General features: G+C 66.6%; 42 protein-coding genes and 3 tRNA genes (1 of these 45 running past the window's edge). 23 read left to right on the top strand and 22 right to left on the bottom strand.

Annotated elements, in window-relative coordinates; translation table 11 throughout:
* Together BMZ48_RS03600 and BMZ48_RS03595 are read right to left on the bottom strand one after the other, a co-directional pair.
* On the bottom strand, positions 1-753 hold the beginning of the coding sequence (locus BMZ48_RS03600) for an alpha/beta fold hydrolase (protein ID WP_091532019.1). The gene continues 4923 nt to the left of window position 1, outside the view; 753 of the gene's 5676 nt are visible here — the first part of the coding sequence; it begins with the start codon at positions 751-753; its stop codon lies off the left edge, out of view.
* Between the two features lie 15 nt (positions 754-768).
* Positions 769-2550: a hybrid sensor histidine kinase/response regulator gene (locus BMZ48_RS03595; RefSeq protein ID WP_091532017.1), complete on the bottom strand. Its 1782-nt coding sequence runs from the start codon at positions 2548-2550 to the stop codon at positions 769-771.
* Positions 2551-2755: 205 nt separating this feature from the next.
* Between BMZ48_RS03595 and BMZ48_RS03590 the strand changes: the two genes are divergently transcribed.
* The 7 genes from BMZ48_RS03590 (at position 2756) to BMZ48_RS03560 (ending at position 9147) form a co-directional block, all read left to right on the top strand.
* Positions 2756-3172: a hypothetical protein gene (locus tag BMZ48_RS03590; RefSeq protein WP_091532015.1), complete on the top strand. Its 417-nt coding sequence runs from the start codon at positions 2756-2758 to the stop codon at positions 3170-3172.
* Between the two features lie 83 nt (positions 3173-3255).
* Positions 3256-3873 (top strand): class I SAM-dependent methyltransferase, encoded by a 618-nt coding sequence (locus BMZ48_RS03585; protein WP_091532013.1) that lies wholly within the window; start codon positions 3256-3258, stop codon positions 3871-3873.
* A gap of 134 nt (positions 3874-4007) precedes the next feature.
* On the top strand, positions 4008-5456 hold the full coding sequence (locus tag BMZ48_RS03580; RefSeq protein WP_091532444.1) for an efflux transporter outer membrane subunit: 1449 nt from the start codon (positions 4008-4010) through the stop codon (positions 5454-5456).
* Positions 5453-6748, top strand: a complete 1296-nt coding sequence (locus BMZ48_RS03575; RefSeq protein ID WP_091532011.1) for an efflux RND transporter periplasmic adaptor subunit — start codon at positions 5453-5455, stop codon at positions 6746-6748. Before BMZ48_RS03580 ends, BMZ48_RS03575 begins: the two co-directional genes overlap by 4 nt.
* On the top strand, positions 6745-7452 hold the full coding sequence (locus BMZ48_RS03570) for an ABC transporter ATP-binding protein (protein WP_091532009.1): 708 nt from the start codon (positions 6745-6747) through the stop codon (positions 7450-7452). Before BMZ48_RS03575 ends, BMZ48_RS03570 begins: the two co-directional genes overlap by 4 nt.
* Positions 7449-8651 (top strand): ABC transporter permease, encoded by a 1203-nt coding sequence (locus BMZ48_RS03565; RefSeq protein WP_091532007.1) that lies wholly within the window; start codon positions 7449-7451, stop codon positions 8649-8651. The genes BMZ48_RS03570 and BMZ48_RS03565 overlap by 4 nt, the downstream gene beginning before the upstream one ends.
* A gap of 94 nt (positions 8652-8745) precedes the next feature.
* The gene (locus tag BMZ48_RS03560; RefSeq protein WP_091532004.1) at positions 8746-9147 is read left to right on the top strand and encodes an NINE protein; all 402 of its coding nucleotides are present in this window, start codon (positions 8746-8748) and stop codon (positions 9145-9147) included.
* Here the strand turns inward: BMZ48_RS03560 and dinB are convergent.
* Positions 9128-10219: a DNA polymerase IV gene (gene dinB / locus BMZ48_RS03555; protein WP_091532442.1), complete on the bottom strand. Its 1092-nt coding sequence runs from the start codon at positions 10217-10219 to the stop codon at positions 9128-9130. The two genes, BMZ48_RS03560 and dinB, sit on opposite strands and share 20 nt — an antisense overlap.
* Before the next feature lie 60 nt (positions 10220-10279).
* On the opposite strand from dinB, the gene BMZ48_RS03550 reads away from it, so the two are divergent.
* A complete protein-coding gene (locus BMZ48_RS03550; protein ID WP_091532002.1) occupies positions 10280-11218 on the top strand; it encodes an oxidoreductase in 939 nt (312 codons plus the stop codon).
* A gap of 4 nt (positions 11219-11222) precedes the next feature.
* A complete protein-coding gene (locus tag BMZ48_RS03545) occupies positions 11223-11474 on the top strand; it encodes a hypothetical protein (protein WP_091531999.1) in 252 nt (83 codons plus the stop codon).
* Positions 11475-11503: 29 nt separating this feature from the next.
* On the opposite strand, the gene BMZ48_RS03540 is transcribed toward BMZ48_RS03545, so the two are convergent.
* Positions 11504-12775 (bottom strand): C69 family dipeptidase, encoded by a 1272-nt coding sequence (locus tag BMZ48_RS03540; RefSeq protein WP_159431063.1) that lies wholly within the window; start codon positions 12773-12775, stop codon positions 11504-11506.
* A gap of 4 nt (positions 12776-12779) precedes the next feature.
* On the opposite strand from BMZ48_RS03540, the gene BMZ48_RS03535 reads away from it, so the two are divergent.
* Positions 12780-14291 (top strand): protein adenylyltransferase SelO, encoded by a 1512-nt coding sequence (locus BMZ48_RS03535; protein ID WP_091531995.1) that lies wholly within the window; start codon positions 12780-12782, stop codon positions 14289-14291.
* Positions 14292-14685: 394 nt separating this feature from the next.
* Here BMZ48_RS03535 and BMZ48_RS03525 read toward each other — a convergent pair whose 3' ends face one another.
* Complete coding sequence (locus BMZ48_RS03525; RefSeq protein WP_159431062.1) at positions 14686-15999, bottom strand: multiheme c-type cytochrome; 1314 nt, start codon at positions 15997-15999, stop codon at positions 14686-14688.
* Between the two features lie 100 nt (positions 16000-16099).
* Between BMZ48_RS03525 and BMZ48_RS03520 the strand changes: the two genes are divergently transcribed.
* The 6 genes from BMZ48_RS03520 (at position 16100) to BMZ48_RS03495 (ending at position 28975) form a co-directional block, all read left to right on the top strand.
* Entirely contained in the window at positions 16100-18499 is a 2400-nt protein-coding gene (locus BMZ48_RS03520) for a cyclic nucleotide-binding domain-containing protein (protein WP_091531990.1), read from the top strand.
* 12 nt (positions 18500-18511) lie between these two features.
* A complete protein-coding gene (locus BMZ48_RS03515; RefSeq protein WP_091531988.1) occupies positions 18512-19483 on the top strand; it encodes a hypothetical protein in 972 nt (323 codons plus the stop codon).
* 7 nt (positions 19484-19490) lie between these two features.
* Complete coding sequence (locus BMZ48_RS03510; RefSeq protein WP_091531986.1) at positions 19491-21221, top strand: cytochrome c3 family protein; 1731 nt, start codon at positions 19491-19493, stop codon at positions 21219-21221.
* The gene (locus tag BMZ48_RS03505; RefSeq protein ID WP_091531984.1) at positions 21218-23251 is read left to right on the top strand and encodes a heme-binding protein; all 2034 of its coding nucleotides are present in this window, start codon (positions 21218-21220) and stop codon (positions 23249-23251) included. Before BMZ48_RS03510 ends, BMZ48_RS03505 begins: the two co-directional genes overlap by 4 nt.
* Entirely contained in the window at positions 23248-25086 is a 1839-nt protein-coding gene (locus tag BMZ48_RS03500) for a hypothetical protein (protein WP_143383615.1), read from the top strand. Before BMZ48_RS03505 ends, BMZ48_RS03500 begins: the two co-directional genes overlap by 4 nt.
* 79 nt (positions 25087-25165) lie before the next feature.
* Entirely contained in the window at positions 25166-28975 is a 3810-nt protein-coding gene (locus BMZ48_RS03495; RefSeq protein WP_436198140.1) for an LVIVD repeat-containing protein, read from the top strand.
* A gap of 25 nt (positions 28976-29000) precedes the next feature.
* On the opposite strand, the gene BMZ48_RS12845 is transcribed toward BMZ48_RS03495, so the two are convergent.
* The 4 genes from BMZ48_RS12845 to BMZ48_RS03480 all read right to left on the bottom strand — a co-directional run bounded on the left by BMZ48_RS12845 (position 29001) and on the right by BMZ48_RS03480 (position 32989).
* A complete protein-coding gene (locus BMZ48_RS12845) occupies positions 29001-29147 on the bottom strand; it encodes a DUF2474 family protein (RefSeq protein WP_200769503.1) in 147 nt (48 codons plus the stop codon).
* Positions 29110-30135: a cytochrome d ubiquinol oxidase subunit II gene (gene cydB / locus BMZ48_RS03490; protein ID WP_091531980.1), complete on the bottom strand. Its 1026-nt coding sequence runs from the start codon at positions 30133-30135 to the stop codon at positions 29110-29112. The genes BMZ48_RS12845 and cydB overlap by 38 nt, the downstream gene beginning before the upstream one ends.
* Positions 30126-31520, bottom strand: coding sequence for a cytochrome ubiquinol oxidase subunit I (locus BMZ48_RS03485; RefSeq protein ID WP_091531978.1), 1395 nt, complete (start codon positions 31518-31520; stop codon positions 30126-30128). The genes cydB and BMZ48_RS03485 overlap by 10 nt, the downstream gene beginning before the upstream one ends.
* Before the next feature lie 131 nt (positions 31521-31651).
* Complete coding sequence (locus tag BMZ48_RS03480; RefSeq protein WP_159431061.1) at positions 31652-32989, bottom strand: DUF5131 family protein; 1338 nt, start codon at positions 32987-32989, stop codon at positions 31652-31654.
* Between the two features lie 145 nt (positions 32990-33134).
* On the opposite strand from BMZ48_RS03480, the gene BMZ48_RS03475 reads away from it, so the two are divergent.
* Entirely contained in the window at positions 33135-33938 is an 804-nt protein-coding gene (locus tag BMZ48_RS03475) for an ion transporter (RefSeq protein ID WP_143383613.1), read from the top strand.
* Positions 33939-33955: 17 nt separating this feature from the next.
* Here BMZ48_RS03475 and BMZ48_RS03470 read toward each other — a convergent pair whose 3' ends face one another.
* The gene (locus BMZ48_RS03470; RefSeq protein ID WP_159431060.1) at positions 33956-35260 is read right to left on the bottom strand and encodes an adenylate/guanylate cyclase domain-containing protein; all 1305 of its coding nucleotides are present in this window, start codon (positions 35258-35260) and stop codon (positions 33956-33958) included.
* A 76-nt stretch (positions 35261-35336) separates the two neighbouring features.
* Here BMZ48_RS03470 and BMZ48_RS03465 point away from each other — a divergent pair, with 76 nt between their 5' ends.
* On the top strand, positions 35337-36593 hold the full coding sequence (locus BMZ48_RS03465; RefSeq protein ID WP_091531973.1) for a D-amino acid dehydrogenase: 1257 nt from the start codon (positions 35337-35339) through the stop codon (positions 36591-36593).
* A 48-nt stretch (positions 36594-36641) separates the two neighbouring features.
* Here BMZ48_RS03465 and BMZ48_RS03460 read toward each other — a convergent pair whose 3' ends face one another.
* From BMZ48_RS03460 to BMZ48_RS03435, 5 genes are all read right to left on the bottom strand, one after another.
* Positions 36642-39830 carry a parallel beta-helix domain-containing protein gene (locus BMZ48_RS03460; RefSeq protein ID WP_234981521.1) on the bottom strand — a complete coding sequence of 1063 codons (3189 nt, stop codon included), beginning with the start codon at positions 39828-39830 and terminating at the stop codon, positions 36642-36644.
* A gap of 115 nt (positions 39831-39945) precedes the next feature.
* A tRNA-Arg gene (locus tag BMZ48_RS03450) sits at positions 39946-40022 on the bottom strand.
* Between the two features lie 79 nt (positions 40023-40101).
* Positions 40102-40178 (bottom strand) — tRNA-Arg (locus tag BMZ48_RS03445).
* A gap of 102 nt (positions 40179-40280) precedes the next feature.
* Positions 40281-43583 carry a M36 family metallopeptidase gene (locus BMZ48_RS03440; RefSeq protein WP_091531969.1) on the bottom strand — a complete coding sequence of 1101 codons (3303 nt, stop codon included), beginning with the start codon at positions 43581-43583 and terminating at the stop codon, positions 40281-40283.
* A 232-nt stretch (positions 43584-43815) separates the two neighbouring features.
* Positions 43816-44844: a helix-turn-helix domain-containing protein gene (locus BMZ48_RS03435; protein ID WP_091531967.1), complete on the bottom strand. Its 1029-nt coding sequence runs from the start codon at positions 44842-44844 to the stop codon at positions 43816-43818.
* Positions 44845-44954: 110 nt separating this feature from the next.
* Here BMZ48_RS03435 and BMZ48_RS03430 point away from each other — a divergent pair, with 110 nt between their 5' ends.
* The 3 genes from BMZ48_RS03430 to BMZ48_RS03420 all read left to right on the top strand — a co-directional run bounded on the left by BMZ48_RS03430 (position 44955) and on the right by BMZ48_RS03420 (position 49586).
* Positions 44955-46361 (top strand): fatty acid desaturase, encoded by a 1407-nt coding sequence (locus tag BMZ48_RS03430; RefSeq protein ID WP_091532438.1) that lies wholly within the window; start codon positions 44955-44957, stop codon positions 46359-46361.
* Between the two features lie 210 nt (positions 46362-46571).
* Positions 46572-48650, top strand: coding sequence for a PQQ-dependent dehydrogenase, methanol/ethanol family (locus BMZ48_RS03425; RefSeq protein WP_234981510.1), 2079 nt, complete (start codon positions 46572-46574; stop codon positions 48648-48650).
* A 174-nt stretch (positions 48651-48824) separates the two neighbouring features.
* Positions 48825-49586 carry an SDR family NAD(P)-dependent oxidoreductase gene (locus BMZ48_RS03420; protein WP_091531965.1) on the top strand — a complete coding sequence of 254 codons (762 nt, stop codon included), beginning with the start codon at positions 48825-48827 and terminating at the stop codon, positions 49584-49586.
* Positions 49587-49729: 143 nt separating this feature from the next.
* Here the strand turns inward: BMZ48_RS03420 and BMZ48_RS03415 are convergent.
* Positions 49730-49819, bottom strand: a tRNA-Ser gene (locus tag BMZ48_RS03415).
* A gap of 166 nt (positions 49820-49985) precedes the next feature.
* Between BMZ48_RS03415 and mltF the strand changes: the two genes are divergently transcribed.
* Positions 49986-51446 (top strand): membrane-bound lytic murein transglycosylase MltF, encoded by a 1461-nt coding sequence (gene mltF, locus BMZ48_RS03410; RefSeq protein WP_234981509.1) that lies wholly within the window; start codon positions 49986-49988, stop codon positions 51444-51446.
* Between the two features lie 24 nt (positions 51447-51470).
* On the opposite strand, the gene BMZ48_RS03405 is transcribed toward mltF, so the two are convergent.
* The 3 genes from BMZ48_RS03405 to BMZ48_RS12960 are packed head-to-tail and all read right to left on the bottom strand — an operon-like array spanning position 51471 to position 52437.
* Positions 51471-51785, bottom strand: coding sequence for a (2Fe-2S) ferredoxin domain-containing protein (locus BMZ48_RS03405; RefSeq protein WP_091531961.1), 315 nt, complete (start codon positions 51783-51785; stop codon positions 51471-51473).
* Entirely contained in the window at positions 51782-52195 is a 414-nt protein-coding gene (locus BMZ48_RS03400; protein WP_143383611.1) for a DUF481 domain-containing protein, read from the bottom strand. The genes BMZ48_RS03405 and BMZ48_RS03400 overlap by 4 nt, the downstream gene beginning before the upstream one ends.
* A 56-nt stretch (positions 52196-52251) precedes the next feature.
* Complete coding sequence (locus BMZ48_RS12960; protein ID WP_159431058.1) at positions 52252-52437, bottom strand: DUF481 domain-containing protein; 186 nt, start codon at positions 52435-52437, stop codon at positions 52252-52254.
* Positions 52438-52578: 141 nt separating this feature from the next.
* Between BMZ48_RS12960 and BMZ48_RS03390 the strand changes: the two genes are divergently transcribed.
* Positions 52579-53823 (top strand): (Fe-S)-binding protein, encoded by a 1245-nt coding sequence (locus BMZ48_RS03390; protein ID WP_091531955.1) that lies wholly within the window; start codon positions 52579-52581, stop codon positions 53821-53823.
* 23 nt (positions 53824-53846) lie between these two features.
* On the opposite strand, the gene BMZ48_RS03385 is transcribed toward BMZ48_RS03390, so the two are convergent.
* From BMZ48_RS03385 to BMZ48_RS03375, 3 genes are all read right to left on the bottom strand, one after another.
* Positions 53847-54359 (bottom strand): LPS-assembly lipoprotein LptE, encoded by a 513-nt coding sequence (locus BMZ48_RS03385; RefSeq protein ID WP_091531953.1) that lies wholly within the window; start codon positions 54357-54359, stop codon positions 53847-53849.
* A gap of 64 nt (positions 54360-54423) precedes the next feature.
* Complete coding sequence (leuS, locus tag BMZ48_RS03380; protein ID WP_091531951.1) at positions 54424-57024, bottom strand: leucine--tRNA ligase; 2601 nt, start codon at positions 57022-57024, stop codon at positions 54424-54426.
* Positions 57025-57262: 238 nt separating this feature from the next.
* On the bottom strand, positions 57263-57671 hold a 409-nt coding region (locus BMZ48_RS03375; RefSeq protein WP_143383610.1), incomplete at its 5' end, for an integrase core domain-containing protein.

Below are 57671 nucleotides of genomic sequence, written 5' to 3'. Positions count from 1 at the left end.
CAAGGTGCAGGGAGCCAGACGTACCCCGGCCGACGTGGTATGTCCTTCGCGCAATGCGATCGTCAACGCCGCCGGGCGGAACGCCCGGTCCGGAGCCAGCCGCCGCAGCACCTCGAACTTGTCAAGACGGCGCGCCCGATGTCCGGCATGGTCGAGGATGGTGTTGTCGCGATCGCGCGAGGGATCGTCCGGATCCGGACGGCTCGCGCCGAGCCGCCGTCGCGCCTCGCGGAAATAGTGCGCGCGCGGTGGCAAACCCGGTGTCTGCGCCGGCCAGAAACGGTCGAGCACGGCGTCATCCGGTGTCTCCATGACACCGGCATTGATCAGCGAGCCACCGCCCAGGCCGTTGGCGACGACGACGCTCACGTCCGGACCGATGCGCACATCGAACAGACCCTCGCCATCAACACGCCGCCCGAAGAACTGGCCGCGCAGATGGCGCGGCAGCTCAGACATGCGGGATGGGAATGCACCGGGCAAGTACTCGCGCCCGCGCTCCAGGACGCAGACACGGATGGGCCGCGGCGCGCCCTGCGCAGAGGTTTCGAGACAACCGGCGAATCCGGCTGCGGCAATGGCGCCGCCATATCCGCTGCCGACGATGATCACATCAAAGGCCGGCTGCACCGCATCCGGACGCTCCTGCCATTTCGAGCCATCGGCAAACAGCTCGACGACATCGGCCGACAGATGGCGCTCGCAACGTCCGCCGCCGGCCTCGTCGGCTACGGTGCGGCCGTCCGCGGTCATTGCCGCATGCACTTTTTAAGCCTGCACCGCTTCGATGATCGCGTCGCGCAGCGCGCTCGCCGCCACCGGCTTGTGCAACAGCTTGACGCCGGCATCGTGCGCCTCGCGCAGGCGGTCGGGCGCGGTATCCCCGCTGATCAGCAAGGCCGGCAGGTCGGGCCAGACCGCGCGCAGTGCCTGGATCGTGCGAATGCCGCTGTCGCTGCCGCGCAGCCGGAAATCGGCCAGCACCACCGACGGGCAGAAGCGGCGGGAGCACTCGATCGCCGCCTCGGTGGACGATACGGCCTCGACGCCAAAGCCCATCTCCTCGAGCAAGGTCTTCATGCCCAGCCGGATCGTCTCCTCATCATCGACGACCAGCACCTGGATGCGGGAAGCCTCCGCCGTCACCTGAGCCGCTTGTGTGTCCAGCATCGAAGTCTCCCGTTGGGCTGCGGCCGGGACATCGACCGAAAAACAACTGCCCTGCCCGACCGCCGATTCGAGCCTGAGCTCCAGATCCAGAAGCGCGGTGAGCCTGCGCACGATCGCAAGACCCAGGCCCAGGCCCTTGCTGCGATCCCGCTCCGGATTGTTGAGCTGGTAGAACTCTTCGAAAACGCGCTCCTGTTCCTCCGCCGGGATGCCGGGACCGGTGTCGGCGACGCTGACCCGCACCTTGTCGCCGAGTGCTTGCGCGCGCAGTTCGACATGACCGTGCTCGGTGTATTTGATGGCGTTGGAGAGCAGGTTGCGCAGGATGCGCTGGAACAGCAGCGGATCGGTGCTGACCAGCACGCTCTGCGGACAATGCACGTGTAGGCGCAGGCCTTTTTTCTGCGCCTGCGGCGCGAATTCCTCGCCAAGCTGCGTCAACAGGACTTTGAGATCGACCGTCTCGATCGCACGGTCGATGACCCCGGCATCCAGGCGCGACACGTCGAGCAGCGCATCGAGCTGGGATGCCAGCGTCTTGACCGATTTGTCGATCTGCTCGGCGATCGCGCTCGTGCGCGGATCGAGCGGACGCATTAACAACGATCCGGTGAACAGCGACAGCGCATGGATCGGCTGGCGCAGATCATGGCTCGCCGAGGCCAGAAAACGCGTCTTGGCGCGGCTCGCCGATTGCGCCTGCTCGAGCGCCCTGCGCAGCTGCCGGTTCAGATCGAGCCGCTGCTGGCGGATCGCATAAGACTCGGTGAACACCCGATAGGCCCCCTTGGCGTGGCCGAGCATGGCGGCGAAATAAACGGCGGTCATGACCACGAACACCAGGCGGTCGAAGCCGCTCGCGGCGATGCCCGGCGTCAGCGCCCACAGCGGTGCGATCGGACCGAGCGTCACCACGGCGTACGGCAGAAAAATCGGTCGGTATCCCGCCGTGGCCGGCAAGGTTGCCGCACACAGTGCGACGCTGTAGATCGTGATCACCGCCCCCGTGGTCACCGGAACGAAAGGGAAAAACGCGAACACCGCCGCCAGCACCATGGCATGACCAGTAAAACTCAAGGCGGCAAGGCGCAGCCGTGCGGCCTCGCTGCGCGCGCCGTCGGACGGCAAACCGCCGACGATCCGCGAATGCACCCAGGTGGCGAGCGCCGTCAGCACCCACCATGCCGCCGGATACATCGGCGGCACATGCGCAGCGACGAGCAGAGCGACCAGGCCTGCCGAAAACACGACCAGGAACGGCACCCGCCGCGCCTGATCGGCGATCAGCAGAATCAGCTCGCCCTGCAGCGAGCGCAGCCCGTCCTCCGGTGCATCCGGCGGCTCTTTTTCCGGTCGATCGAAGCTCTGTGCCTGCGGCATCTAAACCGCCACCTCTCGGTCGTGTCTTGTAATCCGTGTGCGCCACACGATAACGCCCTGCACCTGCCGCCGAGTATTAGCCAAATGGCTAGTTCTGAGACCTTGCTCGCGTAAAACCCCAGCAAGGCGAGGGGGGAACACGGCGCCCGGCGACCGGAGTATGCTCGGAAGACCGCATCGTGGACCGGACAAAGGGAGCGAGACGATGGCCAAGGGCATCCGCAAGGTGAACAACTACGTGCTGCACGCCAACGATCTGCCCGGTGAGGGCGCGCATCTGCTCAAGACCCTGAAGAAACATGGAGTGAACCTGCTCGCGCTGACCGCATTTCCGGCGGCCTCCGGCACCTCGCAGGTCGAACTCATCCCCGAGGACTCGCAGCATCTCGAGGAGATCGCGCGCAAATACGGCTGGAAGCTGTCCAAGAAAAAAACCGGCTTTCTCGCCCAGGGCAAGGACCGCGCCGGTGCGCTGGTGAAACTCGCCGAGAAACTCGGCCGCGCCGGCATCAATATCACCGCGATCGACGCCATCGCCGCCGGAGCGGAACGCTATGGCGCGGTGTTCTGGGTACGCCCCAAGGACGTCGATCGGGCCGCGGCTGTGATCGGCGCACGGTAAAGACGCCACCTGTCCTGTCCCCGGACCTCACCGCCAGGTGCCAGACAGGCTTGCGGACGTTCCCCGTTCCAGGACGACGTGCGATGGGCTTTTACGACCGATACGTGCTCCCGCATCTGATCGATTGCGCCTGCGGCATGGCCGAGGTGATGCAGGCGCGCGCCGGCATCGTGCCGCAGGCGCGCAGGCGCGTGCTCGAGATCGGCATCGGCTCCGGGCTCAACCTGCAGTTCTACGATCCTGCCCGCGTTCAGTGTATCGTCGGCGTCGATCCGTCGGCCGCAATGCAGGCAAAGGCACGCCGCCGCGCATCCCGGATTGCGATTCCGGTCGAGATGGTGCCGCTGGTCGTCGAGCACATCGGTGCCGACGACGCGAGCTTCGATACCGTGGTCGTCACCTTCACGCTGTGCACGATTGCGCAACCCATCCCTGCGCTACGCGAGATGCGCCGCGTGCTCAAAGTCGGCGGACAACTGCTTTTTTGCGAACACGGCATCGCCCCCGATAGCGACGTACGGCGCTGGCAGGACCGGCTCACCCCGATCTGGAAACCGCTGGCCGGTGGCTGCCACCTCAATCGCGACATTCCGGCCCTGATCGAGGCCGGCGGCTTTTGCATCGAGGCGCTGACCGCGCGCTATCTGCGTGGTCCCCGACCGATGACCTATGTGTATTCCGGGCACGCCATACCAGGCTGATGTCCGGCACACAGACCGGTTTCTCCAAACCCACAAAATCCCCACATTCCCACCACGCCGGCGACACCTTCGCGTGGCAGGATCGCAGACCGCGTGGCTTGCATGGCGAGCCCGCCATCGACGATTCCGGAAAAATGCCAGCGCACACCCTTTTGATCTCACTGCTCGTCTCGGCGTGGCTGCTGGCCGGCTGCGCGCTCACCGGAGAGGGCGATCGCACGCTCCAGCCCACGCTGCCGGCACAATGGTCGGTCGAGGGTTCAGCCGATGGTTTGGTCGATCTTCATCCGACGCAGGCCGCGATCCTGTCCCGATGGTGGCAGCAATTCGCGGACCCTGTGCTCTCGGCGCTGATCGCCGACGCACTCGATGAGAATCTCGATCTGGCCGCCGCACGGGCCCAGCTGCGGGCCGCGCGCGCCCAACGCCGCCTGTCCGGTGCGGCCCTCGGCCCCACGGTGGACGTTTCCGCATCGGCGTCGCACGCATCGACCAGCGGAGAGACCGGCAGTGCCCAACGCAGCCGCACGCTCTACAGCACCGGCTTCGACGCGAGCTGGGAAATCGACCTCTTCGGCGGTCTGCGTCAAGGCGTCGAGGCCGCACAAGCCGAGGCCGAGGCCAGCCTCGAGGATTTGCGCACAGTACAGGTCTCGCTCACGGCCGAGGTCGCCCTCGCATACGTCGAGCTACGCACGGCCGAGCAGCGCCTCGCGCTCGCCGAGGACAGCCTGCGGGTGCTGCGCGACGGCTACGACCTCGCACGCTGGCGGCGTGAGGCCGGCCTGGTCTCGGAGCTCGACGCCGCCCAGGCGCGGACCCAGCTCGAAGCCGCCTCGGCCGCGCTGCCATCGCTGCGCAACACCATCGCGCAGGCGCAGAACCGCCTGGCCGTCCTGCTCGGGCGCGCGCCTGGCGAGCTCGGCACGCGCCTGGCGGCGACGGCGCAGATTCCGCTGGCCACAGTCGCGATCGCCACCGGCATCCCGGCCGATACGCTGCGGCAGCGGCCGGACGTGCGCGCAGCCGAGCGCCGGGTCGTCGCGCAGGTGGCACGTCTGGGTCAAGCCCAGGCAGCCCGCTATCCGAGCCTGAGACTGTCCGGCAGCATCGGCCTGGAAGCCCTGGCGATCGGCGGGCTCGGCAGTGCGCCGGCCAGCCGTTCACTGCTGGCTGCGGTCACCGCGCCGATCTTCGATGCAGGCCGCATCCGCGCCACCATCGCCGTCGAAGACGCGCGCCTTGAACAGGCGCGTCTGGCCTACCAGGCCGCCGTGCTGACGGCGCTACGAGAGGTGGAGGATGCCCTGGTGTCGCTCGCAAGCCGTGCCGAACGGCGTGAGCGCCTGGAACAGGCCGTGGCCACAGCCCGCGAAACCCGGCAGCTCACCGAGCAGCGTTATGCCAGCGGCCTGGTCGATTTTCTGACCGTACTCGACAGTCAGCGCACCTTCCTCGATCTGCAGGATCAGCTCGCCGTCACCACTGGAGAACTGGCCAGCGCACAAATCCAGCTCTACAAGGCATTGGGCGGCGGCTGGACGATGACCGATCCCACCGACACTGCAAAACCTGCTTCATGACCCCTGTCCCTCCATCCGACGGTTCCACCACGGTTTCCATCGACCGGATCGCCGTGCGCGGCCACGGACGCCGGCGCTGGCGCACCGCCGTTCTGGTCGTCATCGCGCTGGCTGCCGCTGCGGCGATCGCCATGCTGCTGGCGCGCGACGGTGCATCCAATGCGCCGCAGTGGATCACGCACCCCGTCGAACGCGGCACCCTGGTCGTCAAGGTCTCGGCCACCGGTCGGCTACAGCCGACCCACCAGGTCGCGGTCGGCAGCGAGCTGTCGGGGACGGTCGCCGCGGTCTTCGTCGATGACGACGATCACGTGACCAAGGGCCAGATCCTCGCGCAGCTCGACCTCTCCAAGTTCGAGGATGCCGTCACCCAGGCACGCGCTGCGCTCGCTGCGGCGCAGGCCGGACTCGAGCAGGCACGGGCCACGCTTGCCGAGACCGAGACCAGGCTGAACCGTTACCGCGAGGTCGCCCGGCTGTCTGGTGGCAAGGTCCCGGCGAAGGCCGAACTCGACACGGCCGAAGCCGAACATGCCCGTGCGCGTGCCAATGTGGCCAGCGCCAGGGCAGCCGTCGCCCAGGCACAAGCCACGCTGCGCACGAGCCAGACCAATCTGGCCAAGGCCCGCATCCGCTCGCCGATCGACGGTGTCGTGCTGCAACGCGCCGTGGACCCCGGCCAGGCCGTCGCCGCCTCGTTGCAGGCCGTCACGCTGTTCACGATCGCCGAGGATTTGTCGAAGATGGAACTCAAGGTGGACATCGACGAAGCCGACGTCGGCCAGGTCAAGGCCGGCATGGAGGCATCCTTCACCGTGGATGCCTGGCCGGGCCGGCGCTTTCACGCCCGCATCCTGCGCGTCGGATTCAACGCCACCGACAACGGCGGCGTGATTTCCTACCCGGCGGTCCTGCAAGTCGCCAACGACGATCTCAGCCTGCGCCCCGGCATGACCGGCACCGCCGACATCATCACGCTGACGCGGGACAACGTCCTGCTCGTCCCCAACGCCGCATTGCGCTTCAACCCACCGGCGGCGGACTCGCAGCCACAGCGCCGGCAAAATCTGCTCTCGGTGCTGATGCCACGCCCGCCCCGCCAACCGCGCGCGGTCAAGACGACCGCCAGCACCGACGATGGGGCCCCCAAACAGGTCTGGGTGCTGCGTGAAGGCCGGCCGGTGGCGCTGTCCGTGCAAACCGGTGCGACCAACGGACGCGTCACCGAAATCACCGGCGGCGAGCTCGAGGCCGGCATGCAGGTCATCACCGAAGTTTCCGTCAACCGATGAACGAAAGCACGCCGCTGATCCGCCTCATCGGGCTGCACAAGATCTACGGGCGCGGAGGAGCCTCGTACCATGCACTCAAGGGCATCGATCTCAGCATCCACGAGGGTGAATTCGTCGCCGTGATGGGACCGAGCGGTTCGGGAAAATCGACGGTGATGAACATCATCGGCTGCCTGGATACCCCCAGCGATGGGCAATACCTGTTCCGGGGCATGCCGGTGGAGACGATGTCGCGGGATCAGCGCGCGCTGCTGCGCCGGCACTTCATCGGCTTCGTCTTCCAGGGTTTCAATCTGCTGCCGCGCACGACGGCACTGGAGAACGTCGAGCTGCCGCTGATTTATCGCGGCCACCCCGCCGCCGAGCGCCGCGCCGCTGCGCGCGCCGCCCTGCGCCGGGTCGGTCTGGACAACTGGGAACACCACACCCCGGCCGAGCTCTCCGGCGGCCAGCAACAGCGCGTCGCCATCGCGCGTGCGATCGTCACCGGCCCCAAGGTTTTGCTCGCTGATGAACCCACCGGCAACCTCGACACCCGCACCAGCGCCGAAATCATGGACCTGATCACCGCGCTCAACCGCGAGCACGGCATCACCGTGCTGATGGTCACCCATGAACCGGAGATGGCGCGGTATGCCCGGCGCATCGTCCGTTTCGTCGATGGCCGCGTCGAGAGTGACCGCTACGCCGAGCCCGCATCATGATCGGCAATGCGCTGCTGCTGTCGATGCGCGCGATCCGCCGCAATCTGCTGCGCTCGATGTTGACCGTATTGGGCGTGGTCATCGGGGTCGCCGCCGTCATCACGATGGTGACCCTGGGCAATGGCGCGACGCGTTCGGTCTCCGATCAGATCGCGAGCATGGGCAGCAACCTGCTGATGGTGCGCCCCGGGCAGCGTATGGGTCCCGGTGCGGCCGATGCACCCAAATTCAGGATCGCGGACGTAGAAGCCATACGCACGCAGATCGCATCCATTGCTGCCGTTGCACCGGTCGTCAACACCGCGGTCACCGCCGTCCATCAGGCCCGCAACTGGGCCACGACGGTCACCGGCACGAGCAATGACTACTTCGCCGCGGGGAACTGGACGCTGGCCTCGGGCCGTGAGTTCACCGACGCCGAACAGCGCGCCGGCAAGGCTGTCTGCATACTCGGCAGCACCGTCCGCGAAAAGCTGTTCGAGGCAGAAAATCCGCTCGGTTCCGAGATCCGCGTCAAGCAGTTCGCCTGCGAAGTGATTGGTCTGCTCCGCACCAAGGGGCAGTCGGCGATGGGCTCGGACCAGGACGATGTGATCGTGATGCCGCTGCGCACCGTGCAGCGCCGTTTGAGCGGCAGCCTGGACGTCAACCTGATCATGGTGTCGGTGACCACGCCCGAATCGATCGACGCAGTCAAGGCCCAGATCGAGTCGCTGCTACGCGAGCGGCGCCGGATCGGCGATAGCGAGGACGACAATTTCCGGGTGATGGACACACGGCAGATCGCCGAGACGCTCACCGGAACCACCCGCGTGCTGACCATGCTGCTCGGCGCCGTGGCCGCGGTGAGTCTGCTGGTCGGCGGGATCGGCATCATGAACATCATGCTGGTCTCGGTCACCGAGCGCACGCGTGAAATCGGCATCCGGCTTGCGATCGGTGCGCTCGAACGCGAGGTGATGCTGCAATTTCTGGTCGAAGCGGTCGTACTCTCGTGTCTGGGCGGACTGATCGGCATCGTGTTGGCGGCCGTGGCTTCGGTGACGCTGGCTGGCGCAATGCAGGTGCCATTCCTGTTCAGCCCGTCGATCAACCTGATCGCGTTTCTGTTCTCTGGCGCGATTGGCGTGATCTTCGGTTATTTCCCGGCGCTGCGTGCGGCGCGGCTCGATCCGATCGAGGCACTGCGCCACGAGTAACGCACCGAGGCAGCAGGCTTTTGCGTGCCCATCCCGTCGAACCCGCGTGCGGCGTGCGGTTAGCATAGGCACGGACACTGTACGAGGCTTGGCCATGACCCGCACCGGCAACTCACATCATCTCCTTGTTGGCTACGCGCTGTGGATTTTCGGATTCATGGGCGCGCACCGCTTTTACTACGGCCGCCAGATCACGGGCACGATCTGGTTCTTCACGCTGGGGCTGTTGTTCATCGGCTGGATCATCGACCTGTTCCTGATCCCGTCGATGGACCGCGCCGCCGATATCAAGTACCGCGCCGGTCCCGTCAATTACTCGGTGGCCTGGGTGCTGCTGACGTTTCTCGGCATCTTCGGCATCCACCGCTTCTACATGGGCAAGTGGATCACCGGACTGATCTACCTGTTCAGCGGTGGGCTGTTCCTGCTCGGCGTGCTCTACGACTACTGGACGCTCAACGGCCAGATCGACGAGCTCAACGCGGCGCGTGGCTGACCGCCACCGGCGCGGCGAACAGATCCGGCTGCAGGCGCGGATCATCGGGCGCCTGGAAATTGCCCAGGCCCACGCCGACGAGCCGGTAGCGCACATGCCCATCGTCGCCGACGCGCGCGAGCAAACCCAGCGCCAGTTCCGCGAGTTCGTTTTCCGACGCTGGGGGCACGCCGGGCGTCACGCTGCGCGTGAGGATGCGAAAGTCCGCGGTCTTGAGCTTGAGCACGACGGTGCGGGCGATGCGCGCGGTCTTGCGTGACGCCTGCCAGGCCTTGTGCGCCATGCGCCGCACGTGAGGCGCCAGCTCGGCGAGCGGCAGATCGCAGGCGAGCGTGTCCTCCGCCGAGACTGACTGTACCGGCCGATCCGGAACAACCGGCTGCGGATCGATGCCCTGCGCAAGCTCATGGAGGCGCCGCCCATAACGACCCAGGCATCGCTCCAGCGCGAGCGGGTCGTACAGGCGTAGCTGCGCGATGGTGCGGATGCCCAGGCGCTGGAGTTTTGCGTCCATGACTTTGCCGACGCCGGGGATACGCGTCACCGGCAGCGGATCGAGAAACGCCTGCACCTCGCGTGGCCGGATGACGAACAGGCCGTCGGGCTTGCGCCAGTCCGAGGCGATCTTGGCCAGAAACTTGTTCGGCGCAACGCCAGCGGATGCGGTGAGGCGCAGCTCGTCGCGGATCGATGCGCGGATCGACTCGGCGATGGCAGTGGCGCTGGGCAGCGCACTCTTGGGTGTGGTCACGTCGAGATAGGCTTCGTCCAGCGACAGCGGCTCGACCAGGTCGGTATGCCGCATCAGGATCTCGCGCACCTGGCGCGACACTGCACGGTAACGCGCAAAATCGGGGGCCACGAAGACCGCATCCGGGCACAGCCGCTCGGCACGCAGGGCCGGCATCGCCGAGCGCACACCGTAGCGACGCGCTTCGTAAGACGCGGCGCAAACCACGGATCGCGGGCCACGCCAGGCCACGATCACCGGCCGGCCGCGCAGCGCCGGATCATCGCGCTGCTCCACCGACGCATAAAACGCGTCCATGTCGACGTGGATGATTTTGCGCATCGCCCACAGATTGTAGGATGTCGCCGGCCCGGGATTGCCGGGCGTCACCGGGAACACTCCATGGCCGAACGCTGGACTGCGGCGGCGATCACGCCGCAACACGGCAAACGCTACATCGTCACCGGCGCCAACAGCGGGCTGGGGCTGGAGACGACCATCGCCCTGGCCGCATCCGGCGCGCAGGTGATCATGGCCTGCCGCACGCCATCGCGCGCCGAACCGGCGCTCGCCGAAGTGCGTCGCCGGGTACCGCAGGCGCAGGTGGCGTTCATGCCGCTGGATCTGGCCGACCTCGCTTCAGTACGCGCCTTTGCCGAGGCATACCTGCGCGAGCACAACCGGCTCGACGGCTTGATCAACAACGCCGGGGTGATGGCACTGCCGTTCCAGAAAACCCGCGACGGCTTCGAGATGCAGATCGGTACCAACCATTTCGGACATTTCGCGCTGACCGGGCTGTTGTTCGAATGCCTGCGGGCGACGCCGCAGTCGCGCATCGTCACCGTCGCCAGCCTTGCGCACCGCTGGACACGGGGGCTCGATCTCGACGATCCGCATTTCACCCGCCGCCCCTATAACAAGTGGGATGCCTATAGCAAGAGCAAGCTCGCCAACCTGGTGTTCACCTTCGAACTGGACCGGCGGCTGCGCGCCGCCGGCATCGACATCGTCGCGGTCGCCGCACATCCGGGCTATTCGGCGACCAATCTGATGTTCGTCGGGCCGGCGCAGGAACGCTCCGCGCTGGGGCGCCTGGTCATGCGGATCGGCAATGCGCTGTTCAGCCAGAGCGCAGCGATGGGCGCACTGCCGATTCTCTATGCGGCCACCGCCGCCGATGTGCGCAGCGGCGACTACATCGGACCGGATGGCTGGCGCGAGCTGCGCGGCTATCCGCGCAAAGTCGGATGCCGTCGCAGCGCCCGCGACCCCAAACTCGGCGCGCGGCTGTGGGCGCTGTCCGAGCAGGCGACCGGCGTGCGCTATCTGTCGGCATGACCCGATGAGCAGACGACTCGCTGGTATCTGCGCTGCGCTGTGGCTCAGCGCCTGCGCCACCGACCCCGACGCGATCACCTCGCTCCCGCCGTGCCGTGGGCACTGCAGCACCCACACCGATGGGTATGAGTGGGCCCAGCGCGGCCGCCTCAGCGATCCGCGCGCCTGCGCGGGCTACACCGAGGATTTCGAGCGCGGATGCCGCGACGGCATCGAAGATCTGCAGCAATTGCAGCCGGCATCGCGCGGCATCTGACCGGCGCAGCCGATCCGTGCCGCCAGCGGTCAACGCCGCTGCGCACGGCGCGCGGGATCGATCCCGTCGCGCGCGGCGATGCGCCGCCAGTGCCGCGGCAGGCGCGGTGGCGCCAGCGTTGCGAGCGATTCCCACATCACCTTGTGCCAGGCCGCGGCCAGACGGTCGGCGCGGCGCAGTGCATCGTCGCCGCCGTCATCGACCAGCGTGAAAATCTGCCGCTCGACTACCTCCCGCGTCGCGCGCAGACGCTCGCGCAACCCGGCATCGGCCAGCGCCCAGCGGTGCAGCCACTCGTGCCGCCGCCACAAGGGCGCCTCGATCCGCAGCGTCTGCGGCGTGAGCACACTCCACTCTCCCTCGAAAGCCGCAGGCCGGAAAATCGACAGACAGGGCGCCGAGGTTCCGGTGAACAACGCATCGATGCGATCCGGTTTCAGCCGCACGAGCATCGAACCGGTGGTCTGGTGCCGGCGGATGAAACCCGCGGCGTGCATGCAGACATCCCCGTTGCTGCCGGCAGATGGGTCGGAATCGGTGTGGCGATGCGCACGCAACTGCGCGGCCATCGCCATCCAACTGGGGGTGCGGATGCGCGACAAGCCTTGCAGCGCCAGCTGCCGGCGCGCGTGTGCGCGCGCGAAAAACGGCATCAGACGGGTGTCGAACCGGCTCCGGAAGTGGGGCTTCGTCGTATCCAGATCGGACGATACCGCGTCGGCTTCATCATCCAGGGTCAAGGCATTGGAGATCGCATAGCAATCTCCCACCCGGCGCGCCGCCCAGCTGCGCCCGGCGGTTTCCAGCACCCAGGCCTCGCGCCCGTCGGCGATCAGAAAGCTGTTGTCATAGCAAAACCGGCGGTCCTGATAACCGGCCGGGCCACCTTGACCGTAGCACTCGAGCAGCGCAGTCATCACCTCGACGGCGCGCCGGGCGCTGTCGGCCCGCTCCAGACCCAGCCGCACCAGATCCATGCCCAGCAAGCCGGGGGCGAGCGTCGCCCGCCGCGAGAAAATCGCCTCGTTGCCGATGGCAACGCCAGCGTCGTTGACGCCCATTTCCGCGCCCCAGCACCAGGCCGGCTGCGAAAGAATCGTCGCATGCCGGTCCGGCACCTGGCCGATCTCAATATGCGAGACGCGCACGCGCGCCGTACCATCGCCGCGCACCGCCGGATAGCGCACGACCGGCTGTGGCTCCGAAGGCTCGCGGTCCGAATTCTTGGCGAACCAGACCGCGTCAGCGGCGATCAACACCTGGGTATCACACATTTGCGCAGTGTAATCGGTCACACTCACGGCCATGGCCAATGCCAGCCTCCCCACCCCAAGACAGCGTCTTGATACGCTGCCGTTCGACAACCGCTTCGCACGGTTGGGAGAGGATTACTTCACCCGCGTTTTGCCGACACCGCTGACCAACCCGCGCCTGTTGCATGCCAATACCCGGGTCGCCGATCTGCTCGATCTCGACCATGAGGTGCTGCACACGCCGGAATTCGTGCAGATCTTCTCCGGCAACCGCGTGCCGCCGGGCGCCGATCCGATCGCGACGGTCTACGCCGGGCATCAGTTCGGCGTCTGGGTTCCGCAGCTCGGCGACGGCCGCGCGATCCTGCTCGGGCAATTGCGCAACGCACGCGGCGAGAGCTGGGACCTGCAACTCAAGGGCGCAGGCCGGACACCGTATTCGCGCTTTGGCGACGGTCGCGCCGTCGTACGCTCATCGGTGCGGGAATATCTCTGCGGCGAAGCCCTGCATCACCTCGGCATCCCGACCACGCGCGCCTTGAGTCTCGTCGTCGCCGACGATCCCGTGCAGCGCGAGACGGTCGAACGCGCCGCCGTGATCTGTCGCGTCGCGCCCAGCCATGTGCGCTTCGGGCATTTCGAGCTGTTCTATGCGCGCGGTCAGTGCGCACGGCTCGCAGCGCTGGCCGACCACGTCATCGACGAGCATTTCCCTGAACTGTCCGGCCAGCCGGACCGCTACATCCGCTGGCTGGAATGCGTCGTCGAACGCACTGCGCGTCTGATCGCGCAATGGCAGTCGGTGGGTTTCTGCCACGGCGTCATGAACACCGACAACATGTCGGTGCTGGGCCTGACCCTGGATTACGGGCCGTACGGCTTTCTCGACGGCTTTGACGCCCATCACGTCTGCAACCATTCCGACGAGGGCGGCCGCTATGCCTACGACCGCCAGCCGGCGATCGGTCACTGGAACTGCGTGCGGCTGGTCCAGGCCTGTCTGCCGCTGCTTGCGGCGGATGTCCAGCAGGCCGCCGAGATCGGGCAAGCCATCGTCGATCGCTATCCGGCTGTCTATGCGAAAGCAATGACCGATCTGTGGCGCGCGAAATTCGGTTTGCGCGAGGCGCGCGCCGGTGATCCGGAGCTGATGAACCGCTTCCTGACCCTGCTGCATCGTGGGCATGCGGATTTCACGCTCTCGTTCCGCGCGCTCGCCAGCGTGCGCAGCGCCGATGACGACACCGCCGAGGCCCTGCGCGCGCGCATCCCTGACGCCGCCGCGCTCGACGCTTGGTTGTCCGACTACCGCGCGCGCCTGCGCAGCGAACAGAGCGACGATGCCGCACGCCGTGCGGCGATGAACGCAGTCAATCCCAAGTATGTGCTGCGCAACCATCTGGCACAGCGCGCGATCGCGGCTGCAGAAGCCGGCAGTGCCGCTGAAATCGAGCGCCTACTCGAGATTCTTGCGCATCCCTACGACGAACAGCCCGAGCACGCCGCCTATGCCGAGGAACCGCCCGCCGAGGCGCGCCACATCGTGGTGAGCTGCTCGTCCTGAGCACAGGCTGCGCCATGAAAACCCGCACTGCGGCTCTCGCGCGACTGCCGGCAGCGTGCTTCATCCGTGTGGCCGCGGCCGATGAGACACACGCAACCGAGCTGGAAAGCGTCATCGTCGAGGGCAAGCCCGGCGCAATCGGCAGCCTCGGTGTGGTGTATCGCCGGCGCCTGCCCTGCGTCGGCAACTGCGCGCAAACCGGGACCGGAACCGATACGCTCACGCGCATCATGCGCAGCCTCCGCACCCTGTCCATCGCCAGCACCCTGCCGGAACGGCCGCGATCGCAGGACAGTCTGGGTCTGGTCCATCCCATCAAAACCCTCTTGCCGACCAACAGCCCTGAGAGGCCCACGCCGCCGCGCATCACGGCACGCCGCGGGCGAGCCACTCCTCAACGCAGGGCGCGCTGGAGTTCGGCCAGGGCGGCGTGGTACTGCGCCGGGTCGAAGCGGTCGCGCGAACGCACCGCGGCATACAGTGCATCGATGGCCCGGTCGAGAGTGGGCCCAGGGCGCTCGCCGCGCGCCTGGAGCGCACCGGCAAACACCAGCGCGGCCATGGCCGCCTGTTCTGCCGAGCTGAAGTCGCGCGCGCGAGGCGTATGGGGCAGCGCTGCGATCGCCTGCAGCAAGGCCCTGAGCTGACCGGCATCGAGCCTCCGATCAAGACCCAGGGGCAGGATCTCGCGCTCGAGCAGGCCGAGCATGGCCGCCGCCGCTGCGCGCACCGCCGCCGGCCCCGACGCCATCGCCGACTGCAGCCCGAGCCAATGCCGGTGCCAGCGATCGGCGAGCGCGGGTGCGACAACGTCGAGCCAAACCCCGACCCAGTGCAGATGGGTGTCGGCCAGGGGCGGTGCACCCGGTGGCAGCGGGCCGGTCCGCCCCGGCGTCCAGCGCCCGGCATCGAGGCTGTGATGGCAGGTGTTGCAATCGAAGTACATCAGCTCCGGGAACACCCCGCCCTGACCGAGCCGGCCGGAGGCCAGTTCGGTCAGGAACACCTGCGCCGCAACCATCTGGCCGACGGCCCAGTCGCGCACTGCATCCGGAGCAGATTTCCGGCGCGCGTAATCGTCATCCCAGTCGTAATGCGGCGGGGAAAGTCCGGTGAAGGTGTACAGCTCGAACAGCAGCGGCGGATGGCCGGCGGCCATCATCGCGTGCGTGATCGGATGCTGTGCATCGCCCTGGTGGCATTGCAGGCAGACGCGGGATCGAACTTCTGGTTTCCACAGCGGCGTCATTCCCCGTTGCTGTTTTTCCTCGGCGCTGATGCCCGCACGCGTATGCTCGGCGAGCCATCGCCCGGCGCCACCGTGACAGGCCTCACAGCCGACCCCGTCGCTGACCAGATAGCGTTCGCCGCGCAACTCCGGCGCGGGATAATCGGCATGGCATACCAGACACTGCGGCGCCTCGTGTGGCCTGATCCCGAGATGACGGCCGATGCGCTGCGCGCGCTCGCCGAGCAGCACGGCGTAGGCGCGTGCGTGCGCATCTTTTTGCTGCCAGATGAAATACTCATCCTGCCGGATGGGCACATCGCCGAATGGCCGCGTGGCGCCGTGACAGGTGCTGCCGGCGCAACTGGCGACACCCTCGTGCCGGTCACCGGCCGATACCAGACCCTGGGCGAAGGTCAGCGCACACACCGCAACGAAACAGCCCAGCATCCGGACGAAGCGGAAACGAGGTGGACACACGGCCTGGACTCCCCGAGTGGGCTTGCCCTTTGCTGCGGGCCATTCTAGGTTTGGGTCCCAGCCAGCCACAAGGCGAGCCATCAGGGAGATAACGGCGGTCATGGGCGACGCAGTCAGAGTCGGGATCATCGGCTCGGGTCCCGCCGGTCTTGCCGCCGCGTGCCGCGCCGCCGAGCTCGGAATCCCGCACCTGTTGCTGGAAGCCGAGGCGCATCTCGCCCACACCATCTTCCGCTACCAGAAGGGCAAGCATGTGATGGCGGAGCCGGGCGTGCTGCCGCTGCGCGCCTCGATTCCGTTCGAGGCCGGCAAGCGCGAGGCCATCCTCGAGGCCTGGAACGCGCGTGTCGCGCAACTCGGAGTCAACGTCCGCTACCGCGCGAACGTCACCGCGATCCACGGCAGCAAGGGCAATTTCACGATCGTCATCGCCGATGGCAGTACGGTGCGGGCCGAGTACGTGGTGCTCGCGATCGGCGTGCAGGGCAACATCCGCAAGCTCGGCTGCGAGGGCGAGGATCTCGAATTCGTCCAGTACCAGCTCGACGATCCCGACGCCTACCAGAACGAAACCATCGTCGTCGTCGGCGCCGGAGACGCCGCGATCGAGAACGCCGTCGCGCTCGCTGCCCGCAACAAGGTCACGATCGTCAACCGGCGGGATGAATTCGACCGTGCCAAGGACGGCAACAATGCGCTGATCCTCAAGGCCATCGAGGACGGCAAGCTCGCCTGCGTTTACAACGCCACGGTGGCATCGGTCCGCCCCACCCCGGGCGCAGCCAAACCCGGCGCGGTCATCCTCAACACCGCGCAGGGGGAAGCCGTAATCCCGGTGGATCGCGTGATCGCCCGTCTGGGCGCCACGCCGCCGCGCGAATTCGTCGAGCGCTGCGGCGTGATGTTTCCGGGCAAGGATCCCGGCGCGGTGCCCGCGGTCTCGCCGCAGTACGAGTCCAACGTGCCGGGGCTGTATATCATCGGTGCGCTCGCCGGCTTTCCACTGATCAAGCAGGCGATGAATCAGGGCTATGAGGTCGTCGAATTCATCGAAGGGCGCAGGCCGGAACCCGCCGACGCCCCCCTGCTCAAGGCCAAGTTCGCGCGCATCCCCGGTTTTCGCAGCATCGATGCCACGCTCGAGCGCATCCGCGCACGCATCCCGATCCTGTCTCCGCTGACGCCCTTGCAACTGCGCGAGTTCCTGCTCGATTCGGAAATCCGCACGCCACAACCGGGCGAGATCATTTTCCGGCGCAACGATTACAGCAACAGCTTTTTCTCGATCCTCGACGGCTCGGTGGAGATCGCGATCGACCCGGTCGATGACACCCGCACCCTCACCCTGGGCAGCGGCCAGTTCTTCGGCGAGATGAGCCTGATCTCCGGCCGCCGCCGCAGCGCCACGGTGCGCGCCGGCGCCGGCTGCGTGCTGATCGAAACCCCGCGGCGCTCGATGAACAAGCTCATCGCCAGCGTGCCCAGCGTCAAACGCGTGCTCGACGAAACCTTCCTGCTGCGCGCGATCCAGGCACACATCGCGCCCGGCATCGACGCCGATGCGCTGAAGGACGTCGTGGCCAGCGCGACGGTGCGGCGCTTCAAGGCCGGCGAAACGGTATTCCGGGAGGGCGATGCTCCCGGCGGCCTGCACCTGATCCGCAAAGGTTCGGTCACGGTCTCACGCATCATCGGCGGGCGCGAAGTCGTGCTCGCCTACGTACCGGCCGGACAGTACGTCGGCGAGATGGCGCTGCTCTCGGATACACCGCGCACTGCCACGGTCAGGGCGGCAGTCGCCACCGAAACGATCGAGCTGGAAGGCGGTGCGTTCAAGGCCCTGCTCGCGACGCGGCCCGAGCTGCGCGCGCGTCTGGAGGAAACCTACCGTCAGCGCGTGATGGCCAACGTCAATGCCACCGCGGCAGCCGGCAGCGGCAGTCTGGTGCAGTTCCTGATGGCACAAGGCCTCGGCGAGGCCACTGACGTTCTGTTGATCGACGAGTCGCTGTGCGTGCGCTGCGATCACTGCGAGAAAGCCTGCGCCGACACCCACGGTGGCATCTCGCGGCTGGACCGCGAAGCCGGCCCGACCGTCCATAACCTGCACGTGCCGACGTCCTGCCGGCACTGCGAGCATCCACACTGCATGAAGGACTGCCCGCCCGATGCCATCCACCGCTCGCCCAGCGGCGAGGTGTTCATCTCCGATGCCTGCATCGGCTGCGGCAACTGCGTGCGCAACTGTCCCTATGGCGTGATCCAGATGGGCGCCCCCCAGCCGCATCGCCCCAGCCTCTGGCGCTGGCTGCTGTTTGGCGGCGAGGAGCCGGGGGCGCACACGCCGGTCCACGACCCATCGGCGCCCAAGAAAGCCGTAAAGTGCGACATGTGCAAGGACCTGCCCGGAGGGCCAGCCTGCGTACGCGCCTGTCCGACCGGCGCCGCCTTGCGCGTCTCGCCCGAGCGCTTCATCCGCATCATCCAGGGTTCTGCGTGAAAGACTCCGTCCATGCGCACGGCAGCCCCATCCAAGCGAATCGACGAACCGATCCACAGCGGTTTTCTGCAGTATGCCGGCTACCGCTGGGCGAAACTGGCGATCCTGCTGTGCGCGCTGAGCATCGCGGCCTATCTCTGGCACGATCCGGTCGACGGCCCCAACGGGGGTACCTGGCTGGGCTATACGCTCGGCACGCTCGGCGCCGTTCTCATCCTGTGGCTGACCTGGCTCGGCGTACGCAAACGGCGCTATCACTCGCGTCTGGGCAGCGTGAAAGGCTGGACCTCCGCACACGTCTACCTCGGCCTTGCGCTGGTCGTCATCGCGACCCTGCACTGCGGTTTCCAGTTCGGCTGGAACATCCATACCGCCGCCTATGCCCTGATGATGGCGGTCATCGCCTCCGGGCTTTACGGCGTCGTCGTCTATACGCGTCTGCCGTCGGCGATCACCCGCCTGCGCGACGGCAGCCAGCGCGAGGCCTGGATCGACGAGGTCTTCGAGCTCAACGCGCAGGCGATCCGAATCGCCGACCTGCTCGGTCCGGAAGTCCATCGCAAAATCGTGCGCTCCGCCGAGAACATCCGCATCGGCGGCGGACTGCGCGCCCAGCTCTACGGCCCCAAAACTCCCAAGACCGCCGCCGACGCTGATGCCGGCATCACCGAATTTCTCACCGAGCGTCTGGATGCGGTGAAGGCGCGGCTTACCAAAGGATTCGATCCCAATGCCACGGCACAAAACACGGTGATGTTCATGGCCGGGCAGCTGGTCGCCGCCGGCAAGGACGAAAAAGAAGCCCAGCGCCTGCAGCAACTGCTGGATGTGCTGTCGCGACGCAATGCCCTGATCGCACGCATCAACCGCGACATCGCCCTGCACGCGCGCCTGCAGGTGTGGCTGCTGATCCACGTCCCGCTCAGCTTCGGCCTGCTGGCAGCGCTCGTTGCACACATCGTCAGCGTGTTCTTCTACTGGTAGAGCGGCCATGCGCGTGCGCTTGAAAACCAGCCCCCGATCCGGTGCGCCGGCGACCGAGCGCGTGCTCGATGCACCGGTGATCCGCATCGGCCGCGGCACCGACCAGACCCTGGTCCTCGCCGATCTGCGGGTCGCCCTCGCCCATGCCGAGCTGTCGCCCTCGACCAGTCGTCCGTCCGGTGTGCGGCTCGAAGCCAAGACCCGCCTGGGCGTGTACGTCAACGGCAGCCCGCAGCTCAGCGCCGAGCTGTCGCCAGGGGATGTGCTCGACTTCGGGCGCTTCCGGCTCACCGTCGGCAAGCCAACCCCCGGAGAGGACCTGAGCCTGACGCTCACCGAGCGCTACGCGGAACACGATGAAACCGCCGTCCGCAAAGTGCAGCTGCGCACGCGGCTTTCGCAGGTCGCCTGGTCGCGCCGCAGCATGGCCTGGGTACTGTTCGGGCTGATTCTCATTGGCGGCCTGATCGTGCCGGCCGTGACCCATCTGCACGCCATAGAGCGCACACAGACGGTGAGCCGCGACCGCATCCCGCCGGATAAGCCGGCAGCCGACCTGATCTGGAACAGCGGCCCGCTGTCGGCCGCCCACCACGCCCTCACCACCGACTGCGCGGCCTGCCACCGCAAGCCCTTCGAAGCGGTGCGCGACGACACCTGCCGCGGCTGCCACACCGCGCTCAAGGAGCATGCCTCCGATCACGCCCGCCTTGCAGCACCGCCGTTTGCCGGCTGGCGCTGCACCGACTGCCATCGCGAGCACAACGGACCAGCCCTGATCCCCGCCGCAAACCGCATCTGCACCGACTGCCACCGCGATCCCCAGCAGACCGCGCACGGCACTCTCGAGGCCGTCCCGGACTGGTCGCGGCATCACCCGCCGTTCCGCCTGCAGCTGAGCCGTCGCAATCCCACGGGAACAGGCTTTCACTGGATCGAAGCCCGGCAGGGGACGCCCGAGGCGCTGCACGAGGACACCGGGCTCAAATACCCGCACGACGTACACCTCGACCCCCAGGGCATCGACGCCCCGGGCGGCAAGCGGGTTCTGGTCTGCGCCGACTGTCACACGCCGACCGCGGACGGCACTTCCTTCCAGCCGATTGCGATGGCCACCCACTGCGCCGCATGCCACCGGCTGGATTTCGATCCGGCGGCGCCAGACCGCGAGCTGCCGCATGGCAAACCGGCGGAAGTGGTTCAGGTCGTGCGTGACTATTACGCGCGGGTCGCGCTCGCCGGGGGCGCACCCTGGCCGGACGCACCGGCCGTGGTGCGACAGGTCCGCCGGCCGGGCGAAACCCTGCCGCCGGCCCAGGCCCGGGCCGCGCTCGCCTGGGCGGATGCACGGGCGGCCATCGCACTGCGCGATGTCTTCGAGCGCCGCACCTGCTTTTACTGCCACACCGTTACCGGCGACGGCAGCGCCGAGCACCCCTGGACCATTGCCGCAGTGGCGCCGAACCGGCCGGCCTACACCCGCACCGTGTTCCCGCACGACCAGCACCGCACGGTGCCGTGCACGAGCTGTCATGCCGTCGAAACCTCGCAGCATGCGCAGGACGTGGTGCTGCCGGACATCCAGCGCTGCCGCGATTGCCACGGCGACACCGGCGCGCTCAAGGAAACGCCCTCGACCTGCCAGTCCTGCCACGACTATCACGCGGTCGATTGGGAGAGGGTCGACTCGCGCACGCTGCCGCCTGCCGCGCAGTCAACTGCTCGGGGGATGCCATGAAGCCGGAGAGCCTCAGACGCCTCGTGGTCGCTCCCCTGTCGGCAATCCTGGCTGCGGCGATGATGCTTTGCGCCTGCGGCGGCGGCGCCATCCCAACCACGCCTTGCACCGGCCAGTGCGGCACCGATACCCCGCAGCATCTCACCGTCGCCGACGTGCAGAAAGTCATCGCCCAGGCCGTGGCCGAGGCGCAGGCGCGCAATGCCAAGGCGACGATCGCCGTCGTCGACCGGGTCGGCAACGTGCTCGGGGTGTTCGCGATGCACGGGGCCAACCCGGGAGCCTTGAGGGTCGATTCCGGCCGCGCCGTCGTCGGCGGCCTCGATGGCATCGAATTCCGCAGCCTGCTGACCAGCCTCGGCTATCCGGACGTGCAGGCAGGGGTCGATGGCGTGGCCGCACTCATGGCCATCGCCAAAGCCATCACCGGCGCGTACTTGAGCTCCGAAGGCAATGCCTTCACCACGCGCACGGCGAGCCAGATCGTGCAGGAATTCTTCAATCCGGGCGAGTTCGACCAGCCCGGCGGCCCGCTGTTCGGCGTGCAGTTCTCGCAGCTGCCGTGCTCGGATCTGGCGGCGCGTTTCACCGGTAGCCGGCCCTCGCCGGGCCCGCACCGCAGTCCGCTGGGCCTGTCGGCCGATCCCGGCGGTTTCCCGCTCTACAAGAACGGGGTGCCCGTCGGCGGCATCGGCGTGCTCGCCGACGGCGTCTATGGCCTGGATCTCGACTTGCGCGACACCGACCAGGATCTCGACGAGCTGATCGCGCTCGCCGGGACCATCGGCTTCGATGCACCGCAAGACCGCCGTGCGGACCGCATCACCGTCGCCGGCAAAACCTTGCGCTATTCCGACGCGCGTCCTTCGGACCTTTTGACCCGCGCCGCCGATGCGCCGGCTTTCGCCAGCCTCGACGGCGTGTCCGGACGCCGGCTCGCCGTCCCCGGCTACACCGGCGATGATGGCCTCGTCGCCGGGCTCGCCTTTGGCCAGCCGGCTTCCGGCATCCGGCCTGCGACCGGACCGCTGGCCGCGCTCGATGGCTTCGTGCTGGTCGATGCCGCCAATCAGAACCGCTTCCCCGCCCGCGCGGCCACCGATGCCGCCGCCACCGGCAGCGCCGCGCTCACCGCCGTTGAAGTGCAAACCCTGCTCGAGGAGGCGCTGGGCATCGCCAACCGCGCGCGCGCCCAGATCCGGCGGCCGCTATCCACACCGGCGCGGGTCAGCATCGCGGTGGTCGATACCTACGGCAGTGTGCTGGGTATCGTCCGCAGTCGCGATGCGCCGGTGTTCGGCATCGACGTCGCGCTGCAGAAAGCGCGCAGCGCGATGTTCTTCAGCCATCCATCGGCGGCCAGCGACCTGCAGTCCGCCCCGGACATCACCTACCTCGGCAACGGCGCCACACAATCGATCGCCGATTACGCGCCGGCAACCCGGCAGTTCTTCGGTCTGCCGGACATCCTCGACGGTGCCTATGGCTTCGCCAGCCGCAGCATCGGCAATTTCGCACGCCCGTACTTCCCCGACGGCATCCGCGGCAGCCCGAACGGGCCGATCGCCAAACCGATCGCGCAGTGGAGTCCGTTCAACGTCGGCCTTCAGCTCGACCTCGACTACACCGCCATCGTCACCCATCTGCTGTTCGTGCTCGGCGTCGGCCCGGATGTCGCCGCCGGCGGCTGTACCGCCCTACCCTCGCCGTCCGGCAGCGGCCCGTCGCGGCTCGCCAACGGCCTGCAGATTTTCGCCGGAGGCATTCCGCTGTACCGGGGCAACCAGCTGGTCGGCGGCATCGGCGTCTCCGGCGACGGCATCGACCAGGACGACATGATCGCTTTCCTCGGCACCTATCATGCCGCCCTGCGTCTGGGCAGCGGCCTCGCCACGGCACCGCCGGCGATGCGCGCCGATACCATCGTCCGCCGCGATGACGTCGGTGAGCCCGTCCATTTGCGCTATGTGCAATGCCCCCAGGCACCGTTCCTCGATACCGACGAGCAGAACGTATGCGACGGCAAATGAGGCGATGGCGGCGGGCGCCGGTCTTGCTGGTCTTTTGTGCGGCGGTCGCCACCGCACCACCGCCGGCACGCCCAGCGGCGGCCGATCCCCCCGCACCGGGTGGAAAATCCCGCCCCCTGCACCTGCAATACAGCACCCGCCTCGGTGAGGTCCGCCGCCCCGGCGATAAACCTGCGCTGCGCCAGGACACGCAGGGTGACGAGCCGCTCGACCTCAATCGCCAAAGCGGCCTGGCGCCGGTCAGGCCGGTGCAAGCCTGGACCGCCACGCGGGATGCGCCGGTGCCCGACCGTTGGCGCATCCTCGACGGCCTTGGTCTGATGCGGGAGAACCTGTTCGACCCCTACAACCAGAACACGCTCAAGGGCGACAAACCCGTCCGTGGCAGCGACGAGTTCTTCGTGCTGACGCTGATCGCCGACACCGTCTGGGAACCACGGCAGGTGCCGACCCCGGTCGGCAACCAGGCGACCTCGCGCCCCGGTTCGCTCGACATTTTCGGCGGCCCCGATCAACAGGTCCTGGCGCAGACCCTGACCCTGGGCCTGGCCTATCTCAAAGGCAATACCGTGTTCAGGCCGCCCGATTACGAGCTGCGCTTCACGCCGGCTTTCAACTTCAACCAGGTGCGCGTCGATGAGGCCGGTGCGCTGCGCATCGATCCGCGGCGCGACTCGCGCCTGCGCCGCGAAACCTTCACCGGCGTACAAGAGCTGTTCGCCGACGTCCACCTGCGCGATGTCAGCGTCCGCTACGACTTCGATTCCGTGCGCGTCGGCATCCAGCCGATTGCGCTCGATTTCCGCGGCTTTCTGTTCCAGGACCTGCCGCTGGCCGTGCGCCTGTTCGGCACCCGCGACAACAACCGCTGGCAATACAACCTGCTGTGGGCGCGGCGTCTGGAAAAAGACACCAACTCCGGACTCAACGCCCTGGACCGCGCGTTGCGGCAAGACGACGTGCTGGCCGCCAACCTCTACCGGCAGGATTTCCCGGTGCTCGGCTTCACCAGCCAGCTGCTGCTGGCGCTCAATGACAACCGCGAGGACGAAAAACCGTTCTACAACACCAATGGCTTCATCGAACGTCCCGCCTCTCTGGGCACCGAGAAACCGCGCCGCTACCGGGTAACCTATCTCGGCTACAACGGCGACGGTCACTTCGGCCGCACCAATCTCACCGTATCCGCCTACCTCGCGCTTGGACGCGAATCGCGCGGCGTGTTCAGCGACGCCCCGCGCCGCATCCGCGCCGGTTTTGCCGCCGCCGAGGCCTCCTGGGATTTCAACTGGACGCGGATCCGCGCCTCTGCCCTGTGGGGCAGTGCCGACCGCAATCCCTACGACGACAGCGCCAATGGCTTTGATGCCATCGTCGAAAACCCGCTGATCGCCGGTGCCGACACCAGCTACTGGATCCGCCAGTCGGTGCCGCTGATCGGAGGCGGCGTGGTTGCGCTGTCGAACCGCAACGGCGTACTCAATGCCTTGCGCAGCTCGGTCCAGCACGGGCAGAGCAACTTCGCCAATCCGGGCGTCGTACTGCTCGGGCTCGGCACCGATCTGGACCTGCTGCCGACACTGCGCCTGTCCACCAATGCCAATCACCTCTGGTTCGGCGACACCACCGTGCTGGAAGTGGCGCGCAACCAGGGCGATATCGACCGCGCCATCGGCTGGGATCTCTCCGCATCACTGATCTGGCGACCGCTGATGAACCAGAACGTTGTGCTGCGCCTGTCGTACGCCGAGTTACTGCCCGGCGCGGGTTTTCGGGCACTGTTCCCGGATCAGAGCGCGTATTCGGTCCTCGCCAACCTCACGCTCACATACTGAGCCCATGCGTCCGTCCTCTGCCCCCCGCCCTGTCCTCCAGCGCCGCAGCCGTCGCGGCGGTCGCGGACTGGCCATCGTCATGCTGATGCTCGCCGCGGCAGGATCCGTGCAGGCAAGCGGCAGCGCCCGGTCAACCACATACGACGATGCAATGGCCCCGCCTGCACCGCGAACCCAGAGTCTTGCGCAGATGCAGGCCAAATCGGGCGGCTGCATGAGCTGCCACACCGCAACCGACCGCCCGACCATGCACCAGAACCCGGGCGTGGTACTCGGCTGCACCGATTGTCACGGTGGGGATGCGACGGTGCACGCGCCCGCTGGCGCCAGCCGCGTCGAGCGTAGCTACATCGAGGCGATGGAGCAGGCGCACATCCAGCCGCGCTGGCCGCAGTCCTGGATGCGCCGATCGGCGGCCACCGGCGCAGCGCAAGGCCTCTCCAGCGCCAATCCGAAACTGAGCTACACCCTGCTCAACCGCGAATCACCGGCCTTCATCCGCTTCGTCAACCCCGGCGACTATCGCGTCGCCGACTACGCCTGCGGGGCCTGCCACCAGCCGATCATCGAAGCCAGCCGTCGCAGCCTGATGAGCACCGGCGCCATGCTCTGGGGCGGTGCGGCGTACAACAACGGCATCCTGCCATTCAAGCGCTACATCACCGGCGAGAACTACGCCCCGGTCCACCACCCGCGCGGGCTTGAGAAAACACCGACCTTGCCGATCCGGTCACGATGGTTCGACTGGCTCGAATCCCTCTACGATGGCCCTGCGCCGGACGAAAACCTCACCTACATCCAAAGCGCCGTGCGCGCGCCAGTGGCACCGGACGAGAACATGAGACGCAAAGGCGTCCTCGACGTGCTCTACCCGCTGCCGGCCTGGGAAGTCACGCCACCCGCCGACGTTTTCCGCGTGTTCGAGCGCGGCGGCCGCAACATCAACTCCCTGTTTCCGGAAACCGGCCTGCCCAATGCCCTGGGACTGCTCCAGCGCCTGGAAGAACCGGGCCGTCCCGATTTCCGCCAGTCCAACCGCGGGCCCGGCACTGGCCAGCGCATCGCAGTACCCCTGATCAACATCACCAAGACCCGCCTCAACGACCCTCTGCTCTGGTTTCTCGGCACCAACGAACAGCCCGGCGACTACCGCAGTTCCGGCTGCAGCGCCTGCCACGTGGTCTATGCCAATGACCGTGAGGTGCGCCACTCCGGCCCGTATGCGCGATACGGTCATGGCGGCACCAGCATCAGCGCCGATCCCACCATCCCCCGCGATGAAGAGGGCCACCCGCTGCGGCATGAATTCACGCGCGCCATCCCCACCGCGCAGTGCATGGTCTGCCACATGCACCAGCCCAACGTCTTTTTGAACTCCATGCTCGGCTACACGATGTGGGACTACGAGCCGGATGCGCCGCGCATGTTCCCGGAGCGGCAGAAATATCCCACCGACAGCGAGATCCGCGAAATCAACCGCCGCAACCCGGAGGAAGCCGCGATCCGCGGCAACTGGGGCGATCTGGATTTCCTGCGCCGCGTCTGGGACATGAACGACCAGATGCAGCACACCCAGTTCGCCGACTATCACGGCCACGGCTGGAACTTCCGCGCCGTGTACAAGCGCGACAGGAAGGGCAATCTGCTCGATGCCGCCGGCAACCCGGTGGCGGACGACGATCCGCACAGGTTCAGCAAGGCCCAGCAGCTCTATTCGATCCACGTCGAAAAAGGCATGCACTGCGTGGACTGCCACTTTGCCCAGGATGCACATGGCAATGGGCATATCGTCGGCGAGGTCGCCCAGGCAGTGGAAATCGAATGCCAGGACTGTCACGGCACGGCCGACCGGCTGCCCACCCTGCGCACCTCCGGGCCGGCCGCGCCCCCCGGCGGAACCGATCTGTCCAAGCTGCGCGTGCAGGACGGCCGACTGCGCTTTGAGTGGATCAACGGCAGGCTGTTCCAACGCTCCGGCCTGACACCCGGGCTGGAGTGGGAAGTCTCGCTGGTCAAGGAATCGGTCGATCCCAAAAGCCCGCATTACAACCCCAAGGCGGCGCGCGCCAAACTGATGGCCCGCGACACCGAGCATTTCAAATTCGGCCTCGACGTCAAGCCGCAGGACCGCGCCCACCGCGATGACGAGATGATGTGCATCACCTGCCACAGCTCGTGGACGACATCCTGCTTCGGCTGCCATCTGCCGATCCAGGCCAACTGGAAAACCGAGCGCCAGCACTTCGAAGGCGGCGAGACCCGCAACTATGCGACCTATAACCCGCAGGTCGTCCGCGACGATTTCTACATGCTCGGCCGCCATGGCGAGGTCAAGGGCCATCGCATCGCGCCGATCCGCAGCAGCTCGGCGCTGATTCTCTCCTCCACCAACGCCAACCGCGAGAAAATCTACGTCCAGCAACCCCCGGTCGCGGCGAGCGGCCATTCCAGCCAGGCCTTCGCGCCGCACTACCCGCACACCGAACGCAAGACCGAGACCAAGACCTGTACGGACTGTCACCTCTCGGCGGCCAATGACAACAATGCCTGGATGGCCTCGCTGCTCGGCCTGGGCACCAATTTCGTCAATTTCGTCGGCCACCACGCCTACACCGGCACAGCAAACGGCGTCGCCGCCGTACAGGTGACCGAATGGGACGAGCCGCAGGCGGTGATCGGCTCCTATCTGCACCGCTATGTCTATCCCGACTGGTATCGGCGGCACGAGGCACGCGGACGCAGGCTCGAACACGTGCACAAAAACCGCGCGGGGTCTGCGACCACCTGCCTGCAACTGCGCGGCGAATATCTCTACGCCGCCCAGGGCAAAAGCGGCATGCAGGTGTTCGATGTCGCCAGCATCGGCAACAAGGGCATCAGCCAGAGACTGATCACCGCGCCGTTTTCATCGCTCGGCCACGACACCCATATCGCGAGCCGGAACGCGACCTGCGTCGCGCTGCCGACCAACAATCCGATCGCGCCGTGGAAGGCCAATACTCCGTTCATGCGCGAAGTCAATCAGGAGCAGCCTTTCCTGCCGATTTATCACTACGCGCTGATCACCGATGCCGAAGAAGGCCTGATCCTCACCTCTGTCGATACGCTGCAAAACGGCGAACCGCGTGACAACCAGCTCACACGCGCGCTCACCTTCAATCCCGGCGGCGTCCTCGATGGTGCACGCCATCTCGCCATCGCCGGCAGTCGGGTATATGTCGCTGCCAGAGCCGGCATCGTCGCGCTCGACCTCGCCGATCCCCTGCAACCGGTGGTGACCGCGGTCACACCGGTGCCAGACGTGCGCAGCCTCGCCGTGCAGTTCCGCTATCTGTTCGCCACCAGCGCGCGTGGCCTGGAGACGCTCGACATCACCGACATGAGCCGGCCGCGACCGGTGACCGTGCTGCCGATCGCCGATGCGCAGCGCGTGTACGTCGCCCGCACTTTTGCTTACGTCGCCGCCGGTGCGGACGGCCTGGTGATCGTCGACGTCCAGAATCCGGAAAAGCCGACCGAGTATCTGCGCACCACCGGCGACGGCCGCCTGCGGTATGCGCATGACGTGATCGTCGGCTCGACCAATGCCTCGCTGTTCGCCTACGTCGCCGACGACACCGGCCTGCACGTCTTCCAGCTCACCTCGCCCGAGTCGCAGCCCAAGTTCTATGGCTTTTCGCCCGATCCCAAACCGCAATGGATCGCCTGGGCCGATACCGGCGATCCGGCGCTGGCGCTGAGCAAGGGTTTGGACCGCGACCGCGCGGTGGATGAAACCGGCGGCCAGATCGCCGTCTTCGGCCGCATCGGCTCGCGGCCGTTCAACCGGGCGGAGATGGAGCGCCTGTTCCTCCGGCCGGACAAAACACCCTGGTTCGTCACCGACTAAAGACGGCGGACCTTGCCCGCCCGCCTCATGGCATCAGCAGCGTGCGCAGCACATGGCTCACCGCGCCAAACAGACCGACGCTCAAGGCCCACAGACCGACGAACCAGGCCAGTTGCTGCCAGCGGCGCGCCCGCTCAGTGCGTGTAGCCGGCTCCAGGCTGGACTTTTCCACGGAACACCCAGTAGGCATAGACGGTATAGATCAGCACCATCGGCAGGGTCACCGCGAGTGCGACCAGCACGAAGGCCTGACTCTGCGGCGGCGCGGCGCTGTTCCAGACGGTGAGCGCCGGCGGCAGGATATGCGGCCACAGACTGATACCGATGCCGATGTAGCCAAGCAAAAACAGCGCGATCGCGTAGAAAAACGGCGGGTAGTGCGAACCGGCCTTGAGTTCGCGGTAGAGCGAAAACGCAACGACCGCGGTGGCCAGCGGCACTGGCGACAGACTCAGCCAGTGCATGTCGGCGAACCAGCGCTGGGCGATGTCATCGAACTTCAGCGGCGTATAAACGCTGACAGTGGCGAGCGCGAACAGCGACACGAACAGCGCGCGCCGCGCCGCCTGACGCGACCAGTCACGCAGGCCGCCCTCGGTCTTCATGTTGAGCCAGGTCGCACCAAGCAAGGCATAGCCACCGACGACGCCAAGACCGGTGATCACCGAAAACGGGGTGAGCCAGTCGAAACGACCGCCGGCGAATTCGAACGCGATCCCCGACCCGGGCGGACCTGGCACGGCCACAACGCCCTCGAGCACACCACCCAGCAGCAGGCCTTGCGCAAAGGCCGCGAGCGTCGAGCCACCGGCAAAAGCGCGCGACCACCAGTGCTTGCTGCGCCTGGACTTGAAGCGGAATTCGAAAGCCACGCCGCGGAAAATCAGCGCGAACAGCAGCAGCATGACCGGGATGTAGAACGCCGACAGCGCCACTGCGTAGGCCACCGGGAACGCCGCGAACAGCACCGCGCCGCCGAGAATCAGCCAGGTTTCGTTGCCGTCCCAGACCGGCGCGATGCTGTTGATCGCGGTGTCGCGCATCGCATCATCGGGGATGAACGGAAACAGGATGCCGACCCCCAGATCGAACCCATCGAGAATCACGTAAGCGCCGACACCGAAGACGATGACGCCGGCGAGGATCAAGGTCAGGTCCATCGGCGTGCTCCTTGGGCGTCGGATGCGTCGATCAGCAGTTCGCCCGGCCGCGCGCCGCGGATCGCCTCCAGATGTGTCTGCGGCAACACCGGACCCTTGCGCACCAGGGCGAGCACGAAATAAAGATAGACGGCGAACAAAAAGCCGTAGACCAAGACGAACAAGGTCAGCGAAAAAGCGACGTTCGTGGCCGGGATCGGCGAGATGCCGTCCGCCGTGCGGATCATGCCGTGAATCAACCAGGGCTGGCGGCCGGTTTCGGCGACGATCCAGCCGGCGACGGTGGCGACGAAACCCAGCGGGGTTGCGGCCATGAACGCCCGCTGCAGGCGCGTATCCGCATCGAGCCGTCCGCGCCAGGCGCTCCACACCCCCCAGAGCGCGAGCACGACGAAGACCACGCCCAGCCCAACCATCAACCGGAACCCGAAGAACACCGGCAGCACCGGCGGCTGATCCGCGCGCGGCACTTCGTTGAGGCCGCGCACCTCGCCATCCGCATCGTGCGTGAGAATCAGGCTCGCGAGCTTGGGGATCTCGATCGCGTAGCGATTGGTCTGTGCGTCCTGGTCGGGCCAGGCAAACGCGACCAGCGGCGCGCCGCGCGTGGTTTCCCACAGCGCCTCCATCGCCGCGACCTTCATCGGCTGATGCGCACGGACGTTCAGACCGTGCAGATCACCGACGACGATCTGCGCCGGCGCCGCCACCGCGAGTACCGCGATCGCGCTCCTGAGCGCTGCCCGGCTCGCCTCACGATACAGACCGCGCGCCAAACACCAGGCCGAGCCACCGGCGATCACCAACGCCGTGGTGATCGCCGATGCCAGCAGCATGTGCGCCAACCGGTACGGGAAGGAAGGGTTGAAGACGATCGCCCACCAATCCTGCGGCACCAGCACGCCATCGACGACGGCCGCGCCCTGTGGCGTGTGCATGAAACTGTTCGCCGACAGAATCCAGAACGCCGAGTTGGTGGTGCCGATCGCGACCAGCAGCGTCGCCAGGAAATGCAGTCGCGGCCCCACCTTGTCCCAACCGAACAGCATCACGCCGAGAAAACCCGCCTCGACGAAGAAGGCGGTCAGCACCTCGACCGAGAGCAGCGGCCCGAGAACGGGCCCGGCGAATTCGGAAAATCGGGAGAAATTGGTACCGAACTGGTAGGACAAAACCAGCCCCGACACCACGCCCATGCCGAAGGTCAGCGCGAAAATCTTGACCCAGAACCGGTATAGATCCAGATAAGCCTGGCGTTGCGTGCACCGCCAGCGCGCCTCGAAGAAAACCAGGAACCAGGCCAGACCAATGGTCAGCGTCGGGAACAGGATATGGAAACCGACGGTGAATCCGAACTGGATTCGTGACAGCAGCACGACATCCATGCGCGCGAGCCTCGGGTACGGTGAACGTTCTCCTTATGCTCTCCTCCGGCGCGCGTATTGAACCACATCATGGCCGCGCTTGCATGGACCGCTGCGCCGGCCATCGTGGCGATGCAGACCCGCGCTGGCTTTCAGCGCAGCGGCTTGCCGATGGTGTGCCTGAGCCAGTCGGCGATGGGACGCTGCCGTTCGGCGGATGCCGATGCATCCATCGCGCTGTCATTGGCAACGGCCGGCGTCGCCGTGACGGGGCCGGACACGGTGGCCTGCGGGTTCGACAACCGATGCAGCATGCGCGCCAGATCCGAGCAATCCACCAGCCGTACGCGCTTGCCGGCAACGTCGCGGATCATCTGACGATACCGTCGGCCGTCGAGCAGATCCCGCATCTGGCCATCGGATCTGCGCGTCATGTGCACATCGGGAACCGGCTCGGTCTGCACGGCGAGAAAATTCGTGCTCGAACCCACACCGCGACCGCGCAAAGTGCCGTCGTGCGAGACGATCACCAGCGTCTCGTCTCCGCTCAGATCCAGCACCGCGGTCGGCGCATAGTCACCCCACCCCTTGAAGAAGAACGGCACGTTCTCGCGCTGGCAGGATCGCAGGATCGTGCGCACCCAGTGGGGATGCATCGGCCGCACGGCGGCACCGCGGTACCCCCCGACGACCACCCAGTCGATCGCCGGTACCTCCAGCAGCGGCTGATCCAGTGGCTCCCAATGCAAGCGACCTTGGGCATCCTGGCCCCGGTAGGCCTGGACGATGCCTTTCAGCGGCCAGAGGATGTCACGCGTCTCGAGCGGAACCTGATCCAGACGCACCGGGCCGAGCATCGGCTCGACGACGACGAAGCGGCGCAACGCCGGCGTTTCCACCAGATGGCGCACGCGACTCATGTAAGTGAGCTGGTTTTCGCAGGAGATGCCGATGCACACGTTCGAAAGCGGCCATTTCAGGCCACGCAATGCCGTATCGCTGCGGTTTTCCGCGGCGATGACACCGCGGGCGCGCGCCGCCAGGTAGGCTTTCATGCGCTGTGCCCGCTTGGTGAGGAGATAGAACGTGTGCTGCGGATGCTGCTGCATGACGAGCAGCACCCGGTCGATGAACGCGTCGGGGACCTTGTCGTTAAAAAGGTCTCCGGCCGGGGCGACGAGAATCCGCTGAGGCTGCTGCGGCCAGCGGGCTGGCTCGACACGCACCGCGTAGTCGTACGCGATGACATTGCCCCAGGAATCCGCATCGACATAGTAGCCGTTGGAACGGGACCAGCGCTCCCAATAGGGCTTGGCAACGCAGTCCGCGCAGGCCGGCGACCCCCCCGAGCAGCCGACCGTGACATTCCACAACAACTCTCCCCCGACCAGAGACACGGTGCCGGACAGATCGGCGCGGACGGCCCCCTCGTCCACCGCCGGCAAGATGAAGTTGTACCCGGGCGGCAGGCCCTGGTCAGACAACTTCATTTCCACCCCCCAACAGCCTGGTCGAATCCATCGGATGTCCTCGCCGTGCAGTGTTGCACGCATCCTCTGCGCAAGCTTCCCCCCATCTGGGTGAGTAACCTGCTAGTAAATTCGACTCTGTTCCAGCTTCGCGTATCCTGTGCCGATGGACATCCGGACGTTGATCGCGCGACTCGCCCGCGTCAGCACGCTCGACTGGATCATGCTCACCCTCGCGCTGATTTCGATCGGCCTGCTCGCCTACGAAACCTGGGGGCCGGTCACGGAGGCCGAGCGGGCGGACATCCTCCTCGCCGACACCGTGATCTGCGCGATCTTCGCCGTGGAATTCCTGTGGCGCTGGCGCGCCGCAGGCTGGCGCCGCGACTTCGTCATCCGCAACTGGTACGAAATCCTGGGCATGATCCCGGTATCGCATCCGGCGATCCGCGGCTTTCGCCTGTTCCGCATCATCCGCATCGTCGTGCTGTTGTCACGGTTCGGCATGGCGGCCGACCGTGCGTTCGGCGAGGATTTCACCTACCGGCTCGTCAACCGCTTTCGCGACACCCTCGTGCAATCGATCAGCGGCGCGGTCACCGTCGCCGTCCTCGACGAAGTCGCCACGGTGCTGTCCAAGGGCACATACACCCGGAACATCTCGCGCGCCCTTGCCGAGAACCAGACCGAGCTGCGCGCAATGATTCTGGAAAAACTCAAGCACGACGCGCAGGTCGGCCGCTTGGCGCGACTGCCGTTCTACGACGACGTGGTGCGCGCCGTCATCGATGCCGGACTGCGCGTCTTCGAGCAAATCCTCCAGGATCCGCGCACCGACGAACTGGTTGCCGACGTCCTGCGCGAAAACCTGATGCAGCTGCGCGCAGCCGTCCTCGAACATACGGCCGCAGCCGAGCAGGCACGACAGCGCAACGCCGCCGCCCCGGACGGCACGATCCACGGCCTGTGACGATCCGCGCGCAGTCTTTAGCCCGGAAGAGCGAGGGCACCGACGGGCACTGGTGCATCGAAGCCCTTGAGCGGCTCGCCCGTGCGCGGAGCAACGCTGAGGACACCGGCCACCGCGCGGCAGACGGCTTCATCGGCCAGCACCTCGCCGGCGGCGGCACGCTGGCACAACCGTGCGGCGAGATTCACCGGCGTGCCGACGGCGACATACTCCAGCCGCCCGCTGCCCTGGATCGCCCCGACGGTCACCTCGCCTGCGGCGACCCCGGCGCCGATGCCCAGCGCCGCATCGATATCGCCCAGCAGGGCCTGCACGCGCGCCACCAGCGCCAGTGCCAGGCGCGCAGCGCGCAGGGCGTGATCCTGGTATGGCACCGGCGCGCCGACGAGGATGAGCACCCCATCGCCGGCATGATCCTTGACCGTGCCACCATAGCGCTGGGCGACGGCGCCGACGGCGGCGTAATAGCGCTCCAGCAGCCCGACGACGGCTGCCGATTCGCACCGGCGGGCATAGGCGGTGAACCCGCGCAGATCGCAGACCACGACGCTGATCTCGCGCTTGTCCTGCCGCAGCACGTGGGCAAGGCCACGCAGCTTCACCAGGCGCGCGACTTCCGGTGGCAGAAACTGGCTCATCGACTGTGCGCGGCGTGCCTGCACGATGAGATAGCGCACCGTACCGGCCATGAAGATCATCAGACCGATGACCAGCACCGTCGGCACCCATTGCCGGCCGATGACGAGTCCGGCGAGCAGAAACGGGGCCGCGAACATCAGCGCACGCAGCCGGATCGATTCCGCCGGATCGGTGCGGACGAACAGCAGGAGCAGAATCGCAAGGCCGCTGAGCAGCACCGCGGTGCCCAGCACCGGGGCCAATAGCGCCCACTCGAGGCCGCTGACCGCGATCAGACGGTCGGCGTCACGCAGCGCCGCCTGGGGCGCGAGGGTGAAATAACCCAGTTGCATCACGCCGTAGACGACGACCAGGCCCTGTGCCGTCCGGAAGAGCACGTGCACGGCGCCGCGCAGGCGGCCGGCCGCGGTCATGCCGACGCGGCGCGCCCATTCGATCCCGGCGAGGATCGCCAGCGCTTCCAGCAGGCTGCCGGCAAGCGCGGCGCCCAGCGGGCGCAGCGCAACCTCGAATGGCACGACGACCAGACGCAGACCGATCAGCACCAGACACAGCGCCTGCGCGCGGCTCGTCTGGCTGCGCGGATCGCTCCACAGAAACAAGCATCCGGCGCCCGCGGTGACGAGTCCGACGAGCAGATAACTGTGATTGAGCGCATCCACCGATGCGTCGGCCGTGGTCATGGCGGACATCCTAGCAGCCGCATCCGGCGTACACTCGCGACCCCGTTACCGCAACACAGCAGGAAGATTCGAAGGCATGCGCGTGCTCGTTCTGGGTGCCGGCGTCATCGGCGTGACGACGGCTTTCTACCTGAGCCGGCGGGGCCATCTGGTCACGGTCGTGGACCGCCGGGCCGACGTCGCCGCGGAGACGAGTTACGCCAACGGCGGCCAGATTTCCGTCAGCCATGCCGAACCCTGGGCCAATCCGCAGACCCTGCGCCGGCTGCTGCGCTGGCTCACGCGCTCCGAATCGCCGCTGAGATTCCATCCCGGAATGGATATCTGGCGCTGGCTGTGGGGCGTGCAGTTCCTGCGTGAATGCACCCCGGCGCGCACCGCCGCCAATATCCGCCACCTCGTCGCGCTCGGGCTGTACAGCCGCGCCGCGCTGCAGGCGTTGCGTGCCGAAACCGGCATCGACTACGCCCAGCGCACGCGCGGCATCCTGCACATCTATACCAGTGCGCGCGAATTCGAACGGGCACAGGCACCGGCGCGCTTGATGTCCGAGCTGGGCTGCGAACGGCGCCTGCTCTCCGCCGACGAAGCCGTTGCCCTGGAGCCGGCACTGCGCGCCGCACGCCCGCTGCTGGCCGGCGCCACCTACACGCCGGCCGACGAATCTGGCGACGCCCATGCCTTCACGCAGGCACTCGCGCGGCTGTGTCGCGCATCCGGCGTCGAGTTCCGCATGCATCACCACATCACCGCGCTGCGCGCGCAGGCCGGACGCATCGACCATGTCGAGGCCATCGACGCGCATGGCGCGTACACGGCGCTGCGCGCGGATGCCTATGTGCTCGCGCTGGGCAGCGACAGTGCGCTGCTGGCGCGGCCACTGGGATTGCATCTGGCGATCCAGCCGGCCAAGGGTTATTCGATCACGATGCCGGTCAAGAACGCCGATGCCGCCTGGCACCTGGCGCTGACCGATGACGAACACAAGCTGGTGTTCTCGCGCCTGGGCGAGCGGCTGCGCATCGCCGGCATGGCCGATCTGTGCGGCTATGACCGCCGCCTCGACCCCCAGCGCTGCGCGGCGCTGCTGCGCCGCGTCGCAACCTTGTTCCCGGAGGCCGGTGAGCACACGCAAGCGCAGTACTGGTGCGGCCTGCGCCCGGCCACGCCGTCGAATCTGCCGTACATCGGCCGCAGCCGCTATCGGAATCTCTACCTCAACACCGGGCACGGGACGCTGGGCTGGACGCATGCCTGCGGCTCGGCACGCGCTCTCGCCGACATCATCGACGGACGCAAACCGGAACCCGATTTTCCGTTCGACCGGGTGTGACTGCGGCCATCCGCCCGGTGCGGGAACACCGGGCGGACCACAAACCGGTCACTCCGCCGTACAGCTCGTCGAACCCGGATACTTGGCTTCGTCTTTGACCACGACCTGCGCGATCCACTGCTCGATCAGCGCATGACCCTCGTCGTGGACGACGCTGCGCGCCAGCGGCGGCATGCGTGCGGCCGGCGTCGTCGCCTCCGGACCGATGCGGAAGGGCAGGATCGAATCGGCGACGTTGCCGGGATGGATGTCGAATGTGCGTCCACCGTTGCCCTCGCGCCCGGTCGCCGTCGGTCGCTTGCAGATGCCGTAGCTGGTATCGACCCGGCGCAGCACGTCCAGATACAACCCGGTGCTCGCCGCAAAGCCACGCGGGTTGTGGCAATGCTGGCAGTTGATCTCCAGATACGCGCGCGCCCGCGCCTCGATGTCCTGCGCGCTGTTCGCCGGGAATCCCGCATCGCCGGGCTTGTTGAACACGGGTACGCGCTCGAGATGGGTCGCGATCTGCGTCTGCGGATCGACACCCAGATCCTGCGGACAACCGGCGAGCAGACCGCGCTCGCACCAGTACTGGATCTGGTTCCGCCCGCGCACCTCGTGCATGCCTTGTGCGGTCGGCAAGCTCGACTCCGGCAGATACGGCCGGTTGAGATGGCGCACCTTGGGGCCGATCGGCGCCGCGCCGGTGTCTGCATCCTCGTTGGCGTGACAGCTCAGGCACTGGTTGGCGTGCGGGATGAGGTAATTCGCCGTCGAACCCCTGTGCGTGACACCCGAATCGACATCGACGTAATCCCAGGCAACCGCAGCCTGCCCGCCACCCATCGCGAGCTTGGCGACGCGCCGGCCGTTCTCGGTCGTCCAGATATAGGGCAGGCCATCCCAGCGCGCCTGACCCTTGGAATTGACGCGCTTGATCAGCAGCCGCGTTTCGACCGGGGTCTCCACGCCGCCGTTGGGGAACGAAAAGGTCTTGGCGATGATCGTACCGACGGGGAAGGCAATCGTGACATTGCTGCCTTCCGTGCGACCGCCGGCATCCTGATACGTCGCCTTGGTTCCCGGCGGCAGGTACAGCACGCGGTATTTCACCGCGTAATCCGAGAACAGCTTGGTGTTGAGCACGAACGGCACACCGCCGCCGCGCGGCGCGCTGGTCGGATCCTGCGGATCTTCGAACAGGTGGTACTGATCGAGCGTCGGGCAGTTGACCTTCGCCGCCGCGAAGTTCACCGCACCGGCAGGAACAGCGGCCCCGCACAACTCCGCGATCTCCTGCTCGCTGGGCGCCGGATCGTAATCGCCGCTGCGCTCAAACGGCGGAATCACGACCGGCGGCAGCAGCGGCAGATTGCGCCCGTATGCCTGCGGGCAATCGTGCGGTGTGCGATCAAAGCTCGATGCGAAATTGGCGAGATCGGTCGCTGCAAGACCGGCGAGCAGCGTCGCCAGCGCACCCGGCCCGTCCGCCGGATTGGCCGTCAGCAGCGCGATGACCGGCTCCAGCCCCTTGGTGCCATGAAAGTTCGCAAACGGCAGGCTGTCGCCGCTGAATTCGTTGTTGGCATCGATGCACGAGGCAAACCAATCCGGCACCTTGCGCGGATTGCCCGGCGCCTGCGTGTCGAACTTGTACGCGTTGTAATGGCACGACGGATTGGGATGATCGTTGGTCATCTGCGGCTTGCCGCGCGCATCCGCCGGCACCGGATCGCCGTTGGCATCCACCGGATACGGGCAATCGGGGTCGTAGCGGTCGAGCAGACCATCCCAGACGATGTGGGCGCCGCGGAAATTGTAGATGCCCAGCGACAAACAGGTCTGCAGATTGGTCGGGATCAGGCAGGCCGCCTGGTTCTTCAGCCCAACCAGCGCCGGCAGGAATTTGGCGACGTCCATCGACTGGATATCGGATGTCGTCGGCAGCGGCAGGCCATTGCCATTGTTGATGAACTTGTTGCCGAAGATGTGCACCCCCTCGCTGTACCAGTCGATGCGCTTTTCACTCGGCCGGCCAGCGCCCTCCGGGAAGATCTCGTAGCTGGTGTGGATGATGCCGGCGGTGTTGTTGTTCTCGAACCGGTTTTCGAAGATGTCGATGCGGTCGTACGACAGCGTGATCATGCCGCTGCCCGGCGGCACGTTGCCGACGAAGCCGCCCGAGGTGAAGTTATAGGTGTTGTTGTTGCGCGAGATGTTGCCGTACATGCGCGAGCGATCGCCGTACTGGCGCAGATTGTCGAGGTCGTAGATCAAAAAGCCGCCGGTATTGCATTCGGCGAGGTTGTACGCATACTCGCCGCCCTGCACGTTTTCGATCTCGAAACCGAACACGTTGTAGGCCGCGCGGCTGTTGCGGATGATCGCGTTGTTGGTCTGGCCGACGTAAATCCCGGCATCGCTGGCGCCGATCGACTCGGCCTCCTCGATGAGAATGTTTTCGGAGGCCACCGGGTAGATACCGTAGCGCCCGGATTTGGGGCTGACCGTGTAATCCGGCGACGTAGTGTCGGCACCCGGGAACTGGTTTTCGGGCGCGTTCGGATTGCGCGTCGGCGGATCGGTGCACGGGACGTTGAGGAGCTTGGGCTTGCCGGTGGCCGGATCGGGCGTGAATGCATTGCTCGCATTGATCGGCGTCGGGCTCTCACGCCCGCCGTTGGACGACCAGATCGTGCGCACGCGGCTGATGCGGGCATGACTGACGCCGCGCAGCTCGATGCCGTTGCCGCCGGTGTCGAGCACCGTCAGGTCCTCGATCCACAGACCGTGGACATTGACCGCGAGAATGCCCTCCGGCGTGTTGCTGGTCTTGAACGACAGTACCGTGCGATCCTTGCCGCAGCCCTTGATCAACACGTCTTCGGTATTGGTCAGCTGCAGCGCCGAGGACAGCTCGAAATAACCGCAGTCGAACTGGATCACGTCACCCGGCGCGGCCTGGATCATCGCGCCGATCATCTCGCGCGTGGCATCGGCGCCCGGACGGATCAGGAAGGTACGCCCGCCGATGGCGCCACCACCGCCGGTGCTGCCGCCAGTGGTCGTCCCGCCGGTAGTGCCTCCCGTGGTCCCGCCGGTCGTCCCCCCTGTCGTCCCGCCGGTGCCGCCACCCGTGGAACCTCCTAGCGTGTTGCCGACGCCCGATGTACCCCCGCCACAGGCGGCGAGCAAGGCCAGACAGACGAAGCCGATGGCTCCCCACCTTGTAGCGGACCGCTGATCCGAACCCATCACGACGCACTCCCCCGTGCCTTTGCATCCGATCTGGAATCCTAGGCGCTGCACTGCGCCGGGGCGATAGGAGAAATAACCCTGCGCCGCGACCGCGGGCCACCGCCCCTGCACCTGGCGCGCCCGGAGAGACTCGAACTCCCGACCCTCTGGTTCGAAGCCAGATGCTCTATCCAACTGAGCTACGGGCGCATCGGTGATTGACTTCGGTGATGGACCACGGCCCGATCTCGCTGGCAACGGGCGTACACCCGACCGAGAGCGAACGACGTGGCGCGCCCGGCAGGAGTCGAACCTGCGACCCACGGCTTAGAAGGCCGTTGCTCTATCCGGCTGAGCTACGGGCGCATGAGCACGCGATTCTAGCCGGAATCGGCGCGCGCACCGTCCCCTGCGCAGCCCGCGAATACTGAGCCGGCGACGCCCGCTATACCGGCCGCGCCGGCGGGATCATCGGCGCGGGCACCCACACCGGCGGCGGGCGAGCAGGGCAAGCCCGAGCAAGGGCAGCACCAGACCCAGGCCCAGGGCGCCGCCGAAGCGTTCGCGCTCGAGCGACCCGCCATTTGCGCCGCCACCACCGGTTTTGCAGACGAATTCGGTGTAATCCTCGACGACACCGACGAGATCGGTACTCGACCGCGCCGGGGCGATGGCATTGAGCCCCATCCCGCGCTTGGCGAAACCGCGCGAGCAGGCGGCATAGTCATCGAAGTCCGTGGCGAGCACCACCGAGAGCACGGCATCCCGTGCCTCGGTGTACGTCGCATCCGCGGGCGTCATCTTCAGCCCGCCGATGATGTAGTCCTTCATGCGCCGTTGCGCCTCGCCGAATGGATGGCGGTTGAGCAATCCGGCGTAGCACTCCCAGACGGCGTTGGCCCAGATCTCGCCGGCATTGTGCACTTCCGAATTGCTGGTGCCGGGCCCGCCGTCCGGCGTCGGTTCGCCATCGGCGATGTGCCTGAAGGTGAATGCGTTCTTCGCAAAGTCCGTCGAATACGGTGCGCGGCGGATGCCGCTGAAGAAGTTGTTGCTGACGTACCAGGCAAGGGCATAGGCGCCCTGATAGCGATCGTTGCCGGGTACGGCGCGATCGTCGCTGCGCGCCGAGATCATGAAACCGTCGATGTCGCCCCAGCCCTCGCTCATCGCGCCGGACTGCTGGTTGCTCGAATCAGTCAGGCGGTGATGGACGTAGTGGAAAAACTCGTGCGCAATGATCTGGTTGTCGAGCGTGCCGTCGAGATCGATCGAGGGCTCGCGCACAAGATGCATGGTCACCGTGGTACCGGCGGCGAGCTGGGCCTTGAGCGCAGCGCCGTCGGCCTTGCGGATCATCACCGACGGAATCTGGTAGATCGGATCGGTGGGACTCGCGCCGGCGTTGATCGGGATGTCGCCATTGCCCATCGCGATCGGATCGCCGTCGGCATTGTTGACGACGATCATCGCCACCGCACCGGAGGCGAGCGCGTGCTGGGCCTTGGTCGTGAAGTTGCAGTTCCCACGATCGATCAGGGCGATCTTGCCAGTGAGCGCCGGATCGGGCACGGCCGGCACGGCCGGAGGCGGCACCGGCAGCCCCGGATCGGGAATGGCAGCCCCGCAGCCATCGCCCGGTGCCACACCCTCGCTCTCGGAGGCGAGCACGAGCTCGCCGGTGAGATCGTATTCGGTCGGTCCGAAAGCCGCCGGTGCGAACTTCAGCGGGCCGCTGTCCACCGGTGCGGTCTGCCGCACTTCGCCGACGGTGATGCCGTCGAACAGATACTGCTGCATGGTCGGCGAGCTGCCGTCGGCCGGCGTCGACATATTGGCGTTGTTGCGCCCCGATGCATCCTGTCCCTGGGCCAGGATGGGGTCGCCTTCCTCGCCGCCGCGACCGTAGTTGTTGGTCTGGGCGTTACCCGCGGCTTCGTTGAAACCGTGGTCGTACCACCAGTCGTGCAGCCAGTTGTTCATGTAGAACAGGTTCACCGCCGCGGCATTACGCGCATTGTCGGTGGATGGGTCAGAGTCGGCCTCGATCGGATAATCGAAGGTGTTGGGCCCGGTCATCGGCGGAAAGACATCGCCGAGCGCCGCAACGCAGGTATTGAGCGGGTTGGAAATGATGCCGGACACCGGCGTATCGACGGTGTCGAGACAGGCCTCGACATTGTTGCCGATGGTGGTCGTCGCATCGTCGGCGAGCCAGGGGTCGCCGGTGCTGATGCCGGCATGCTCGATGGTCACGAGGTTCGTGGAGGCTCCCACGCGGATGATTGGATCGTTCGGCTGGCTGCCGGGAAACGGCGTATAGCCGTTGCCCAATGGGGCGTCGAACGGCTGGTATGGCGCCGTGGTATCGGCGAACACGCGGTAAGTAACGGCGGCGTCCGACTTCAGGTTCTTGCGATGCAGGATGCGCAGATCGCTGGCCGAGACCACGAAGGCATAGGCGATCAGCTGGCCGTTGGCGTGGGCACGCGCGAACAATTCCACGTAGTAGGCCGGCTCCAGCCGGCCACGGCGCGGATAGAACACCCGCTTGACCCGCGGGGCACGCTCGAACCCGTGGCTGCCGGTGAGTGTCGGAATCGAGAACAGAAGATAGTCTCCGCGCACGGCCGTCTCGACCAGTGCCGAGGGATCGAGCGCGCCGCCGATGCTGCGCCAGGCGGCGGCGATGGCCTGTGCGGGCGACTGTACGAAACCCGCGGCGGAAACCTGGGCCGGATCGTAGTCGGTGGCGAAATAACCGGATACCGCGATCGGCCGGTAACCGCGATCGAGGAGCACGTTGAGGGAACGGTAATAGACCTCGATGCCGGCGACGCGCTGGCGGAAGCGCACGACCGCCGGACCTTGGCCATTGAACTGCGCGTCATAGACCTTGGCCTCGTCGATCATCGCGGGGGTCAGGCGCAGCGCCTTGGCCTCGTTGTGCAGATGCGCACGCGCATGTGCGATCAGCAGCTCGCGCCCGGTCAGCGGCCCCACGACGGACACTGGAGCGTCCTTGCGCGCCCACAGGAACGTGGGTTTGGCCAGGGTACGGTCGTAGAGCGCGGCCTGATGGCGCCCGGCATAGTCGAGCACCGGGTACGTCAGCTGTGCGACCTCATGCTGGAAGACGTCAAAGTTGAGCAGACCTGGGCGCTCCTCGTGCGCGCCGAAGCCGGACATCGTCGTCGAATGCGCCTTGGCCGCGCTGGCGGCAGTCAGACAGCTCGCCGGCTCCAGGGCCGTCAGCGTCAGCTTGGCGCGGTAATCGGTCGGCATGCTGGCGATGAACGGGCAGACGACCGCGGTGTACGCGCCGGATGCGGGGTTGTTCACCCCCACCGCTTCCTGCGGCGCGCCACCATCGCTGTATCCGACCATCTCGCCGTCACGGTAAACCGCGAGCACGAGATCCGGGTCGGTGAACGTGCCCGTCGGATCCGGCTCGCCGGCCGTCCACTCGATCTTGAATTCGGCGCTGACGTTGACGGCGTCATAGGCTCCGTCCGGCACCGTCAGGTTGATCAGATGGCTGTCATCGGGGCCGCCGTCGAGACACGGAATCGGCGCATCGACGATCCCGCCGGTGGTGCCGATGCCGGAGACACCGGGCAAGGCCGTGCCGGTCCATTCGACGACCACGGTCTGGCCCGGGGTGGTCGGCAGAATCACGTCCTGCGACGCAGGTTCGGATGCACGCGCGGAACCGGCCACGCTGAGCCCTACCGCGACCAGCGCGGCCATGCCGACGGACACAGGATTCATACCCAACGACTCCCCAGGATGGATGCGGCGTCCCTGCCAGAAGAAACGGCCGCCGTCCGGCAACCGGCGCGCGCCGCCCGTGCGTCCGCGCAGATGAGCATCCTACGGCGGCGCGCTGGCGCGCACGCGGGGGAAATCCCCCAGCCGGGCTTAGAAAACCCCGATCCCGCCAAACGCCGGTGCCGGTCCGTCCCGCCCGCCCGCCGCGCATCCCCTCGCACGGACGCTGCCGCTATGCGGTGCGGAGACGACGGCGATAGGCGCTCGGACTCAGGCCCGTCTCGCGCCGGAACGCCCGGGTGAAATTCGCCGCGTCGGTATAGCCGAGCTCGTAGGCGATTTGCGTCAGGCTCATGTCGCCCGTGGCGATCAGGGCGCAGGCCTTGTCGAGCCGGGCGCGCCGGGCCAGTTCGCGGTAGTGCGTGCCCTCGCGCCGCAGATAGCGGTCGAGCGTGCGCGGCGACAGGTTGAGGGTGTGGGCCAGCTCGACCAGCGTCGGCAGACCCTCCCCGGATTCACGCAGCATCATGCCTACCCAGTCGGACACACGCCCGCGGGCGAGGGCCGTGCGCACCATCGCATTGCAGCGCTGTTCGGCCATCTTCAGCGCGCTGGGATCCGACAACGCCAGCGGGTGCTCGCGGAAATCGGTCGCGAACACCATGCGCAGGCCTGGTGTCGGCTCCCAGCCGAAATGACACCGCGCCTCGGGCATCTCGGCATAGCGCGCGGCATGCGGCGGCTCGGGAATCGAGTAATAGAGGTCGTAGTCCGGGATGCGCCCTTCGAGCAGCTCGCGCAGCTCCCAGTGCGTGGCCACCGCGAGCGTCTCCAGGTGGAACTGGAAACACAAGCGGCTCATCGACAGCACCGGCGTGAAGGCGATCTCGGCAAACCCGGACCGGGTGCGGTAGCGCATGCGGAAGGCCGGCATGATCAGCTTGAAGAAACGCGCGGCCAGACGCAGCGCGTAGTCGGCATCGGGGCTGCTGAGCATCCCGTAGCCGACCAGGCTGTGCGAGCTGAGCTTGAGTGCACGTCCCACGTCCAGCGCCAGATCGGTACGCCCGGTGAGCGCGAAGGCCTCGGCCACCAGCGCCTCGACCTGGTCGAGCCGCATCATCGCATCGGGGTGGTTGATCCGCTCCAGGGAAATGCGCGCCGCCTTGAGGATGCGGGTGATGTCCACGCCCATGCGCAGCAGCACCTCACCGGCGCGGGCGTAATAGCGGGCGGGGACTTCGACGGTGGCGAGCGACATGGGCACATTGTCTGAAAATGACAACTATCTGTCAAGAAATGACAAGGCCACAGCCGCCGGGCGGGCGAACAATCACCGCACACCACATCCCTGGATGTATGGAGGCAGACATGTCCACACCGACCCTCGACGCAGGCACGCTCGCCTGGAACGACGGCAAACGCTATCTCTGGCTGCTCAGCCCGTTCATTCCGGTCCTCGGACTGATCGGCCTGGGATTATTCCTGTACACCGACATCGGCCTGTTCACCTGGTCCGGGCCATTGCTCATCTATGGTCTGATCCCGCTGCTCGACTGGCTGGTCGGCGAGGACCGCAACAACCCGCCGGAAGCCGCCGTCGCACAGCTCGAGAACGACCGCTACTACCGCGCCATCGTCTATGCCTATTTGCCCACGCAATATGCCGTGACCGTACTCGGCACCTGGGTGGCGGTGACCGCCGATCTGGCCATCTGGGAATACATCGGCCTGGTGCTGAGCGTGGGCGCGGTCAACGGCATCGGCATCAACACTGCCCATGAACTCGGCCACAAGCGCGAGAACCTGGACCGCTGGCTCGCCAAGCTGACGCTGGCGCCGGTCGCTTATGGTCATTTCTTCGTCGAGCACAACAGAGGCCATCACAAGAACGTCGCCACGCCGGAAGATCCAGCGAGCTCGAAGATGGGCGAAAGCTTCTGGGCTTTCCTGCCGCGCACGGTGATCGGCAGCCTGCGCTCGGCCTGGGCCATCGAAAAAGCGCGTCTGCAGCGCAACAAGCAAAGCGTGTGGAGCCTCGACAACGAGAACCTGCAAGCCTGGGCGATGACCATCGTGCTGTTCGGGGCGCTCACCGCGTGTCTCGGCTGGCCGGCCTTGCTTTTCCTCGTGCTGCAAGCCGCCTACGGGGCCTCGCTGCTCGAGGTCATCAACTACATCGAGCACTATGGTCTTTTGCGGCAGAAGCTGCCGGATGGCCGCTACGAACGCTGCCAGCCGCGCCACTCGTGGAACAGCAACCACATCGTCACCAACCTGTTCCTCTACCAGCTGCAGCGGCACTCGGATCATCACGCCAATCCGACGCGTCGGTTCCAGGCCCTGCGGCATTTCGACGACAGCCCGCAGCTGCCGTCGGGTTATGCGTCGATGCTGATTCCAGCCTACGTCCCGTGGCTGTGGTTCCGGCTGATGGACCCACTCGTCGCCCGACACTACGGCGGGGATCTGACCAAGGCCAATCTGTATCCGCCCAAGCGCGCTGCCCTGCTCGCCCGCTGGCACCGCCCGCGTCCCGACGCCCGCCGTGCGGATACGCAACCCACCGACGCGACTGCGACTCCCGCCGATGCGGCCGCATCGCCCGGCGGACGCTATCAGTGCACCGACTGCGGGTACATCTACGACGAGGCCATCGGCTGCCCGCGTGAGGGCTTCCCGCCGGGCACACCGTGGTCGCAAATTCCCGACGACTGGTCCTGCCCCGATTGCGCCGTGCGCGACAAGGTGGATTTCCGCAAGCTGCCGGCGGCATAACGGCAGCCGCACACCCCCGGCAGTGGCTCCGCGGCTTTGCGGCTGTCGCGCGCTGCTGCGGGCTACTGCATTCGGCCGATGGTCGCCGCGCGATGGATCTCCACAATGCAAACAGCGCAGGTCCGCACGGGCGCGCTGCGCGCACCAGGAGGCAATATGGGACGCACCGGATCGGCCGCGCGGCTGGGCCGCACCATACTGGCATCGACGATGATATTGGGCGCGGCGCAGGCTGTGCTCGCCGACCCAGCCTTGCGCGACGACGGCGCCAACTGGCCGGCTTTTGGCCGCGGTTTCGATGAACAGCGTTACAGCCCGCTCAACCAGATCGACAAACGCACCATCGGTCGCCTGGGCCTGGCCTGGTCACTGGAGCTCAACGACGTCTGGAACGTATCCACGCAGCCGGTGGCGGTCGATGGCGTGCTGTATTTCGCCGCCGGCTTCAGCGTGATCCACGCGGTCAACGCCGTCACCGGCGAGCTGCTGTGGAAATACGACCCCAAGGTGCGCGGCCGCAAGATGCGCATGGCCTGGGGCTCGCGCGGCATGACCTATTACGACGGCAAGGTCTATGCCGGCACCCAGGACGGCCGGCTGTTCGCGCTCGATGCCAAGACTGGCGCACTGGTCTGGGAAACGCTCACCACCGAAGCCGACGACAACCGCTACATCACCGGCGCACCGCGTGCCTTCAACGGCAAGATCATCATCGGCCACGGCGGTGCCGACTTCGGCCACGTGCGCGGCTATGTGACCGCTTACGACGCCAACACCGGCGCCCAGCTCTGGCGCTGGTACGTCGTCCCCGGCAACCCCGCCGACGGCTTCGAGAACGCGGCCATGGCCATGGCCGCCAAGACCTGGACCGGCGAGTGGTGGAAATACGGTGGCGGCGGCACCGTCTGGAATGCGATCACCTACGACCCCGAGTTCAACCGCGTCTATCTGGGCACCGGCAACGGTTCGCCGTGGAATCACAAGCTGCGCTCGCCCGGCGGCGGCGACAACCTGTTTCTGTGCTCGGTCGTCGCCCTCGATGCCGACACCGGCGAATACGTCTGGCATTACCAGACCACACCGGGCGAGAGCTGGGACTACAACTCGTCGATGGACATGGTGCTGGCGACGATCGCGATCGACGGTGCGCCACGCAAGGTGATCCTGCATGCGCCGAAGAATGGTTTTTTCTACGTGATCGACCGCGAGACCGGCAAGCTGATCTCGGCGGAGAAAATCGGCAAGGTCACCTGGGCGGAACGCATCGATCTTGCAACCGGCCGTCCGGTCGAGATCCGCGGCGCGCGCTACGAAAACGGCGAGGCGCTGATCTGGCCTGGTTCCGGTGGTGTGCACAACTGGCATCCGATGGCCTACAGCCCGGATACCGGGCTGACCTACATCCCCGTACGCGAGATGGCCGGCTACTACAACGACGAAGGCCGCGATCCGAAAACCTGGCAGATGACGCCGAACGACGTCTTGGGGCTGCGCGGCTTCTTCGACGACATCCCCAAGACCGCGGGCACCAGCGCGCTGCTTGCCTGGAATCCGGTCACACAGAAAGCCGCCTGGCGGGTGCCGACGCCGGGCGCGACCAATGGCGGCGTGCTGGTCACGAGGGGCGGACTCGTGTTCCAGGGCCAGGCGGACGGCCGCTTTATCGCTCGCGACGCCGATACCGGAGCCGAACTCTGGAGTTACGACATGGGCGTCGGCACGCAGGCGCCGCCCGCCACCTATGCGGTCGATGGCAGGCAGTACGTGACCATCCTCGCGGGCTGGGCCGGTGCGCCGATGCTGCTCGGCTCACTGTCGGCGCAGCACGGTTGGGTTGGCCGCGCCTATCCGCGCCGCGTCCTGACCTTTGCGCTTGACGGGCATGCGCAACTGCCGCCATCGCCGCCGCCATCAACAACGGTTGAAAAGGTCGATGATCCGAGCTTCATCGTCGATCCCGCCCTCGCGGAGCGAGGCAAGCATGTGTACAAGGACTGCGTGATCTGCCATGGCACCGCCGTCGTCGCCGGCGGCTACGCCCCCGATCTGCGCGCCTCGCATGTGCCTTTATCGGCGTCGGCCTTCGCCGCCATCGTCCGCGACGGTGCCCTCGAAAACCGCGGTATGCCGGCCTTCCCGGAGCTGAGCGATCAGGACCTCGAAGCCCTGCGCCATTACATCCGCGAACGCGCACGTTATGAGCCTTCGTTCGCCGCCCAGCTCGGCGCGCTCTGGAACTACCTGCGGCTGCTGGTGAAAATGCAGCTCGCCCGGTGGGGGCTGATATGAGCCGCAGCAAACGGCCCACATCACGCGAACGGGCTTGCGCCACTCCATGCCCCGCCACGGCAGCGTGAACACCGCGCGCATGGCATAGTGCCAAAGGCCCAGCGGACGCTACCGGCGTGAGAACGTCGCGGCATGCGCGGGCCATCTCATTCGTCGAACGGGAGCAAGAGATTCATGGAACTCAACGGCGTAGGTGCAATCGTCACCGGCGGGGCCTCCGGTCTGGGAGCGGCGACTGCGGAGCTGCTCGCCGCGCACGGCGCGCGCGTGACGCTCTTCGACATGAACGAGGAATTGGGGCGCGCCCAGGCCGCCAAGATCGGAGGCCGTTTCGCCAAGGTCAACGTCACCGACGAAGCCGGGGTCGCCCAGGCGGTCGCCGAAGCGCAAGCCGCCCATGGCGTTGCACGCGTGCTGGTCAACTGCGCCGGTATCGCCATCGGCATGAAGACCGTCGGCCGCGAATCAGCCCCCCATCCGCTGGATGCGTTCCGCAAGGTCGTCGAAGTCAATCTGATCGGGACCTTCAACTGCATCGCCCAGATGGCTGCACGGCTGTCCCAGGCACCGCCGCTCGGCGAGGAACGCGGCGTCATCATCAACACCGCGTCGGTGGCGGCCTTCGACGGCCAGATCGGTCAGGCCGCGTATTCGGCGTCCAAGGGCGGTGTGGTCGGCATGACCCTGCCGATCGCGCGCGACCTCGCACCCTTGGGCATCCGCGTGGTCACCATCGCGCCCGGCATTTTCTGGACACCGATGATGGCCACCCTGCCAAAAGAGGTGCAGGAATCCCTGGCCAAACAGGTGCCCTTCCCCAGCCGTCTCGGCAAGCCGCAAGAGTACGCACAGATGGTGTTGAGCATCGTCGCCAACCCCATGCTCAACGGCGAAACCATCCGCCTCGACGGCGCGCTGCGGATGCCACCCCGATGACCCCACCGGCGCATGGGTCGTCGGCACGGCCGGCAGCGCCGGGCACGCAAGATCTGCAGGGCTCGTGGCCGGCTAGCCGCCGCAGTGCGCGCCGGCAGACACACGGCAAAAGACCGACGCTTCGTCGGTCTTTTGCCTGCACTTGGCGGAGAGGGTGGGATTCGAACCCACGGTACGCTTGCGCGTACGCCTGATTTCGAGTCAGGTACATTCAACCACTCTGCCACCTCTCCGGGAGGGGCGCATCGGACTGGCTGGAGCGCCGCCACCCGAAACGGATGGAAGCGGCCGTGCGGGCCTGCCACAAGGCCGGGAAACCCGGTGTGCTAGCGTGTGGTCCATGACCCTGCCGATGCAGGGCGCGCATTCTAAATGAAGACGTCCGCCACGCCTACCTCCGTGCTCCCGCTGCTGGGCCGCCTGATGCGGCTCGGCCCGCTGCTGCTCGTCGGTGCCTGGTTGACCCTGATCTCGACCTGTTCACCGCGGCCATCGCTGCTCGAGGAAGTGCGCACCCTCGGGGTTCTGCGCGTGGCCACCGTCAACAGCCCCACGACCTACTACATCGGCCCCGCCGGTGAACCGGCCGGTTTCGAATACGACCTCGTCGCCGGTTTCGCGAAGTGGCTCGGCGTCGAGCTGGAGTTGCGTCTGGCCGCCAATCCCCCCGAGGCGACGGAAATGGTCCGCTCCGGCACCGCCCACCTGGCCGCGGCAGGCATCGGCGTGAGCGAAAGCCGCAAAGCCCACCTGCGGTTCACACGTCCAGTGCAAACCGTGACCCCAATGCTCGTTTACCGCAAAGGCAGCGACCGCCCACAGGATCTGGGCAGCCTGCGCGGGACGTTGCGCATCATCGCCGGCGGCGTGCACGCCGAACGCCTGCGCCAGCTCAAGGCGGAACGCTATCCGCAGCTGGCCTGGGAAGAAACCGCCGACGCCGAATCCGAAGAGCTGCTACTCGCCGTCGCCAGCGGCGAGATCGACTACACCATCGCCAATTCCGATCTCATCGCGCTCAACCAACGCTATTACCCCGAGCTACGCGTGGCCTTCCCGGTCGGGGACGCGCAGCCGCTCGCCTGGGCCTTTCCGGCGGACCGCGATCGCAGCCTGCTCGACGCCGCGGAACGCTATCTCGAAGAGATCGGCGAGGCCGAGCTGGCGCGGCTGCACGACCGCTACTACGGCCATGTGGAACACGTCGATGACTATGGCGTGATGACGCTGGCGACACACGTGCAAACACGCCTGCCGCGCTACCGGCAGGCGTTCGAGCACGCGGCGTCACAAACCGGCCTGGACTGGCGGCTGCTGGCGGCGATCGGCTATCAGGAATCGCATTGGGACGCCGATGCCACCAGCCCGACGGGCGTGCGCGGCATCATGCAGCTGACTGCGGCCACCGCGGCGCTGCTCGCAATCGACCGCGAAGATCCGACGCAAAGCATTCTCGGTGGTGCCCGCTACTTCCGCCAGCTCCTCGACAAACTGCCGCCGGAGATCACCGAGCCCGACCGCACCTGGCTTGCGCTCGCGGCCTACAACATGGGCTATGGCCATCTGCTCGACGCCCGCGAGCTGACGCGCGAGCTGGGCGGCGACCCCAACCGCTGGCTCGACGTGCGCGAGCGCCTGCCGCTGCTGACGCAGTACAAATGGCACAGCCGCACGAAATACGGTTATGCGCGTGGCCACCAGGCGCGCATCTATGTCGGCAACGTGCGCACTTATTACGACATGCTCGTGTGGATGACCGGCATTCCCGCGATGGCCGCCGAACCATCGCCGCAGCCTGTCGAGCCGCCCAAGGACAAGCGCGAGAAAGATCCGCTGAAAATCGACTCGCCGATCCTCTGACCATTCGGCTAAGCGGCACCCCCGCTAGCGGATGCGCAGGCGCTCGACGATCTCGCCCTGCTGCAGGTGACGCTCGATGATTTCGTCGATGTCGTCCTCGTCGACATAGGTGTACCAGACACCCTCCGGATAGACGACGATGCACGGCCCCTGTTCGCAGCGATCAAGACAGCCGGCCTGATTGATACGCACCTGCCCGGGGCCACTCAAGCCGAGCTCTTTGACGCGCTGCTTGGCATAGTCGCGCACGCGCGTCGCGCCCTTGTCGTTGCAACAGGTCCGCTCACCCGGAGCGCGCTGGTTGCAGCAGAAAAATACGTGGTGACGGTAGTAGCTCATGGTTTACCGAAGCTATAGGACGGGTTGACGGCACTGAAGGTGTCGGTACGCTCGGTGCCGGCAGGCACGTCGGTATTGTGCTTGACCGTGTATAACAGCGTTGCGAACAGATTGCCGACGATGGCCAGCTTGAACGCGCTGGCCGATTCGGCGGACGTATTAGCCGCCCCGGATTCGATCTTGAGCGACTGCTCGAACTGGCTGGTCGGCGACAGCGTCCAGCCGTACTCCGCCGGGCCGCGGAACACGAATTCGTCGGCCTGCTCGCCGGTGACGTTCGCCCGGGTCCGGCGCGCACCGGCGCCGATCGCAAGATTCGGTGCGTGCCCGCCCCGACGAGCACCCGGCGCCCATAACCGACCGCCGCCGACATCCGCTCGCGGATGCCCGCGGACGAGTCCTTTTCCCAATCCACTGCGGCGAAGAGATCGCTGCGCCTGTCGAGCTTGTCGGTCGCGGTATAGCGTTACGCCGAGGTTTCGCCCTGATCCGTCGTATGAACGCCCTGCAAGTGCAGCGCGTTCTTCCAGCAAGCGGCGTCATAAACGAGCGCGAGCTTGCCGTTGAGCGACTCGGTCGCCGTGTTGCCGGTGGTGGCGAAATAACCGATGCCGGTCTCGCCCGACCAGTACGCCGGAACCAGACATCGCAAGCCACGACAACAAAAAAACAGCCGCAATGACGCAGCATGAGCGGGGTCCCGGGCAGGAGGTGCGGGAAAATCCGTGGCGGCGCGCAATGCCTGCGCACCCGGGACGATCGCACAAGCACGCGCACAGTATCATAGGCGGCGATGACGACCTCTCCCGCCGCACACCGCTCGCTGCTCGCCAACGCGGATTTGTGCGTGAAATGCGGACTGTGTCTGCCGCATTGCCCCACCTATGCGCAGACACGCCACGAGGGCGATTCGCCGCGCGGCCGCATCGCCCTGATCCAGGGCCTGGCGACCGGCGCATTGCCGCTCACGGATAGTCTCGAGTCCCATCTCGACGGCTGTCTCGCCTGCCGTGCCTGCGAACGTGTGTGCCCGGCACAGGTGCCGTATGGCCGGCTGATCGACGAAGGCCGCGCGTGGATGGCCGCGCAGCGACCCCAGCGCACGCGTCTGGTCCGTCTGATCGGCGCCCTGCTGTCATCCAATACCGTCTTGCGCATCCTCGATGCGCTGCTCTGGCTGTACCGTGCCAGCGGAGCACAGCACCTCGTGCGCCGCAGCGGGATGCTCGGCCGCGGTCGGTTGGCGCGGCTGGAATCCCTGCTGCCGCCGCGAACGCCGCGCCGCGCGCCGGCGCGACCGCCATCCCGTCACCTGCGCGGTCGGGTGAGCCTGTTCACCGGCTGCGTCGGCCGCCTCGTCGATACGCAAACCCTGAGCGCGGTCCAGCGTCTGTTCGAGCGCTTCGGGTATCGTGTCGAACGTCCTGCCGGGCAGACCTGCTGCGGTGCGATCCACGCGCACGGCGGGCTGCCGGATGCGGCCCGTCGTAATGCCGAGCGCAATCTGCACGCGTTCGCCGACGCGCAGTCGATCGTGCACAGTGCGAGCGGTTGTGGCGCGACGCTGGTCGATTACCCGCTTCTGCTGCCTGGCTCGGCGCCGGCACAGCGCTTCGCCGATCGCCTGGAAGATGTGTGCGCGGCGCTGCTCGCGCGCTGGCCGCCGGAACTGCACCTGCGCCCGCTGCGCGCACGCGTGGCCGTGCATCTGCCGTGCACACAGCGCAACGTGCTCGGCGGTGCCGAGCAGATCTACACGCTACTCAGAAAAATTCCCGGGATCGAACTCGTCGATCTGGATCCGGCGCAGCGCTGCTGCGGCGCGGCGGGGCTGTATTTCGTGACCCAGGCACAGATGGCCGATGCGCTGCTGGAGCGCAAGCTCGCCGCCGTCGCGCGCCTGCGGCCCGATTACATCATCAGCACCAACATCGGCTGCTCGCTACACCTCGCCGGCGGACTGCGCCGACACGCCGGCCCAGCCCCGGAAGTCCTGCATCCGGCGACGCTGGTCGCACGCCAGCTACCGGAGGACTGAAGAAAATCCGGACCCGCGCGATCTCAAGACGCCGGCACCCGATGCCCGAGTTGGGCTTCAAGCCGCAGCAGGATCAGTTCCGCCATCTCGGCCTGGATGAACTCGCGCAGGCGCGCTTCCTCAGCCTCCTTGGCGAGCACCTGCGTGGGCTGAAAGCTATAGTCGCGCGTCATGCGCAGACTGCCCGGCTCCACCAGCATCTGGCCATCGCGCAGCACCTGATAATCCACCTGCGTCACCAGCCGGAACTCAAGCGCCTTGCCGTCGCGTCCGATCGAGAGGACCTCGCGTCTTTCGTCGAGCCCGCTGAGACGGATCACCGTCGTACCGGCATCGCTGCTGCCGCGTACTTGCGCGCCCCGCCGTTGCAACCCGGCGCGCAGCGCCGTCTCCAGCGGCGGCTGCACGACCCGGTAGGGCGCGACGACCTCGATATAGACCGTGCGCAAGGCCTCTGGCAGCGGTCGCATGCCGGCGAGATGAAAGCCACAGCCGGCGAGCGTGGCTACCAGCCCGATGACGAGCGCACGCATCATCGCTCGGCCCCATCGATGGACTGATCGCCGTCGTGCTCACACCGTCGTACCTTGGAAGGCATGGCTACACCACGAAATTGACCAGCTTGCCGGGCACCACCACCTGTTTTTTGATCGGCTGTCCGGCGATGAAACGCTGCACATTGTCGTCGGCGAGCGCGATCGCGAGAATCTCCTCCTGGCCCGCGCCGGATGGCACCTCGATGTGGGCACGCAGCTTACCGTTGACTTGCACGACGATCGCGAGCGTGTCTTTTCGCAGGGCGGACTCATCCACCTGCGGCCAGGGCTGGTCGAGGATGTCCTCCCGCCCACGCAGGGCCTGCCACAGCGCATGGCAGATGTGCGGAACGATCGGCTGCAGCATCAGCGTCACCGCCTCCCACACCTCCTGCAGCACGGCCCGGCCTTGTGGCGAACCATCCTCGAAGCGCGCGGCATCGTTGATCAGCTCCATCACCGCGGCGATCGCCGTGTTGAAGGTCATGCGCCGGCCGTAATCGTCGCTGACCTTGGCGATCGTCTCGTGCAGTTTGCGCCGCAACGCTTTCTGGCCGGCGTTAAGCACGGCCTTGTCCAACACCGGCGCAGGGCCGCGACTGACGTGCTGATGGACCGCACGCCAGAGCCGGCGCAGAAAACGCGCTGCGCCCTCGACACCGTCGTCGCGCCACTCCAGCGAGGCCTCCGGCGGCGCGGCGAACATCGCGAACAGCCGCACGGTGTCGGCGCCATAGGCATCGATCAGCGCCTGCGGATCGACACCGTTGTTCTTGGACTTGGACATCTTCTCGACGCCGCCGATCATCACCGGCTGGCCGTCGGCCTTGAGCCGGGCAGACAGCGGCTGACCCTTGGCGTCGAGCTCCAGCTCGACATCCGCGGGATTGATCCACTGCTTCTTGCCGGCCGCGTCTTCGCGGTAATACGTCTCCTTGACCACCATGCCCTGCGTCAGCAGCCGGGTGAAGGGCTCGTCGCACTGGACCAGACCCTCGTCGCGCAGCAGCTTGTGGAAGAAGCGCGCGTAGAGCAGATGCAGGATCGCGTGCTCGATGCCGCCGATGTACTGATCCACCGGCAACCAGTAATTCGCGCGTTCATCGAGCATCGCGCGGTCGTTGTCCGGGCAGGTGTAGCGGGCGTAATACCAGCTCGACTCCATGAAAGTATCGAAGGTATCCGTCTCGCGCTCGGCAGGTGCACCGCACTGCGGACAACTCGTCTTGCGCCATTGCGGATCGGCCTTGAGCGGCGACTGCACACCGCTGAAGGCGACGTCTTCCGGCAGCACCACCGGCAACTGCTCTTCCGGCACCGGCACGGCGCCGCAGTGCGCGCAGTAAATGACCGGGATCGGGCAGCCCCAATAGCGCTGGCGCGAAACACCCCAGTCGCGCAGACGGAAATTCACCCGGCGCCTGCCGGTACCGAGCCGCTCGAAGTGCGCAGCGATCGCGTCGAACGCCTGCCGGTGATCAAGTCCGTCGAACATCCCGGAATTGATCAGGCGCATCTGCGGATGGGTCTTGTCCGCATACCAATCCTGCCAATGGGTCGGGTCGTAGGTTTCGCCGGGAATGGCGATGACCTGCTTGATCGGCAGTCCATACTTGTGGGCGAATGCAAAATCGCGCGCATCGTGCCCGGGCACGGCCATGACCGCGCCCGTGCCGTAGCTCATCAGGACGAAGTTCGCGACATAAACCGGGATGCGCTCGCCGGTGAGCGGATGAATCGCCGACACCCCGAGCGGCATGCCCTTCTTCTCCGCCGTTTCCAGCTCGGCCTCGGCCACGGCACTGCGCGCGACGTCCTTGAGGAAGGCTGCGAGCGCCGGATCGCGCGCCGCGGCCTTGACCGCGAGCGGATGCTCGGCGGCGACCGCCATATAGGTCACCCCCATCAAGGTATCCGGCCGCGTGGTGAACACGGTCAGCGGCTCGGCCTCGCCCTCGACCGCGAACTGCAGCTCCAGACCTTCCGAGCGGCCGATCCAGTTGCGCTGCATGGTCTTGACCGCATCCGGCCAGCCGGGCAGACGGTCGAGCTCGTCGAGCAGTTCCTGCGCATAGGCCGTGATCCGCAAGAACCACTGCGGAATCTCCTTGCGCTCCACCGGCGCACCCGAACGCCAGCCACGGCCATCCACGACCTGCTCGTTGGCGAGCACGGTCTGATCGACCGGGTCCCAGTTGACGACCGCGTTCTTGCGATAGACCAGCCCCTTTTTCATCAGCCGCGTGAACAGCAGCTGCTCCCAGCGGTAATACGACGGCCGGCAGGTATCGATGCGACGCGACCAGTCATAGGCAAAGCCGAGCCGCTTGAGCTGCCCGACCATGTACTCCATGTTCGCGTACGTCCAGGCCGCCGGCTGCGTGCGGTGGGCGATGGCGGCATTCTCCGCCGGCAGACCGAAGGCATCAAAGCCCATCGGCTGCAGCACGTTCTTGCCGAGCATGCGCTGGTAACGTGCGATCACATCCCCGATCGTGTAATTGCGCACGTGCCCCATGTGCAGCTTGCCGCTGGGATACGGAAACATCGACAGGCAGTAGAACTTCTCGCGGCCCGGATCTTCCCGGACCTCGAAAGACCGGTTACGCGACCAAAATTCCTGGGCGACCCGCTCCACCTCGGCGGGGTGATACTGCTCGTGCATGGGGACGAACGGTGTGGAAAAACACAAGTTTACCAGCCCCGACCTGCTGCACGACGCAAGCCCGGGGGAACCCCGTCGGCAAAACCGGGGGAACAGAGCCTGTCAGAGCCTGTCAGGGCTTGTCAGTGACTGACACATTTTTTCAGGCGGATCGCGTCAGCCCCCGCGATATCCACACCCCCATCCCTTGTTCGATCCAAGGCCAAACGCGGATCTGGCCGGATGGCACGAAGCCTGCTTATGATGGGCGCACCAGAAGACGTTCTGGCAACCACGATCCAATTGGAGAGTATGTGTCGTGTCCCGGCTGATTGGTAACACGTCTGTTGAACAGTTCGGGGTGTGATCGCTGCCATTGTTTCATGGCCTGGATGGGGCTGACATGCCCCAAGGCTTTCTGTGGCAGTTGGTGATTGTACAGCCAGACATACCGCAGGATGGTGGCCTCAAGTTCTTCGCCGGAATGGAAGTGATGGGTGCGCAGGATGTCGGCGATGCGCCCGTTGAAGCGTTCAACCATGCCGTTGGTCTGCGGGTGTTTTGGGCGGGTCAGGCGATGCTCAATGCCTAGCTCCTCGCAGAGCTGATCGAACTGATGCCTGCCGGTCGGCGTACGCTCTCCCCGTGTGATGAAGCGATCCGTGAAT

Origin of the sequence: Fontimonas thermophila, assembly GCF_900113085.1 — a bacterium.
Taxonomy (GTDB): domain Bacteria; phylum Pseudomonadota; class Gammaproteobacteria; order Nevskiales; family Nevskiaceae; genus Solimonas; species Solimonas thermophila.
This window is presented reverse-complemented; position numbering and strand designations above follow the sequence as displayed.

Bases quoted from the DNA above. Each gene is read 5' to 3' on its own strand.
- BMZ48_RS03515 (WP_091531988.1), top strand. From the start codon at position 18,512: ATGCGCACGGCAGCCCCATCCAAGCGAATCGACGAACCGATCCACAGC.
- leuS (WP_091531951.1), bottom strand. From the start codon at position 57,024: ATGCACGAGCAGTATCACCCCGCCGAGGTGGAGCGGGTCGCCCAGGAA.
- BMZ48_RS03520 (WP_091531990.1), top strand. From the start codon at position 16,100: ATGGGCGACGCAGTCAGAGTCGGGATCATCGGCTCGGGTCCCGCCGGT.
- BMZ48_RS03545 (WP_091531999.1), top strand. From the start codon at position 11,223: ATGAGCAGACGACTCGCTGGTATCTGCGCTGCGCTGTGGCTCAGCGCC.
- BMZ48_RS03440 (WP_091531969.1), bottom strand. From the start codon at position 43,583: ATGAATCCTGTGTCCGTCGGCATGGCCGCGCTGGTCGCGGTAGGGCTC.
- BMZ48_RS03470 (WP_159431060.1), bottom strand. From the start codon at position 35,260: ATGACCACGGCCGACGCATCGGTGGATGCGCTCAATCACAGTTATCTG.
- BMZ48_RS03510 (WP_091531986.1), top strand. From the start codon at position 19,491: ATGCGCGTGCGCTTGAAAACCAGCCCCCGATCCGGTGCGCCGGCGACC.
- BMZ48_RS03475 (WP_143383613.1), top strand. From the start codon at position 33,135: ATGGACATCCGGACGTTGATCGCGCGACTCGCCCGCGTCAGCACGCTC.
- cydB (WP_091531980.1), bottom strand. From the start codon at position 30,135: ATGGACCTGACCTTGATCCTCGCCGGCGTCATCGTCTTCGGTGTCGGC.
- BMZ48_RS03425 (WP_234981510.1), top strand. From the start codon at position 46,572: ATGATATTGGGCGCGGCGCAGGCTGTGCTCGCCGACCCAGCCTTGCGC.
- BMZ48_RS03485 (WP_091531978.1), bottom strand. From the start codon at position 31,520: ATGGATGTCGTGCTGCTGTCACGAATCCAGTTCGGATTCACCGTCGGT.
- BMZ48_RS03495 (WP_436198140.1), top strand. From the start codon at position 25,166: ATGCTGATGCTCGCCGCGGCAGGATCCGTGCAGGCAAGCGGCAGCGCC.
- BMZ48_RS03480 (WP_159431061.1), bottom strand. From the start codon at position 32,989: ATGAAGTTGTCTGACCAGGGCCTGCCGCCCGGGTACAACTTCATCTTG.
- BMZ48_RS03385 (WP_091531953.1), bottom strand. From the start codon at position 54,359: ATGATGCGTGCGCTCGTCATCGGGCTGGTAGCCACGCTCGCCGGCTGT.
- BMZ48_RS03420 (WP_091531965.1), top strand. From the start codon at position 48,825: ATGGAACTCAACGGCGTAGGTGCAATCGTCACCGGCGGGGCCTCCGGT.
- BMZ48_RS03430 (WP_091532438.1), top strand. From the start codon at position 44,955: ATGTCCACACCGACCCTCGACGCAGGCACGCTCGCCTGGAACGACGGC.
- BMZ48_RS03590 (WP_091532015.1), top strand. From the start codon at position 2,756: ATGGCCAAGGGCATCCGCAAGGTGAACAACTACGTGCTGCACGCCAAC.
- BMZ48_RS03580 (WP_091532444.1), top strand. From the start codon at position 4,008: ATGCCAGCGCACACCCTTTTGATCTCACTGCTCGTCTCGGCGTGGCTG.
- BMZ48_RS03435 (WP_091531967.1), bottom strand. From the start codon at position 44,844: ATGTCGCTCGCCACCGTCGAAGTCCCCGCCCGCTATTACGCCCGCGCC.
- BMZ48_RS03390 (WP_091531955.1), top strand. From the start codon at position 52,579: ATGACGACCTCTCCCGCCGCACACCGCTCGCTGCTCGCCAACGCGGAT.
- BMZ48_RS03465 (WP_091531973.1), top strand. From the start codon at position 35,337: ATGCGCGTGCTCGTTCTGGGTGCCGGCGTCATCGGCGTGACGACGGCT.
- BMZ48_RS03595 (WP_091532017.1), bottom strand. From the start codon at position 2,550: ATGCCGCAGGCACAGAGCTTCGATCGACCGGAAAAAGAGCCGCCGGAT.
- BMZ48_RS03405 (WP_091531961.1), bottom strand. From the start codon at position 51,785: ATGAGCTACTACCGTCACCACGTATTTTTCTGCTGCAACCAGCGCGCT.
- BMZ48_RS03505 (WP_091531984.1), top strand. From the start codon at position 21,218: ATGAAGCCGGAGAGCCTCAGACGCCTCGTGGTCGCTCCCCTGTCGGCA.
- BMZ48_RS03550 (WP_091532002.1), top strand. From the start codon at position 10,280: ATGGCCGAACGCTGGACTGCGGCGGCGATCACGCCGCAACACGGCAAA.
- dinB (WP_091532442.1), bottom strand. From the start codon at position 10,219: ATGCGCAAAATCATCCACGTCGACATGGACGCGTTTTATGCGTCGGTG.
- BMZ48_RS03500 (WP_143383615.1), top strand. From the start codon at position 23,248: ATGAGGCGATGGCGGCGGGCGCCGGTCTTGCTGGTCTTTTGTGCGGCG.
- BMZ48_RS03575 (WP_091532011.1), top strand. From the start codon at position 5,453: ATGACCCCTGTCCCTCCATCCGACGGTTCCACCACGGTTTCCATCGAC.
- BMZ48_RS03585 (WP_091532013.1), top strand. From the start codon at position 3,256: ATGGGCTTTTACGACCGATACGTGCTCCCGCATCTGATCGATTGCGCC.
- BMZ48_RS03560 (WP_091532004.1), top strand. From the start codon at position 8,746: ATGACCCGCACCGGCAACTCACATCATCTCCTTGTTGGCTACGCGCTG.
- BMZ48_RS03570 (WP_091532009.1), top strand. From the start codon at position 6,745: ATGAACGAAAGCACGCCGCTGATCCGCCTCATCGGGCTGCACAAGATC.
- BMZ48_RS03535 (WP_091531995.1), top strand. From the start codon at position 12,780: ATGGCCAATGCCAGCCTCCCCACCCCAAGACAGCGTCTTGATACGCTG.
- BMZ48_RS03565 (WP_091532007.1), top strand. From the start codon at position 7,449: ATGATCGGCAATGCGCTGCTGCTGTCGATGCGCGCGATCCGCCGCAAT.
- BMZ48_RS03460 (WP_234981521.1), bottom strand. From the start codon at position 39,830: ATGGGTTCGGATCAGCGGTCCGCTACAAGGTGGGGAGCCATCGGCTTC.